Origin of the sequence: Arthrobacter sp. MYb221, assembly GCF_002979835.1 — a bacterium.
GTDB lineage: Bacteria > Actinomycetota > Actinomycetes > Actinomycetales > Micrococcaceae > Glutamicibacter.
In genome coordinates this window covers 1-55901 of sequence record NZ_PCPW01000005.1, presented here as the reverse complement: position 1 = coordinate 55901, position 55901 = coordinate 1, and the positions used below count along the sequence as shown (strand labels likewise).

56 protein-coding genes, 1 tRNA gene, 1 rRNA gene and 1 pseudogene (1 of these 59 running past the window's edge) are annotated in these 55901 nt (G+C 61.0%); 26 read left to right on the top strand and 33 right to left on the bottom strand.

The window, feature by feature from the left end; all coding sequences use genetic code 11:
• From ureC to CQ015_RS07825, 9 genes and pseudogenes are all read right to left on the bottom strand, one after another.
• Positions 1 to 1570: the 5' portion of an urease subunit alpha gene (ureC, locus tag CQ015_RS07865; RefSeq protein ID WP_105553627.1), read on the bottom strand. The gene continues 143 nt to the left of window position 1, outside the view; only the first 1570 of its 1713 coding nucleotides appear in the window; it begins with the start codon at positions 1568 to 1570; its stop codon lies off the left edge, out of view.
• A 248-nt stretch (positions 1571 to 1818) separates the two neighbouring features.
• A pseudogene (locus CQ015_RS19305) lies at positions 1819 to 2121 on the bottom strand (urease subunit beta); the annotation flags it as partial.
• A 14-nt stretch (positions 2122 to 2135) separates the two neighbouring features.
• Entirely contained in the window at positions 2136 to 2438 is a 303-nt protein-coding gene (locus CQ015_RS07855) for an urease subunit gamma (protein ID WP_105553629.1), read from the bottom strand.
• 466 nt (positions 2439 to 2904) lie between these two features.
• Positions 2905 to 3969: an LLM class flavin-dependent oxidoreductase gene (locus CQ015_RS07850; protein WP_105569817.1), complete on the bottom strand. Its 1065-nt coding sequence runs from the start codon at positions 3967 to 3969 to the stop codon at positions 2905 to 2907.
• Between the two features lie 21 nt (positions 3970 to 3990).
• Positions 3991 to 4197 carry a tautomerase family protein gene (locus tag CQ015_RS07845; RefSeq protein ID WP_105569818.1) on the bottom strand — a complete coding sequence of 69 codons (207 nt, stop codon included), beginning with the start codon at positions 4195 to 4197 and terminating at the stop codon, positions 3991 to 3993.
• Positions 4198 to 4208: 11 nt separating this feature from the next.
• Entirely contained in the window at positions 4209 to 5693 is a 1485-nt protein-coding gene (locus tag CQ015_RS07840; RefSeq protein ID WP_105569819.1) for an aldehyde dehydrogenase, read from the bottom strand.
• Between the two features lie 18 nt (positions 5694 to 5711).
• The gene (locus CQ015_RS07835; RefSeq protein WP_105569820.1) at positions 5712 to 6434 is read right to left on the bottom strand and encodes an alpha/beta fold hydrolase; all 723 of its coding nucleotides are present in this window, start codon (positions 6432 to 6434) and stop codon (positions 5712 to 5714) included.
• An 18-nt stretch (positions 6435 to 6452) separates the two neighbouring features.
• The gene (locus CQ015_RS07830) at positions 6453 to 7004 is read right to left on the bottom strand and encodes an amino acid synthesis family protein (RefSeq protein ID WP_105649792.1); all 552 of its coding nucleotides are present in this window, start codon (positions 7002 to 7004) and stop codon (positions 6453 to 6455) included.
• Positions 7001 to 7669, bottom strand: a complete 669-nt coding sequence (locus CQ015_RS07825; RefSeq protein ID WP_105649791.1) for an amino acid synthesis family protein — start codon at positions 7667 to 7669, stop codon at positions 7001 to 7003. The genes CQ015_RS07830 and CQ015_RS07825 overlap by 4 nt, the downstream gene beginning before the upstream one ends.
• A gap of 367 nt (positions 7670 to 8036) precedes the next feature.
• Between CQ015_RS07825 and CQ015_RS07820 the strand changes: the two genes are divergently transcribed.
• A complete protein-coding gene (locus CQ015_RS07820; RefSeq protein WP_105569823.1) occupies positions 8037 to 8234 on the top strand; it encodes a hypothetical protein in 198 nt (65 codons plus the stop codon).
• A gap of 80 nt (positions 8235 to 8314) precedes the next feature.
• Positions 8315 to 8494 (top strand): hypothetical protein, encoded by a 180-nt coding sequence (locus CQ015_RS07815; RefSeq protein WP_105649790.1) that lies wholly within the window; start codon positions 8315 to 8317, stop codon positions 8492 to 8494.
• A 796-nt stretch (positions 8495 to 9290) separates the two neighbouring features.
• Here CQ015_RS07815 and CQ015_RS07810 read toward each other — a convergent pair.
• The gene (locus CQ015_RS07810) at positions 9291 to 9938 is read right to left on the bottom strand and encodes a GntR family transcriptional regulator (RefSeq protein WP_258134007.1); all 648 of its coding nucleotides are present in this window, start codon (positions 9936 to 9938) and stop codon (positions 9291 to 9293) included.
• A 156-nt stretch (positions 9939 to 10094) separates the two neighbouring features.
• On the opposite strand from CQ015_RS07810, the gene CQ015_RS07805 reads away from it, so the two are divergent.
• The 3 genes from CQ015_RS07805 to CQ015_RS07795 all read left to right on the top strand — a co-directional run bounded on the left by CQ015_RS07805 (position 10095) and on the right by CQ015_RS07795 (position 13439).
• Positions 10095 to 11075, top strand: coding sequence for a flavin reductase (locus CQ015_RS07805; RefSeq protein WP_258141574.1), 981 nt, complete (start codon positions 10095 to 10097; stop codon positions 11073 to 11075).
• Positions 11076 to 11144: 69 nt separating this feature from the next.
• Positions 11145 to 12722, top strand: a complete 1578-nt coding sequence (locus CQ015_RS07800; protein ID WP_105649906.1) for a BCCT family transporter — start codon at positions 11145 to 11147, stop codon at positions 12720 to 12722.
• Positions 12723 to 12986: 264 nt separating this feature from the next.
• Positions 12987 to 13439: a hypothetical protein gene (locus CQ015_RS07795; protein ID WP_105649788.1), complete on the top strand. Its 453-nt coding sequence runs from the start codon at positions 12987 to 12989 to the stop codon at positions 13437 to 13439.
• Between the two features lie 110 nt (positions 13440 to 13549).
• Here CQ015_RS07795 and CQ015_RS07790 read toward each other — a convergent pair whose 3' ends face one another.
• From CQ015_RS07790 to CQ015_RS07770, 5 genes are all read right to left on the bottom strand, one after another.
• Complete coding sequence (locus tag CQ015_RS07790) at positions 13550 to 14011, bottom strand: pyrimidine dimer DNA glycosylase/endonuclease V (protein WP_105649787.1); 462 nt, start codon at positions 14009 to 14011, stop codon at positions 13550 to 13552.
• A 9-nt stretch (positions 14012 to 14020) separates the two neighbouring features.
• A complete protein-coding gene (locus CQ015_RS07785) occupies positions 14021 to 14434 on the bottom strand; it encodes a DUF779 domain-containing protein (protein WP_105553631.1) in 414 nt (137 codons plus the stop codon).
• A 108-nt stretch (positions 14435 to 14542) separates the two neighbouring features.
• Complete coding sequence (gene adhP, locus CQ015_RS07780; protein ID WP_105649786.1) at positions 14543 to 15571, bottom strand: alcohol dehydrogenase AdhP; 1029 nt, start codon at positions 15569 to 15571, stop codon at positions 14543 to 14545.
• Positions 15572 to 15721: 150 nt separating this feature from the next.
• On the bottom strand, positions 15722 to 17245 hold the full coding sequence (adh, locus tag CQ015_RS07775) for an aldehyde dehydrogenase (RefSeq protein ID WP_105553633.1): 1524 nt from the start codon (positions 17243 to 17245) through the stop codon (positions 15722 to 15724).
• Between the two features lie 127 nt (positions 17246 to 17372).
• Positions 17373 to 18284: a DMT family transporter gene (locus tag CQ015_RS07770; protein WP_258133585.1), complete on the bottom strand. Its 912-nt coding sequence runs from the start codon at positions 18282 to 18284 to the stop codon at positions 17373 to 17375.
• An 84-nt stretch (positions 18285 to 18368) separates the two neighbouring features.
• Between CQ015_RS07770 and CQ015_RS07765 the strand changes: the two genes are divergently transcribed.
• The gene (locus tag CQ015_RS07765) at positions 18369 to 19280 is read left to right on the top strand and encodes a LysR family transcriptional regulator (protein ID WP_105569828.1); all 912 of its coding nucleotides are present in this window, start codon (positions 18369 to 18371) and stop codon (positions 19278 to 19280) included.
• A 9-nt stretch (positions 19281 to 19289) separates the two neighbouring features.
• Here the strand turns inward: CQ015_RS07765 and CQ015_RS07760 are convergent, their stop codons facing one another.
• Entirely contained in the window at positions 19290 to 20510 is a 1221-nt protein-coding gene (locus CQ015_RS07760) for a GAF domain-containing protein (protein WP_146114033.1), read from the bottom strand.
• Positions 20511 to 20747: 237 nt separating this feature from the next.
• Between CQ015_RS07760 and CQ015_RS07755 the strand changes: the two genes are divergently transcribed.
• The 7 genes from CQ015_RS07755 to CQ015_RS07725 all read left to right on the top strand — a co-directional run bounded on the left by CQ015_RS07755 (position 20748) and on the right by CQ015_RS07725 (position 26309).
• Positions 20748 to 21086, top strand: a complete 339-nt coding sequence (locus tag CQ015_RS07755) for a helix-turn-helix domain-containing protein (protein WP_105553636.1) — start codon at positions 20748 to 20750, stop codon at positions 21084 to 21086.
• A gap of 11 nt (positions 21087 to 21097) precedes the next feature.
• Positions 21098 to 22069 carry an SRPBCC family protein gene (locus CQ015_RS07750; protein WP_105649784.1) on the top strand — a complete coding sequence of 324 codons (972 nt, stop codon included), beginning with the start codon at positions 21098 to 21100 and terminating at the stop codon, positions 22067 to 22069.
• Positions 22070 to 22127: 58 nt separating this feature from the next.
• A complete protein-coding gene (locus CQ015_RS07745; protein WP_105553638.1) occupies positions 22128 to 22829 on the top strand; it encodes a demethylmenaquinone methyltransferase in 702 nt (233 codons plus the stop codon).
• A gap of 274 nt (positions 22830 to 23103) precedes the next feature.
• Positions 23104 to 24711, top strand: a complete 1608-nt coding sequence (locus CQ015_RS07740; protein WP_105649783.1) for an ABC-F family ATP-binding cassette domain-containing protein — start codon at positions 23104 to 23106, stop codon at positions 24709 to 24711.
• A 72-nt stretch (positions 24712 to 24783) separates the two neighbouring features.
• Positions 24784 to 25035, top strand: a complete 252-nt coding sequence (locus CQ015_RS07735; protein WP_105569833.1) for a hypothetical protein — start codon at positions 24784 to 24786, stop codon at positions 25033 to 25035.
• A 73-nt stretch (positions 25036 to 25108) separates the two neighbouring features.
• Positions 25109 to 25699, top strand: coding sequence for a dienelactone hydrolase family protein (locus CQ015_RS07730; RefSeq protein WP_105649782.1), 591 nt, complete (start codon positions 25109 to 25111; stop codon positions 25697 to 25699).
• A gap of 112 nt (positions 25700 to 25811) precedes the next feature.
• Positions 25812 to 26309: a hypothetical protein gene (locus tag CQ015_RS07725; RefSeq protein ID WP_105553642.1), complete on the top strand. Its 498-nt coding sequence runs from the start codon at positions 25812 to 25814 to the stop codon at positions 26307 to 26309.
• 87 nt (positions 26310 to 26396) lie between these two features.
• Here the strand turns inward: CQ015_RS07725 and CQ015_RS07720 are convergent.
• Positions 26397 to 26469, bottom strand: a tRNA-Lys gene (locus CQ015_RS07720).
• A gap of 336 nt (positions 26470 to 26805) precedes the next feature.
• Between CQ015_RS07720 and CQ015_RS07715 the strand changes: the two genes are divergently transcribed.
• The 4 genes from CQ015_RS07715 (at position 26806) to CQ015_RS07700 (ending at position 30625) form a co-directional block, all read left to right on the top strand.
• The gene (locus CQ015_RS07715; RefSeq protein WP_105553643.1) at positions 26806 to 27471 is read left to right on the top strand and encodes a hypothetical protein; all 666 of its coding nucleotides are present in this window, start codon (positions 26806 to 26808) and stop codon (positions 27469 to 27471) included.
• Between the two features lie 61 nt (positions 27472 to 27532).
• Positions 27533 to 28741, top strand: coding sequence for an MFS transporter (locus CQ015_RS07710; RefSeq protein WP_258133586.1), 1209 nt, complete (start codon positions 27533 to 27535; stop codon positions 28739 to 28741).
• Between the two features lie 242 nt (positions 28742 to 28983).
• Positions 28984 to 29598: a hypothetical protein gene (locus tag CQ015_RS07705; protein WP_105649781.1), complete on the top strand. Its 615-nt coding sequence runs from the start codon at positions 28984 to 28986 to the stop codon at positions 29596 to 29598.
• A 7-nt stretch (positions 29599 to 29605) separates the two neighbouring features.
• Entirely contained in the window at positions 29606 to 30625 is a 1020-nt protein-coding gene (locus CQ015_RS07700) for an inorganic phosphate transporter (RefSeq protein ID WP_105553645.1), read from the top strand.
• On the opposite strand, the gene CQ015_RS07695 is transcribed toward CQ015_RS07700, so the two are convergent.
• The 8 genes from CQ015_RS07695 to pstS all read right to left on the bottom strand — a co-directional run bounded on the left by CQ015_RS07695 (position 30622) and on the right by pstS (position 38873).
• Positions 30622 to 32943, bottom strand: a complete 2322-nt coding sequence (locus tag CQ015_RS07695) for an FdhF/YdeP family oxidoreductase (protein WP_105553646.1) — start codon at positions 32941 to 32943, stop codon at positions 30622 to 30624. The genes CQ015_RS07700 and CQ015_RS07695 overlap by 4 nt on opposite strands.
• A gap of 17 nt (positions 32944 to 32960) precedes the next feature.
• Positions 32961 to 33794: a formate dehydrogenase accessory sulfurtransferase FdhD gene (gene fdhD, locus CQ015_RS07690; protein WP_105553647.1), complete on the bottom strand. Its 834-nt coding sequence runs from the start codon at positions 33792 to 33794 to the stop codon at positions 32961 to 32963.
• Between the two features lie 88 nt (positions 33795 to 33882).
• A complete protein-coding gene (locus tag CQ015_RS07685) occupies positions 33883 to 34080 on the bottom strand; it encodes a helix-turn-helix transcriptional regulator (protein ID WP_105569836.1) in 198 nt (65 codons plus the stop codon).
• Positions 34080 to 34544, bottom strand: a complete 465-nt coding sequence (locus tag CQ015_RS07680; RefSeq protein ID WP_105569837.1) for a hypothetical protein — start codon at positions 34542 to 34544, stop codon at positions 34080 to 34082. Before CQ015_RS07680 ends, CQ015_RS07685 begins: the two co-directional genes overlap by 1 nt.
• Before the next feature lie 211 nt (positions 34545 to 34755).
• Positions 34756 to 35535: a phosphate ABC transporter ATP-binding protein PstB gene (pstB, locus tag CQ015_RS07675; protein WP_096285961.1), complete on the bottom strand. Its 780-nt coding sequence runs from the start codon at positions 35533 to 35535 to the stop codon at positions 34756 to 34758.
• Positions 35536 to 35583: 48 nt separating this feature from the next.
• Positions 35584 to 36717, bottom strand: coding sequence for a phosphate ABC transporter permease PstA (gene pstA, locus CQ015_RS07670; RefSeq protein ID WP_374955684.1), 1134 nt, complete (start codon positions 36715 to 36717; stop codon positions 35584 to 35586).
• Positions 36717 to 37652, bottom strand: coding sequence for a phosphate ABC transporter permease subunit PstC (pstC, locus tag CQ015_RS07665; RefSeq protein ID WP_096285963.1), 936 nt, complete (start codon positions 37650 to 37652; stop codon positions 36717 to 36719). The genes pstA and pstC overlap by 1 nt, the downstream gene beginning before the upstream one ends.
• A gap of 105 nt (positions 37653 to 37757) precedes the next feature.
• The gene (gene pstS / locus CQ015_RS07660) at positions 37758 to 38873 is read right to left on the bottom strand and encodes a phosphate ABC transporter substrate-binding protein PstS (protein WP_096285965.1); all 1116 of its coding nucleotides are present in this window, start codon (positions 38871 to 38873) and stop codon (positions 37758 to 37760) included.
• A 216-nt stretch (positions 38874 to 39089) separates the two neighbouring features.
• Here pstS and CQ015_RS07655 point away from each other — a divergent pair, with 216 nt between their 5' ends.
• From CQ015_RS07655 to disA, 3 genes are read left to right on the top strand one after another with little or no spacing between them, the layout of a single operon-like run.
• Positions 39090 to 40220 carry an aromatic acid exporter family protein gene (locus CQ015_RS07655; RefSeq protein WP_096285967.1) on the top strand — a complete coding sequence of 377 codons (1131 nt, stop codon included), beginning with the start codon at positions 39090 to 39092 and terminating at the stop codon, positions 40218 to 40220.
• A gap of 30 nt (positions 40221 to 40250) precedes the next feature.
• On the top strand, positions 40251 to 41645 hold the full coding sequence (radA, locus tag CQ015_RS07650) for a DNA repair protein RadA (RefSeq protein WP_096285969.1): 1395 nt from the start codon (positions 40251 to 40253) through the stop codon (positions 41643 to 41645).
• Positions 41646 to 41678: 33 nt separating this feature from the next.
• Positions 41679 to 42752 (top strand): DNA integrity scanning diadenylate cyclase DisA, encoded by a 1074-nt coding sequence (gene disA, locus CQ015_RS07645; RefSeq protein WP_105553650.1) that lies wholly within the window; start codon positions 41679 to 41681, stop codon positions 42750 to 42752.
• Here the strand turns inward: disA and CQ015_RS07640 are convergent.
• Positions 42749 to 43351, bottom strand: a complete 603-nt coding sequence (locus CQ015_RS07640) for a hypothetical protein (protein WP_105649780.1) — start codon at positions 43349 to 43351, stop codon at positions 42749 to 42751. The genes disA and CQ015_RS07640 overlap by 4 nt on opposite strands.
• A gap of 86 nt (positions 43352 to 43437) precedes the next feature.
• Between CQ015_RS07640 and CQ015_RS07635 the strand changes: the two genes are divergently transcribed.
• A complete protein-coding gene (locus CQ015_RS07635) occupies positions 43438 to 44346 on the top strand; it encodes an A/G-specific adenine glycosylase (protein ID WP_105649905.1) in 909 nt (302 codons plus the stop codon).
• 53 nt (positions 44347 to 44399) lie between these two features.
• Positions 44400 to 45200, top strand: coding sequence for a DUF1206 domain-containing protein (locus CQ015_RS07630; RefSeq protein WP_105649779.1), 801 nt, complete (start codon positions 44400 to 44402; stop codon positions 45198 to 45200).
• On the opposite strand, the gene CQ015_RS07625 is transcribed toward CQ015_RS07630, so the two are convergent.
• The gene (locus CQ015_RS07625) at positions 45197 to 45703 is read right to left on the bottom strand and encodes an amino-acid N-acetyltransferase (protein ID WP_255248426.1); all 507 of its coding nucleotides are present in this window, start codon (positions 45701 to 45703) and stop codon (positions 45197 to 45199) included. The two genes, CQ015_RS07630 and CQ015_RS07625, sit on opposite strands and share 4 nt — an antisense overlap.
• Positions 45704 to 45818: 115 nt before the next feature.
• Between CQ015_RS07625 and CQ015_RS07620 the strand changes: the two genes are divergently transcribed.
• The 4 genes from CQ015_RS07620 to CQ015_RS07605 are packed head-to-tail and all read left to right on the top strand — an operon-like array spanning position 45819 to position 48319.
• A complete protein-coding gene (locus CQ015_RS07620; protein ID WP_181150375.1) occupies positions 45819 to 47018 on the top strand; it encodes a nitrate/nitrite transporter in 1200 nt (399 codons plus the stop codon).
• On the top strand, positions 47019 to 47408 hold the full coding sequence (locus CQ015_RS07615) for a helix-turn-helix domain-containing protein (RefSeq protein WP_105553655.1): 390 nt from the start codon (positions 47019 to 47021) through the stop codon (positions 47406 to 47408). It begins immediately after the preceding gene.
• A gap of 47 nt (positions 47409 to 47455) precedes the next feature.
• Complete coding sequence (locus tag CQ015_RS07610; RefSeq protein ID WP_105649778.1) at positions 47456 to 47863, top strand: VOC family protein; 408 nt, start codon at positions 47456 to 47458, stop codon at positions 47861 to 47863.
• A gap of 9 nt (positions 47864 to 47872) precedes the next feature.
• A complete protein-coding gene (locus CQ015_RS07605; protein WP_105553657.1) occupies positions 47873 to 48319 on the top strand; it encodes an iron chaperone in 447 nt (148 codons plus the stop codon).
• Between the two features lie 70 nt (positions 48320 to 48389).
• Here CQ015_RS07605 and CQ015_RS07600 read toward each other — a convergent pair whose 3' ends face one another.
• The 6 genes from CQ015_RS07600 to rrf all read right to left on the bottom strand — a co-directional run bounded on the left by CQ015_RS07600 (position 48390) and on the right by rrf (position 55706).
• The gene (locus CQ015_RS07600; protein WP_105553658.1) at positions 48390 to 50903 is read right to left on the bottom strand and encodes an ATP-dependent Clp protease ATP-binding subunit; all 2514 of its coding nucleotides are present in this window, start codon (positions 50901 to 50903) and stop codon (positions 48390 to 48392) included.
• Between the two features lie 292 nt (positions 50904 to 51195).
• A complete protein-coding gene (locus CQ015_RS07595) occupies positions 51196 to 51516 on the bottom strand; it encodes an Lsr2 family protein (RefSeq protein ID WP_105553659.1) in 321 nt (106 codons plus the stop codon).
• 138 nt (positions 51517 to 51654) lie between these two features.
• Positions 51655 to 51822 (bottom strand): hypothetical protein, encoded by a 168-nt coding sequence (locus CQ015_RS18925; RefSeq protein ID WP_181148467.1) that lies wholly within the window; start codon positions 51820 to 51822, stop codon positions 51655 to 51657.
• Positions 51823 to 51827: 5 nt separating this feature from the next.
• Positions 51828 to 53342, bottom strand: coding sequence for a lysine--tRNA ligase (lysS, locus tag CQ015_RS07590; protein WP_105649777.1), 1515 nt, complete (start codon positions 53340 to 53342; stop codon positions 51828 to 51830).
• 121 nt (positions 53343 to 53463) lie between these two features.
• Complete coding sequence (locus tag CQ015_RS07585; protein WP_105649776.1) at positions 53464 to 55428, bottom strand: M13 family metallopeptidase; 1965 nt, start codon at positions 55426 to 55428, stop codon at positions 53464 to 53466.
• 161 nt (positions 55429 to 55589) lie between these two features.
• Positions 55590 to 55706 (bottom strand): 5S ribosomal RNA (rrf, locus tag CQ015_RS07580).
• Positions 55707 to 55901 lie beyond the last annotated feature (195 nt).

Here is a 55901-nt window from a genome sequence, read left to right as displayed (position 1 = left end):
ACAGCTCGCGGATTCCTTGGCAGGCGCGGATCACCTTGCGCAGGCGCAACCGCTCGGGCACGCCCTCGTCGATGGCCGCCTTGGACAGGAAGGTGATCGATGATGCCTGCACCGCGGTGCCCAAGGCACCGAAGTTCATCCGCATGGTGCGCGGCTGCGGGGTGGGGATGGACCCGTTCGCATCTCCCATCACCGACTGGATGATCTGTCCGCCCTTGATGATCATCTCCGGCTTGACCCCGAAAAATGCCGGATCCCAGAGGACCAGGTCGGCGAATTTGCCTTCCTCGACGCTGCCGATGGAATCTGCAATGCCGTGGGCAATGGCCGGGTTGATCGTGTACTTCGCGACGTAGCGCTTGAGCCGGAAGTTGTCCCCCACCACGCCGTCGCCCTCCAGCTTGCCGCGCTGGCGTTTCATCGCGTCGGCTACCTGCCAGGTGCGCAAGACGACCTCTCCCACCCGGCCCATGGCCTGGGAATCCGAGGAGGTAATCGAGAAAACGCCCATATCGTGCAGCACGTCTTCGGCGGCGATGGTCTCCGGGCGGATCCGCGAGTCGGCGAAGGCCACATCCTCGGGAATATCGGCATTCAGGTGGTGCGCGACCATCAGCATGTCCAGGTGCTCGTCCACCGTGTTGTTGGTGTAGGGAAGCGTCGGGTTGGTGGATGCCGGAAGCACGTTGGGCAGCCCCGCCATGCGGATGATGTCCGGGGCGTGGCCGCCGCCGGCGCCTTCGGTGTGGAAGGTGTGGATCACCCGTCCGGCGATGGCCGCGATGGTGTCTTCCACGAAGCCGCATTCGTTGAGCGTATCGGCATGGATGGCCACCTGCACGTCGAATTCGTCGGCAACCTTCAGCGAGTTGTCGATGGATGAGGTGGTGGCGCCCCAGTCCTCGTGGATCTTCAACCCGATCACCCCGGCGCGTACCTGTTCGGCGAGCGGCGCACGGTCGCTGGCGTGGCCCTTGCCGAGCAAACCGATGTTGATCGGCAGGTTCTCCACCGCCTGCAGCATCCGGGAGATATGCCAAGGTCCGGGGGTAACCGTGGTGGCCTTGGAAGCGTCCGAGGGGCCCGCTCCGCCACCGATGAGCGTGGTGGTGCCGGCGGATAAGGCCACCGGAACCTGGTCCGGGGAGACGAAGTGGATATGGGTATCGATGGCCCCGGCGGTGAGGATCTTGTGCTCGCCGGCGATGATGTCGGTGGCCGCGCCGATGACGATGTCCACGCCATCGGAAATATCCGGGTTGCCGGCCTTGCCGATCTTGAAGATATGCCCATCGCGCAGGGCCACATCCGCCTTGTAGATGCCGGTGTAGTCCAGCACCACGACGTTGGTGATCACCGTATCGGGCACATCCTGGTCACGGGTCAACCGTCCGTTTTGGCCCATGCCGTCGCGGATGACCTTGCCGCCGCCGAAGACGACTTCCTCGCCGTAGGTGGTGTAGTCCTTTTCAATTTCAAGGATAAGTTCGGTGTCTGCCAGGCGGATGGCGTCGCCGGTGGTAGGCCCGTACATTTCCGCATATTGCTTGCGGCTGAGTTCGAAGCTCATCTTTAGCTCTCCTGCTCTTCGTCCGGGCCTGGCGTCTGCGATTTCTCGGCCTGCCGGACCTTATGCGGCTTGGGCGGCAAGCTCTCGTCCACCGGGTCCACGCCGAAGGTGGTGTGGAAACCAATTGTTTCTTCGCTCTTGTTGGGCAGATCGATATCGTAATCCTCGACCAGATCGGCCTCGACGATCGGGTCGATACCCGCGGAACCGCCAATAGCGTCGGTTTCGACAACCGGGACGGTGCGTCCCAGCGGTCCGTTCACCCGGTCCTGGAAGCCGTGGACTTCGCGTGCGCCGGCGTATTCCACCAGGTGCACGGTGCGTGCATCCCCTGGTTCAAAGCGCACGGCGGTTCCCGCAGGGATGTCCAGGCGGAATCCGCGGGCTGCGACTCGGTCAAAATCCAGCCGCGGGTTGGCTTCTGCAAAGTGAAAGTGCGAGCCGACCTGGACCGGCCGGTCCCCGCGGTTGACCAGGTTCAGGATTCGGGTCTGTTGACTCGCATTACAGACGATTGGGCCATCGGCAAGTATGTACTCTCCCGGTTTCATCTCTACTCCTGTACTTAACGAATCGGATTGTGGACGGTGACCAGCTTGGTCCCGTCGGGGAACGTTGCCTCGACCTGGACGTCGTGGATCATCTCTGAGATTCCGTCCATGACATCTTCGCGGGTCAGGATCGTTGTACCGTAGCTCATCAGATCGGCAACGGTGCGCCCGTCGCGCGCTCCCTCGATAAGTTCGTAGGTAATGATGGCCACCGCTTCGGGGTGGTTGAGCTTCAAACCGCGTTCTTGCCGGCGGCGGGCCAGATCGGCCGCGACGACGATCATTAGTTTCTCTTGCTCGCGGGGAGTTAAATGCATCAGTTCCCTTCCAAATAATTAACAAATTGACGTTAATTTCATGCCGTCGGATTTGTTCTAGGCCAGGTTTGCGACCTGCATTTAAGGCAAGGATAGCAGAGCCAACTCGAAGCGCTCGGAGCACCGGAATTCGGGAAAGATGTCGCCCCGCCTAGATTGCACCAACGTTTGTCGCAATCAGCACTAACCGCCATGTCAAGTTTCAATTAGAGTGAAAAATCAACACCATTTCAGCGCCAGATCTTTGCCGTCCTTTGGGGTACCGGGCGCGGGTATAAATAATTCTGGCCGCGGGAAGGTGAATAAGCATGGTTATTCACCTGCAGTCCAGATTTGCTGGTGGTATGGGCAACCGAGGCGCGGGGTGGTGCCGCATTCTTTTTGGATGGATGCATTCGCCTGCGGCACGCCAAAAGCCGGGATTCGACTGTTGATGTCGATTCCCGGCTCGGGCGCGGATCACTTGCTACTTTTGCAACGCCTCAACCTGCGCAAAGTGCGGCATTACCTGCTCGATGAACAACTCGAGCGAGCGCTTCTTTTCGGCATGGCTGAGCGTGTTGTCGTTCCAGAAGCTGAACTCGGTGACTCCCAGCTCCTCATAGCGGCGCAAGCGCTCGACTACTTCGGCAGGGGTGCCGATCATTGCGGACTTGTGCAGGGATTCGGGAGAGAATTCTTCTCGCCCGGCGAATTTTTCGATGGGGCTTGGCTCCATGAACCCATCTACCGGATCCTGCTTGTTTCCAAACCACGCGTCGAAGGTGCGGTAGAACTTCTGCACGCCTTCGGCGGCCGCACGCCAGCCCTCCGGCTCGTCTTCGGCGTGAACATAGGTGTGGCGCAGGACCATGATCTCCGGACGCTGTGCAATTTCCGGGTGGTCGGCAATCGCGGTTTCGTACTTCTCCACCAGGGACTGGACTTCTTCGTCGCCCTTCATCAGCGGAGTGACCATCACGTTGCAGCCGTTGGCCACGGCAAAGTCATGGGATTCCGGGCTGCGCGCGGCAACCCAGACGGGCAGATCGCGCTGCACCGGCTTCGGCACGCTTGTTGAGGTCGGGAACTTCCACACGTCACCGTCATGTGCGTAGTCGCCAGCCCAAAGGGCCTTCATTGCAGGCACCAATTCACGCAGGTGCGCTCCGCCATCGGCTGCCGCCATCCCGTCGGACATGCGGTCGAATTCGAACTGGTAAGCACCGCGGGCAACGCCCACTTCGGCGCGGCCTCCGCTGATCACATCCAGCAGCGCCAGCTCGCCAGCCGCCCGAATAGGGCTCCAGAATGGCGCGATAATCGTGCCGCAACCCAGACGGATCTTCGAGGTCTTGGCTGCAAGGTAGGCCAGCTGTGGCAGCGGGTTGGGGGAAACGGTGTATTCCATCGCGTGGTGCTCACCGATCCAGACGGTACCAAAACCGCCTTTTTCGGCTATCTGCGCGAGCTCCACCAAATTTGCCCAGTTTTCTTCATGGGAAATCGAGTCATCGTAGCGTTCCATATGAACGAAGAGTGAAAAACGCATGTGGTGTGTTCCTTTCAAGAATTATTTTGCACCCGTGGAGGCGTCGCGCTCGGCGATGGTGGTGTTGGTGCGCGACCAATGCGCCCGTTCGACTTCCCTGATGAGCACCGTGACATTTTCATCGGCAGCCCCGGTGGTCGCTACGGCCGCCTGGTGCAGCGCGTCGATCAGTGCGCGCAATTGCTCCGGGGTGCGTCCGCGGGCAATCGAAACATCGATGAGTGGCATCCTCGGTTCTCCTAACCGCGCATGACGAAGGGATCGGAGACCGGGCCCTCGTCCGTGTTGATCCAAACGCTCTTCAGCCGGGTATATTCGTGCATCGACTCGATCCCGTGTTCAATGCCCACACCGGAATTCTTGAACCCCTGGCGCGGCGACATGGGAGACATGGCGCGATAGGTGTTGACCCAGATGGTTCCGGCATCCAGCCGGCGAGCCATGCGGTGCGCGGTGGCCAGATTTTGCGTCCACACCCCGGCCGCCAGCCCGTATTCGGTGTCGTTGGCTAGGCTGACCAGCTCGTCCTCGTGCTCGAACGGCATGATCGCGGCCACCGGCCCGAAGATCTCTTCGCGCACTACCCGCATGTCATTGTTCACGTCGGTCAGCACCGTCGGCGAGTAGTAGTATCCGGGCAGTTCAAGACCTTCCGGGCGTCCGCCCCCGGCGTGGATTGTGGCGCCTTCCTCGGCGCCGATCTTCACATAGGATGCCACCTTGTCCAGCTGGTCGGCGAAGGCCAGCGGGCCCAATTCGGTCTCGTCCAGCAGCGGATCGCCAATGCGGATCGAGCGGGCACGCTCGGTGACGCGTTCCACCAGCTCGTCGTACACGGATTTGTGCGCGAAGACGCGGCTGCCCGCGATGCAGGTCTGCCCGGCGGCGGCGTAGATCCCGGCCACGACGCCCATGGAGGCGTTGGCGACGTTGGCGTCAGGGAATACAATATTCGGGCTCTTGCCACCGAGTTCAAGGGTGCAGCCGATGAACCGGCTCGCGGCCTGGGCGGCAATATGCGAACCGGTTCCGGTGGAGCCGGTGAAGGAAATCTTCGCCAGCTTCGGGTGGCTGACCAGCGCCGCACCGGCCTCGGCCCCCAGGCCGGTCACGACATTGATTGCACCGGCCGGGAAACCCGCCTGGTCTGCGAGCTCTGCTAAGAGCAGCACGGTCCGCGAGGTGTATTCGCTCGGCTTGATCACCACGGTGTTACCGGCGGCCAGAGCCGGGGCAATCTTTGAGGTGGTCAGCGTCAGCGGCGAGTTCCAAGGGGTAATCGCGCCAACTACGCCCAGCGCTTCGCGCTGCGTGTAGTTGAGGATATCCGGGTTGGTGGTCGGGATTTGAGAACCCTGGACCTTGTCTGCCAGCCCCGCATAGTAGTAGAAGTATTCCGGCAGCGAACGCATCTGTCCGCGCATTTCGCGCAACAGCTTGCCATTGTCCAGGCTTTCATTCATGGCCAGGCGTTCGGCGTTCTCACCAATAAGGTCGCCCAGCCGACGCAGCAAGTGGCCGCGTTGGGTGGCGCTCATACGCTTCCAGGCGGTGGATTCGAAGGTGTTCTGGGCGGCGGTGACCGCCCGGTCGACATCCTGGGCATTACCTCGGGCAGCTTCGTAGAGCACCTCTAGAGTGGCCGGATTGGTGCTGGTGAAGTAGGAGCCCTCCGACGGGGCGACGTACTCTCCTCCGATGAAGTGCGACAGGCGTTCAGTCATCGTGTGTCCTTTCGGAATTTAGATTAGTGTGCGTAGCGCGGCAGCCAGAGCTGGGGCGTTTTCAATGGGTAGCATGTGGCGAGCCTGCGGTACGACAACCACCTGGCAGTTCGCCATAGCCCTGCCTAAGCGGTGAGACATCTCAGGAGTTGAGCCGGGGTCGTTTTCCCCGGTGATCGCCAGCCCCGGCACCGTGATCCGACCTAGCTCGTCGGCAATCTCGCGGTCCCCCTGAGCAAAAACCCGGTAGGCATGCAGGTAGGATTCGACATCATTGTCCGCAAGCACCGAACGCACCGCCGCGATTTCCGTGGCAGGAACCTGTGTAATACCTTTAGGGAACCAGCGGTCAATTGCCTTATCCACACCAGCGGCGAACTCCACACCCGCCGTCATCAACCGCTGATCGACCGCTGCGGATTCCCCGGGAGTTCGTCGGCACACCGAGTTGACGGAGGTCAGGGTCACCACATTTTCTGGCGCGAAGCGCGCAATGTGCTGTGCGACAAGTGCCCCCAAGGAGAACCCCACCAGGTGAATGGGTCCGCCGGGTAACCGTGAAATCACGTCGGACGCCAGCGTCGCCAGGGTCTGCGCTTCGCGCAACGCCGGCTGAGCTCCGTGTCCCGGCAGATCCAGGGCCACGGATGGCCGCCCAATTTCCTCTTGGAATGTCTTCCACATGCTGCGGTCAAGTCCGACACCATGGAGGAGAACTATCTGCGTTTCAGGGGCACTCATCACTTAGTACTGCTCCTGCTATTGTTCGGTCGACAACGCGGCCAGGCGCTGCTGTGGGCGCCCGCGGGTTGCACCGGCTAATGCAACGATGATTTCGCCCGCGTGCGGGGCATCGGGAATGCTGATCTCCACGCTCTGGTGGTGCGAGCGGATCGTCGCGTCCGTGAAGTGCTTCAGTGGAATGTCGAAGTGGACTCCGGCCGGGCCGCGCTTTTCCACTGCCGGAAGAAGTGTGGTTGCCTGGGCCGCGTCGCGGAAGTGATTACCGAACTTCAGGGTATGGATCAGCGCCGAGCCATGCTCAATTTCACCGTCCAGACCGACAATGGCTGCTTTGCCATAGGCTTCCAATGGCTCGCCCAACGCTTCCAACACGCGCGGTGCCAGCAAGGCTCCCAGGTCGGATGCAACCGAGTCGATTCCTTCAGTGAGATCCTCAACGAAGCCTTCTCCTGCCCATGGATTGTCAAAAACTGCGGCCACAATTGCGACTCGTGCCACGGGATCAACATCGCGTCCACCCTCGCGAACGATTTCTTCGACAATGGTCACTAGCTTGCGGTATTTCATAGTGCAATCTCCTTCAGAATTTCGGACGTAATTGGCTTATCGGTCAGACGGTCGCCGATGCGGGCGAAGGGACGCGGACCGGTGGAGGCAGCAGCCACGATGGCGATCTCCCCCGCGGCCGGAGCATCAGATAAGAAAATTTCAATGGTCTGGTAATGGCTTCGGGTAGCCGGCGCTGTCTTATGCCACATAGGGATGCGCAGCTTCTCACCTGGTTGGCCGTGCCCATCGGCGAAGCACAAAATCGAGGTGCCATCCAAGGCCTCGCGCATCAGATTGCCGAAGTATGGCGTGTGGATCATCGCGCCTGCATGCTCGGTTTCGCCCTCAACGCCAACGAGCGCGGCCTTGCCGAAGGCCTCGACCTGCTCCGCTCCGCCGAGGACTTCTAGGAGCCGGTCAGTAAGCAGCTTGGCCAGCAAGGGAGCGATACGCTCAGCCTCGGGCGCAAGGTCCGCAGTGGTGTCGCTGCCCGCCCACGGGTTGCTGATCACCGCAGTGGAGGTCGCGCGTAAAGTGCTTGCCCCACCATTCAGCGGGAGCTCTTCGCAATAGGTTGAAAACTTACGCAGACCGATAGCCGCGGCAATCTCGGAGTAGTTGCTCAGCGTGGAGCGGTTACTTAGATCGATAATTCTCGGGGAAATTTCTGAGGTAGTCGTCATGCTGTAGGACTCTCCGGTCTATTTCATTTCACTGCAGTCGTATTCCAAATCGACCTTTTATGTAGGGCTCGTCCGGTTAAGTTGGCATTGCCACCGGCATGAAGCGGGCCCGAAGATTCAGTTTCGATCGAATCAGTTCGGTGCCCCATTCAAAATCTCTTGCATACAAGAACTCTAACCCGGACACTTCAAATTGTGCAAGAAGTCACGATAAAGTCTTGTAGATTATCCCAAAGTCCACCTTCTGTTGCGTGGCTCACAAGAAGTGCTAGGTTCTGATGCATGCAACAATCGCCATCTTTCTCAGGATCAACCCCAATGTCTTAATAAGAAGTGTGCGAGTGAGTGCCGAGTGCCGCTGAGGCACATGAAGCACTTCTCGTCATTGGGGAGTCCGCAGTCGCCCCGGCAGATCTTCATTGGGCTCTGGGATTCGCCCGGCAAGCAACCCGCCTCGGGCACCGCTGCAGGCCATGGGGGAAGGCATCTAGATAACCAGCGCATCGAAATTCCTCAGGAAGATGCCCGATCCATCAACACCGATACCGGCCACACCAATAATTAGCGGAATACGGACACGCGTTTTTCTTATTTGGCCATGCCATTCAGCCCACACATTTTCCTCCGCAGGAAAAGGTTGGAACGATGCCAAATCTCGGCCGCTCCCAGCCTGGTTACAGCACGTCGTTGGCAAAAGCCATCCCCCTCGCAACCGAAGAAAAGCCCGACAGCGAACGCCACGGGCGCTCACGTATCCAATTCACCCTTTGGTTCCCCGTCAACATGGTGTTGGCCGTGATGATGCCGGGATTCTTCTGCAAGTAATTCGGGTCCCCTTTCTGGCAGTGGCTTAGCGCAGTGGCCGGAGGAACACTACTGGGCGTGCTCGTTATGGGAATGTTCACCGGGAGAGGATTCTCGTTCATGTCCCCAAAATTCGACAGATTTCCGTTGCCATCGTCGCAATGCAGTAGATTTTCAGGGATCCGGTGGGCGAAAGGCACGTTTCGACTTACGCCAAAGCCGCAACGGTTGCCTCTTGGTTAGATTCAGATTATTTCTCGAATGCAGTCTGGACGAAGTTCGTCCGGGCCTCCGATGAGTACGGTAACTCGACCTCGTGCTATGAAAACTGGAACGGTTGCCAGCAGGATTCTTCGTCGCCGATACGGAAGCTGGCAACGTCCCCAGCGAACCATGACCACGTCTTGGCATTGCCAACATCTTCAATACGATGCTCGGAACTCAAAGTGCTCATCGCGGATACCGAACGCCAAATCATTTATGGTGCGGCAACGGACCGTTGCGTTCTATCCACTATTCTGGGCACCGTTGGCGCAGACAAAAAGGGTAACCGTAGTTGCAGATGCTTAGGGCGAAGCGACGGCCGAGGTACGCGAGTAAGCCATCAGGCTCATGACCCTTCTGGCGCCGATAGTGGTTATCACGAACAGTGCAGCTCTTCTAGATCCTGCAGATTCCAGCCCGCGGCCCGGCAAGCAGCTATACGGCAGGCCCAACGCAACGAGGAAGCGATTCCGGATTCGCTGCCGGAGTCACTTCCTCATTACTTGGGTTCCTATTGGCCTAAGGACTTATTGTCGCCCGCCCACCTCAACGTTTATCCCTCGGGTGCTTCGCGGCTTCCACCGAGAAGTTCGCGGGCGGAGGCATAGACGTGATTTCGCATGGCAGCTTCCGCGCCGAAATGATCTTTATCCTGAATCATCTGCAATACCTGTCGATGTTCGCCGCTCGAGACGGCAATGCGTTTAGGGTTTTCAACAGTTTTGAGCACGAGTCGATGGAATGCCAGCTGGTTCATTAACAGCCTGTAATGCTCTATCAATTTCGAATTATCAGAGCCATTGACCAAGCCCCAGTGGAACTCATGAACGAGCTGAGCATACCTCCCGGAGTCGCGAGCGATGGCAGCAGCTTCAGATGCTCTAACGTTCTGTTCGAGGAACTCTAAGTGAGCGGTTCTCCCCCGTCGCGCCATGAGCCCGGCCGCCAGCCCCTCTAGCCCCTCTTTGAGCTGAAAAAGCTCCACGATTTCTCGTTTGGTGGGTTCCCGTACGAAGGTGCCCACCTTTGGCTTGATTTCGATCAGAGATTCGCGCTCGAGCTGTTTCAAGGACTCGCGCACCGGAGTGCGGCTGACCGCGAATTGCTGCGCAAGAAAAATCTCAGACAGCGGATCTCCGGGAGCGTAGGCACCACTAAGCACCAGCTCACGAATCCGGTCCAGAAGTGACTCGTCCGACACGGGTGGCGCCCCGAAGTTCTTAAATTCCGTTATTCCTTGCACACAAGAACACTACGATGCATGCAAGATCAAGTCAATCACCCGCGCAGCAGCGCGACTAAACTCCTATATTCATTGATTAATTCGCAATTTGATCAAACCTCTTGACCCGAGACAGTGACGCGCCTTACAGTCTCTAGTATGCAACAGACTTTTGAAACTGCCCTTGAAGAAGCTTGGACCGCTGCGTGGGATCGCGGTGAAGTCGAAGCGTTGGCTTCGATCTGCACCGATAGCTACAGTCGCACGGGGAAGTCCGACGGAAATTCAATGACCTTGGCTCAGTTCCAGGATGAAATTCGCGCAACCCGCGCCGGTTTTCCTGATCTGACTACCAAGATCAATTCGGTGATTGTTAACGGGGACCGCGCGGCTATATTCTGGACGACATCCGGAACCCACACCGAGACGTTCCTCGGAGTGCCTGCTACCGGCAAATCGGTGGTAACCCGAGGGTCGAATGAAGTTGCACTTCACGATGGACTGATCCAGAGCGAAAATGTCACGTGGGACGGCTCCGAACTGCTCAATTCATTGGGGATCCGTTCTCTGTCGGACGCGATTGCTGCCGAAAAGGCCAGCGACGAGCCGGTACTCATGGCCGATTTGTCCGGTGAGCCAGATCTAGATGCGATGAAGGCCTTCAACCGTCAGTTCGTCACTGGTGTCACCGTCGTAACTACACAAGAAAACGGAAAGCCCAAGGGATTGGCGGTAAATGCATACTCTTCAATCTCGCTAGAGCCACCACTGGTGATGGTGTGTGTACAGAAGACTTCTTCAACTTACCCAGCGTTGTTCGCGTCAACTCACCTAGGCATCAACATCCTTTCCCGTGAGCAGAAAGACACTGTTTCAACCTTCGCTTCCAAGTCCGCTGACAAGTTCGCTGATATCGTTTGGCATGAAGGTCCTGACGGAAGCCCGTTGATCGACTCCTCGTCCGCAATGATTGAGGCAGAAATACGCGAACGCTTCCAGGCCAAGACTCACACCATTTTCGTGTGCCGCGTTCGTCACGCAGAAGTATCCAACATCGAACCGATGGTCTACAAGGCCGGTCGATTCTACGACGGCGCAAATCTAGAGTCCCTCTAGCACCCGTCAATCAAACGACCTCCTAGGCGCTGCTTCATGCGGTGCCAGAACATCGAAGCGGAGAAAATCATGGTCGATAAAACTTTGATCGAGGAGTCAAGCAACGCCTCCTCGGCCAAGAACCTAGACAACGCCCTCGGCGAGAAACCGCGTGTAGGCAGCGTTTTCTATACCGCCATGATTCTGCTGGTGGGGATCCTGCTTTGGGCTAGCCTTTCACCGGAAAGCCTTGGCGCGCTGATGACCTCCAGCATGGACTGGGTCACGCGCACCGTCGGCTGGAGCTACCTGGTGGTGACCCTAGGATGCATCGGACTCATGATCTTCCTAGGAACGAGCCGCTACGGCGGCATCCGGCTGGGCAGCGAGGATTCACGCCCCGAATACTCCACCTGGGCTTGGCTGGCAATGATCTTGTCCGCCGTAATGGGCATCGGTCTGATCAGCTACGGCGTAGCAGAACCGATCTCGCACTTCATGGCCCCGCCACACGGACTGGAAGACCCCGGCACCCTGAACGCGGCAGTTCGCGCACTGCAGTTCAGCTTCTTTGACTGGGGCCCGCATGCTTGGGCGGTCTTCGGCGTCTTCGGCCTGGCAATCGGCTACTCCACGCACCGGAAGGGCCGCCCGGGGCTCGTCTCACCGATGTTGCGACCGGTTCTCGGACGCCTCGTGGACGGCTGGTTCGGCAAGCTGATTGACGTGTTTGCCATTCTGGCGACGCTGTTCGGCACCACGACTTCATTGGGTCTGGGCGCTGCGCAAATCGAAGAGGGACTGAACCGAGTATTCGGTCTTGCCACAGGTGTCGGCGTGCAAATTGTCATTATCGCGGTCATCACCGTCCTGTTCACCTTGTCTGCACTTTCCGGGGTCAATCGCGGCATCAAGTACATCAGCCAGATCACGATGTCATTGTCGGTGCTGCTGGCACTGTTCGTCTTGATCTTCGGCCCCACCAGCTTCATCGGAAATATTTTCTTCCGCTCCGTAGGCCAGTACTTCAATGATTTCTTCCAGGTTTCACTGACTACTCCGACTACGCCTGATGACCTTCAGTGGATGCAGTGGTGGACGTACTTCATGATGGCCTGGTGGCTTAGCTGGGGCGCATTTGTCGGAGTATTCCTTGCCAAGATATCCAGGGGCCGCACCATTCGTCAGTTCGTCGCAGGCGTTCTGGGCATTCCAAGTTTGGTGTTCTTTGCATGGTTCACCATCTTCGGCGCAAGCGCAATCAAGTTCGAGATGGATGGTGCTCCGATCGCGGCGCAAACCTCGGAGAATCTCAACTCCGCGTTCTTCGCGATGCTCGCCGAGCTTCCACTGGTAGAGCTCACCTCCGTGGTGACCATGATCTTGGTCGTGCTGTTCTTCGTCTCCGGCGCAGACGCAAACACATTTGTTTTGAGCATGATGTCCAGCAATGGGCATTTGAACCCAACGCGTCCGGTTCTGGGCATCTGGGGCATCCTCACCGGCCTGAGCGCAGTGCTGCTGTTGCTAGTTGGCGGGCTCTCCGCCCTCCAACAGGCAGCAATGCTTTCGGCGCTGCCATTTACGATCATCGTGGCGCTACTGGGAATATCGCTCACGATGGAACTGCGCAGAGATTCAGGTCTCCCGGTTTTGGTTAAATCATAGGATCGATAGTCGCCGAGTTGCTTACGAACTAATGCTCGCGCCGAAGACTAACGGCCCAATCCTTAGGCATCTACGCCACAGTGGCTCACGCAGAAATGCGCGACGCTGCTGTGGCGGCCTTGCTTTATGCTGCCACTAATCAGATTCAAGTGTTTTTGCGGACCTGCCGAAGGACTGAACTAAGGTTGGGTTCAAAGGTTGGGTTCAAAGGTTGGGTTCAAAGGTCGGCTACCTGGCCCGGCACCTGAGGTAAAGGAATTCCGCTTGGCTTGGTTTGGACGTAAGGAATCCGTTGATCCGGAGAAAATTCAGCGGGGCATAGCCCTAGTCCCGCAGCTGGAAGGGCCGGGATTCGTCCTGCGCGCTACGAGTGCGCCTGCAGGATTCAAGTCCCGCTCCTTGGCTACTGTTGCGGAAATTAGATTCGAATTGGGCGCCGGGTGGTTCCACCGAGATGATCTGCAAAGGTTTTTCGATAGGAAAAATTCAATTGCTGAATCCTGGAATGGCAGCGATACCGAACTTTTCCTCTGCATGGTCTCAGGCGTCGCCAAAGGCTCCATGGCCGATAAAGCGCTATCGGCCCAAGCCGGGCTCCCCGCCGGTTCCGCAGTCCTGCTTCGGCCGGCAAACGACGGGTTAGAGATCGTGCTGCTGCTTGACTCAGCGCAGTTGGAGCGCATCTCGGTTTGGCTGCAAGCCTTGCCCAAGATCTAGCGGTACCGCACAGTAACGGTCCGTTGGATCGTGCCCTGCACCAAGCAGGCCCTGAAGATTCAGTATTCACGCAATTGCCTATCGAGGCCGGGCACCGAATCTTGAACGGTCTACTCGTCTGCGGCGTGAACGTCTTTTTCCCACGCTTCGACCGGACCGGGCACCACACGAAATAGCGGATGAGGCGGCAGCCCGCCGACCTCCCGCGCCATCAGTGCGCTGGCGCTTTCTGGGGCACGAATCTCCAGCTTGCGCAGCAGGTGGCAGTACTCGAAATTCAATTGGCCGCTGGTGACAGCCAGTTGACCGCGGCTCCCTGCTGGCACGGAGTGCAGAATTTTCGTCTGGTCAAACCGGTACCCGCCCTTCAACGATTCATCGTGAAGCCCCTGCAGGTATGCCCCCACCATCCGCAACGGGGCGCCCGACGCCCGGAAGCGGACCAATTGCGGGTGATTTACATAGCCGGCGGTCTGCCCGGCGAGAGTTTTCTGGGCCAGCAGTGTTTCACGCCAGCATGCGACAAGGCCCTTGGCATCGAGCAGTTCGGGATGTAGGGACCAGAGGCGCATTCAATGATCCTACGCCGTGGGGAACTCGATGATTTCGCTGCGGATGAGGAAACGTTTGCCTTCCGGAGCCTCCACGGAAAAGCCCGATCCCCGCCCGTCGACCACATCCACGGTGAGCTTGGTGTGCTTCCAGTATTCGAATTGTTCCTTGGACATCCAAAAGTCGATCTGCCCCAATTCTTCTCCCGTCGCGTCCTTTAGCTCCAGCACCCCGAGCAGGATGTCCGCATTGCCGGTTTTGAAATCGCCTGCCGGATAGCACATAGGCGATGAACCGTCGCAGCAACCACCAGATTGGTGGAACATCAATGGTCCATGGATATTCCAGAGTTTGCGCAGCAATTCCAGCGTCTCGTCGGTAAAGGCGACGCGGGAAAATTCTTCCCCAATGATCGCAGCCCGGGATTCGGTGACGGTGCTCATGGAGTGCTCCTTTGCGATAGCGGTTAATTACCGCTGCCCGGATGCAACGATGGTTCGTTGAACCCGGGCAACGGTCCTTGCGGCAAACCCGTTAGGGCCAGTGTCCTACTATTTCTCCAGGTAGTCTATGACCACTCGTCCATCGATTTTGGCGTGACGCATCTCGTCAAAGACCGCATTGATATCATCGAGTTTCCGGGTGTGGAATGTCGGTTTGATTTTGCCATCCGCATAGAATTCCAGAGCCTCGATCATGTCCTGGCGGGTGCCAACAATTGATCCACGGATGGTCAAGCCTTTGAGCACAATGTCGAAGATTGGTGCGGGGAAATCACCGGCAGGCAAACCGTTGAATACGATCGTTCCACCGCGCCTGGTCATGCCGATAGCCTGCCCAAAGGCTGCCGGGTGCACTGCGGTAACCAGCACACCGTGAGTTCCACCGATCTTTTCCTGGATGACGTCGGCAGGTTCCTGCGCGAACGCGTTGACCGTGATTTCCGCGCCATGCTTGGTCGCCAGCGCGAGTTTCTCGTCTGCCACATCAATGGCAACCACACGCATTCCCATGGCAACCGCGTACTGCACGGCGATGTGGCCCAAGCCTCCGATGCCGGAAATTGCGACCCATTGGCCCGGGCGCACCCCGGTCATCTTCAGCCCTTTGTACACGGTCACTCCAGCGCATAGCACCGGTGCGATCTCATGCGGGTCGGATCCTTCCGGAATCTGCGCGGCGAATTTAGCGTCGACTAGCATGTACTGGCCAAAGGAACCGTCCAGCGAGTAGCCTCCGTTGGCTTGGGACTCGCACAGGGTCTCCCAGCCGGTACGGCAGAACTCGCAGCTACCGCAAGCGCTGGCCAGCCAGGCATTTCCAACCAGGTCTCCAACCGCTACCTCGGTGACGCCTTCGCCGATCTTTTCAACTGTTCCCACACCTTCGTGGCCGGGGATCAGCGGAAGCTTCGGCTTGACCGGCCAATCGCCTTCCGCCGCGTGCAGGTCAGTGTGGCAAACACCGGAGGCAATCAGCTTCACCAGGGCCTGCCCTGGGCCGGGCTCGGGAATCGGCGCGTCCTTGATCAGGAGCTCTTCTCCGAAGCCTTCAACGGTTGCGGCTTTCATCGTAGTCATGTAATTTTTCCTTTGCATGGCTTTGGAGGCGTGGGAGCACACGTGCATGTCCGGGAATGAGTCCAATCGTGCCCCGGGCGAGCACCTAGGTGACCCCACGCCTTCGGGGTCTCTTGAATTTTCTAGCGTAGCCGGCGGCGGTTTGCCGGCTTAGAAGAAGCCGAGCTTGTTCTCCGAGTAGGAGACGAGCAGGTTCTTGGTCTGCTGGTAGTGATCCAGCATCATCAGGTGGTTCTCTCGACCGATACCGGAGGATTTGTAGCCACCGAAGGCCGAGTGCGCCGGGTAGGCGTGGTACTGGTTTACCCAGACACGTCCCGCTTGGATATCGCGGCCTGCACGGTAGGCGGTGTTGCCGTTGCGGCTCCAGACGCCGGAGCCCAGACCGTAGAGGGTGTCGTTGGCGATGCTCAGCGCGTCGTCGTAGTCGCTGAATTTCGTCACCGCTACGACCGGCCCGAAGATCTCTTCCTGGAAGATGCGCATCTTGTTCTGGCCCTCGAAGATGGTCGGCTGCACGTAGTAGCCGCCTTCCAGGTCACCGCCGAGTTCCGCCCGGGCACCACCGGTCAGCAGCTTCGCGCCTTCGGCCTTGCCAATATCCAGGTAGGAGAGGATCTTCTCCAGCTGGTCGTTGGAGGCCTGCGCCCCCATCATGACCTCGGTGTCCAGCGGGTTGCCCTGCTTGATGGCTTCGGTGCGGGCGATGACCTTTTCCATGAACTCGCCGTAGATGCTTTCCTGGACGAGTGCTCGCGATGGGGAGGTGCAGACCTCGCCCTGGTTCAACGCGAAAAGCGTGAACCCTTCTTGCGCCTTGTCGTAGAACGCATCATCCTTGGCCGCGACGTCCTCGAAGAAGATGTTCGGGGACTTTCCGCCGAGCTCCAAGGTGACCGGGATCAGGTTCTCGGAGGCATACTGCATGATCAGCCGGCCGGTGGTGGTTTCGCCGGTGAACGCGATCTTGCGAATGCGCTTGTTGCTCGCCAACGGCTTGCCGCACTCTACGCCGAAACCGTTGACGATGTTCAGCACACCGGCAGGCAGCAGGTCACCGATGAGTTCGGCGAGCACCAGAATCGAGGCGGGGGTTTGTTCGGCGGGCTTGAGGACTACCGCGTTGCCGGCGGCTAGCGCTGGAGCCAGCTTCCAGACCGCCATCAGAATTGGGAAGTTCCACGGGATGATCTGACCGACCACGCCCAGCGGTTCATGGAAGTGATAGGCGGTGGTGTCCTCATCCAGTTGCGACAGCGAACCCTCTTGGGCGCGGATCGCACCGGCGAAGTAGCGGAAGTGGTCTACCGCCAGCGGGAGGTCTGCATTCAGGGTTTCACGCACCGCCTTGCCGTTATCCCAGGTCTCGGCGACGGCAAGCATCTCGAGGTTGTCCTCGATGCGATCCGCAATCTTATTCAGAATGACCGCGCGGGCCGCCGGGCTGCTCTTTCCCCAGGCTGGTGCGGCCGCATGGGCGGCGTCCAGTGCTAGTTCGATGTCCTCGGCGGTTGAACGGGCAACTTCGCAGAAGGACTTTCCGGTAATGGGGGTGACGTTTTCGAAATACATGCCCTTGACCGGGGCAACCCACTCACCACCAATATAGTTCTCGTAGCGCGATTTGAAATTGACTAGTGCCCCATCGGTGTTCGGGTTTGCGTAGACGCTCATTGCTTCACGACTCCTTCGTCATCATCCGTGCGGTGGCGGAATGTTTCCGCCATCTGGCCATGAATGTGACTCTAGTCACTCAAAGGTTGCGGTTAGGTTGCATGCCCCACGCCGTCGCTGAGGAAGTTCAGTGCGGCATGACCGGAGACGGGGAGTCCACCGCCGCTGGCGGGCCTGCAGTCGGATCGCGCCGCCCGGTGCGCGTGGCGCCGACGCCGGCCAAGATGACCAGCACGATGCCCGCAATGGCCGCCGGACTCGGGATCTGCTGCAAGAAGAGCAACCCGACGACCATGGCGATGGCAGGTTCAAGGCACATCAGGGTCCCGAACGCCGAGGCAGTCAGTCGGCGCAGTGCCAGCAGCTCGAGGCTGAAAGGGATGACCGGCAGCAGCAGCCCGAGCCCAAGCCCGATGGCCAGCACCGGCAGGTCCATCCGGCCGATCACCTCCGGGCCCACCACCACCGTGGCGGCAATGGCCGCGATGGGCATCGAGATGGCCAGGGCGCCAATGCCGTCCACCGCATCCCCGGCGCGCTGCGTGAGCAGGACGTAGAGGGCCCAGCAAGCTGCGCCGACCAGCGCGAAAAGCACGCCCGCCAGATCCGCGGACCCCTGCCACGGTTCGGTCAGCCCGAGCACTCCGGCGGCCGCGACTAGCGCCCACCAGCGTCCGCGGCCCCGGCCCTGGATGATGGCGACAGACAGCGGACCCATGAACTCCAGCGCGCTAGCGGTACCCAGCGGGATCGTCTCCACCGCCTTCATGAACGCCAGCGTCATACCCGCGGTGGCCAACCCCAGCAGGGCGCAAATCCCCAGTGTTGCTCGGGAGTAGCGCAGGCGCCAGGGACGGGCAATGGCCACCAGGATGACGGCGGCCCAGGCTAGGCGCAGCCAGGCGACGCCCTCGGAGCCCAGAGTTCCAGCAAGTCCAATCGATGCGGCAAGGCCTAGCTGCACGCAGCCCATCGCGGCAAAGGCCATCAGCGAGCCGGCCCCGGCGGAGTTGGAAGTGTTCGCGGCAGTTGAGTTCATGGCTCCAGTAGAGCCGAGAAAAGTCATCCATGTCCACGCGAGAATCATCAACATATTGTCAATGAATCCTGCACAATGGAACCTATGGATACCCGCCGCCTGCAATACCTGTACGAGCTGGCCCGCATGGGCTCGATGCGGGCCGTCGCCGATGTGCTCGGAACCACCACCTCGACCGTCTCCCAGCAGATCGCGCAGCTGTCCAAGGAGACCGGCGCCAGGTTGCTGGAACCCGACGGGCGCGGCGTCCGGCTCACCCCCGCCGGCCGCCGGCTGGCGGAGCACGCGCAGAGCATCCTTGGCGCGGTCGACGCAGCGAAACTGGATCTGGATCCGGAAGCCGCTCCCTCGGGCACCCTGCGGGTCGCGGGATTCGCCACCGCGATCCGCACCACGCTGATGCCCATTTTCGAGGAGCTGGCGCTAGAGCACCCCGCGGTGAGGATCGTGGTGCTGGAGCACGAGCCCGCCGAGGCCCTGGCCCGGCTGGCGGTGGACGAGATCGACCTGGCCCTGACCTACGACTACAATCTGGCCCCGGACGATGCCGGACCCGGGGTGGACACGCTTCAGCTGTGGAGCACTCCCTGGGGGCTGGGAGTGCCCACCGCCGACGCCGTGCGGCTGGCCACCGGCGGCGGGGCCCCTGATGCCCCCGCGGTGCTGGCAGCTTTCCGCGACCGCGACTGGATCGGGAATTCGCGCAACGTCGCCGACGAGTCGGTGCTGCGGCTACTGTCCTCGATGGCCGGATTCACCCCGGCCATGCGCCACCAGGCCGACAGCCTGGATCTGGTCGAAGACCTGATCCTGGCCGGGCTAGGCGTGGGACTGCTACCGGAAAACCGGCCAGGGCGGGATGGGATCACGATTCTGCCGCTGCAGAACCCCGACCTGCGACTGCGCGCCTTCGCCCGGACCCGCAAAGGGCGTGGCGCCTGGCCGGCCCTCGCGCTGGTGCTGGAGAAGATTCGCCAGGGACGGCAGCACGGATAATGGAAGCGCCTACGCCTCCAGCTCTTGGACCTCTGCAACAATCAGCGAACGCGCCGGCGAATCGGCTGGCAATTCGCGCAAGGCCGCACGCAAAAGGTCGGCATCGGCCAATTGCCGGCCAAGATTCAACAGCTGCTGCGGCCGACCCCGGTCCAGCGCCATTTCCCGCAACGCCGCCTCGGTCCGATGACGCAGCATCAGGACCCCCGGGGCCTGCGAGCGAACCAATAGTCCGGGCGAATACAATTGCAACGCCGCTTCCAGGTCCCCTAGCTCCAGCGCATCCCACAGGCGGCCCAAGGTCGTTTGCAGAGCCCACTGCAGCCGGTAGGGCCGGGAGGTCAGCGTCCGTCCGGGAAGTTCGGCCAGGACCTTGCGCAACCTGACCATTTCGGCGCGTACCGTGCCTTCGGCCGCCGTATCGGGCCGCTCGAAAAGTTCCTCCACCAGCCGGGCGGTATTCATGCCATCACGGTGCTGAGCCAGCAGCGTCAGAATTTCGGCATGCCGCAGTGAAATGGGCAACGATCCCAGATACACCCCATCGCAGCGGCCCAGATCCAGATAGTCGGGGTCCGCCACGACCCCGACTCCCGGCAGGAGCAGCTGGGTTTCGGCGGCCATGACGGCCGCTTGCAGCAACGGCATCGAATGCGTGGCGATCGCATCCGGGCCGCCGGTCAGGTCGATCGCGCCAATTACCTGTCCGGTGCGCGGGTTCCGAATCGGGACCGCCGAGCAGCTGTACTGCTGCGCCCGCTCATACAGGTGCTCAGCGCCCGATACCTGCGACCCGGACCCGGTGGCCAGCGCCATTCCGGGGGCGGAAGTCCCCACAGACCTCTCGGCCCAGTCGGCACCCGCCATGAAACCGACCCCTTCGGCCTGGCTCAGTGCACCATTGCTGCCGGCAACCCACAGCAAGGTCCCACCAGCATCGGCCAAGGCGACCAGCAGATTGGCGTCCGTAGCCGCGGGCACGAGCAGCTTTTCAAACACCGGCCAGATGCGCTGCAGTTCGCTCCGCTCGCGTTCCAGGCGCAACCGCTCGTTGCTCAGCACGGCGGGCTGTTCGACGGCCGAGGCGTGGGCCAATGACCTCTTCCAGGATTCGCGCACATCGTGCCGCAACGGAAGATCACCCAAGCCAGTGTCGGGGGCGCCTAGGAGTTCGCGGGCTTGCAAGGCCTGGCGCGACGCGTCAGTCCAATTTATGGCGGGCCCGCTCATATGCCTCCCCTACCCGGATGAATGGATCGCTTTTGCAATTCCACCCAGTTTAGGCGAACTCCGAAAGCTTTAGTAGAGCCTGCCGCTTATTGCATCGAGGGACGTAAAATCAAGGCGACAAATCATCTAGAAATAACGTTATCCATAGTCGATAAGTACCCTGAATTTTGGTTGAATTTCCACTTTTTTGCCCGCCGCTCTTTACCTTCCCCGAGCATCCGAGTATCGTACAACCAAATGGTTGTATATGAGTTGAGCGAAGAGCAGTCAAACAAGGTTTTCCGCGCCTTGGCAGATGCCACACGAAGAGACATCGTGAGGCGAACCCTGCACGCCGAGGTCAGCATCTCCGAACTGGCTGCCAGCTACGACATGTCTTTTGCCGCCGTGCAAAAGCACGTGGCCGCGCTGGAAGCCGCCGGTCTGGTCAGCAAGATCGCACGTGGCCGCGAGCGCATAGTTCGCGGGCAGCCGGACACCATCCGGCACGCGCAGGAACTACTCTCATCCCTCGAGGACATCTGGCGCCAGCGCATAAGCCGGCTCGATGACTTCCTCGCCGACGAGACTCCCTAAGGAGTAATCTCATGCCCGTCACATCAGTTGTCAAAGACGCAGAATCCCTCACCCTCACGGTCCACGCCGAATTCCCGGTCAAGGTATCCCGGCTCTGGGATGCCTACCTCGATCCGCGCCAGATCGAGAAGTTCTGGGGACCGGTCGAATACCCGGCAACTTTCACCCGTCACGATGCCGCACCAGGCGGCCGCACCCACTACCACATGACCTCGCCCGAAGGAGAGGAGTTCCACGGCTACTGGGAATGGAATGAAATCGTCGACCAGAAGTTCTTCGAAGTCACCGACGGTTTTGCAAATGCCGACGGCACGCCCAACGCCGAGCTGCCGACCACCCGTATGGTCTTCAGCTTTGATCCGCAGCCAGACGGCACCAAGCTGACCATTACGGCGAATTTCGATTCCGCGGCAGACCTGGAACAAGTAGTCGACATGGGCATGATCGACGGGACCCGTTCGGCCATGAGCCAGATCGAACAGGTGCTGATAGATCTGCGCAACTATGCCCGAACGTTCACCACCGAAGCCCAGATTCTTTCGGATACCCAAATTCGCGTTAGCCGCATCATTCGCGGAACCCGCGATCAGGTTTGGCAGGCACACCATGACGCGGCGCTTATGAAGCGCTGGCTGCTTGGTCCCGACGGCTGGAAGATGACCGAATGCGTGCTGCCCGAGTCCGTTGGCGGAACCTACCGCTACCGGTGGGAGCCGGAGACCGGCACCGAGGGACAGGGCTTTGGATTCACCGGCGAGCTGCTCGAACTACTTCCCAAGTCGTACGAGCGGACCACCGAACAAATGATCGACACCGACTATCCGCCGACTATCAACGAGTCGACATTCGCCGAAAGCAGCGAGGGGACACTGCTGTCGATTGTGATCACCTATCCCGATGCCCAGACGCGTGACATGGTGCTGGCTACCGGAATGACCGACGGGATGGAGGCAAGCTACGCGCGGCTAGAATCTCTGCTCTGAACGCGATTCGCCCCACATCCGGCGCTCGGGCATCCTCGAATATGAAACACTTGGAAGCATGACTTCCCACAATGTGCGCGCGGGCCTGGATAAGCAGGCCAACCAGGTCCAGGAGATGTTCGATAATGTAGCCCCTCGCTACGATCTACTCAATACCCTGATGACCGGCGGCATCGTGAATTACTGGCGCAAGATCACCACCGAGGCGATCGCGCCCAAATCCGGCGAGCGCATCCTGGACCTGGCCGCCGGCACCGGCACCTCGTCGATGCCGCTGGCCAAGGCCGGAGCCACGGTGACCGCCTGCGACATGTCCGAGGGCATGCTGGCCGAGGGGCGCAAGCGCTACCCGGAGCTTGAGTTCGTCTACGGCGACGGCACCGACCTGCCATTCGAGGACAACTCCTTCGACGCGGTGACCATCTCCTACGGTCTGCGCAATATCTCGGACACCGAGAAGGCCCTGTCCGAGATGCACCGCGTAACCAAGCCCGGCGGGCGCATCGTGGTGGCCGAGTTCTCCACCCCCACCGTCACTCCGATCAAGGTGGCCTACCAGCAGTTCCTGCCGCGCGTAATTCCCGCGCTGGGCTACCTGGTCTCCTCGAACCCTTCGGCCTATGCCTACCTGGCCGAGTCGATCGCCGCCTGGCCAAACCAGCAGGACTTGGGCCAGAAGTTCATCAATGTTGGCTGGAAGAACGTCGAATTCCGCAACTTGACCGGCGGCGTGGTCGCCGTGCACCGCGCCTGGAAGTAGACCAACGCACTAGCCGGCTTTCGGCCCGTATCCGCAAATGGATACGGGCCGAAAGTGCTCGAGCACACCTTTTCCCGCCCCATCACCTGCTGTTACACTCGATTGCATGGATACCTACTAAGCCAGCCAATGACCAAGCACCCTATTTCCGGTGCAATCCGTTCATTTTGGCTACCGGCTTCGGTATCCCTTTTTTATGGCTCCTTTAAATAGTTGAGCCAGCTTCGAGATCCCTAAGCTCGGCAGCCTCTTCACATCCGTGGGAGAGCCACTTATGCCTTTGACTCCGCCGATCACACTGCACAACCTCAGCTTCAGTTGGCCTACCGGCGAGCGCGCCCTGACTAACCTGGAAGGCACTTTTCCTTCAGGACGCACGGGGCTTACCGGCGCGAACGGCAGCGGCAAATCAACTCTTTTGAAGCTCATCGCCGGGCAACTAAGCCCTAGCGAGGGCAGGGTGGAGGCCGCGGAAGAGCTCGCCTACCTGCCGCAGACACTTACCTTGCATCGGGACACCACCGTGACCGAACTGCTTGGGATCGATAGAACCTATCGCGCGCTGAAAGCCATCGAAGCCGGAAGCGTAGATCCCGAAGATTTTGATGCGGTGGGAGATAATTGGGACTTGGAGGCCCGGCTGGAGGCTGAACTGAGCCCCTTGGGACTCGGAACACTGGATCTGGATCGCCAGGTCGGCACCCTATCGGGCGGCGAAGCGATGCTGCTTGCGGTGCTCGGCCTGCGGCTAGCCGCATTGCCCATCACGCTGCTTGACGAACCAACGAACAACCTCGACGCACCAACCCGAGAATTGCTGTACGGGCTCGTGCGCTCCTGGAAGGGTACGTTGATCGTGGTCAGCCACGACATCGAGATGCTTGAGCTCATGGATCATACAGTGGAGCTGTACGCAGGAAAACTCAGAGTTTTCGGCGGACCCTACAGCGCCTACCGCGAGCAGTTGGAGACCGAGCAGCATGCCGCCGAACAGGCAGCAAAAACGGCTAGTGCTTCCCTAAAGGTGGAAAAACGCCAACGCGTCGAAGCCGAAACCAAACTCGCCCGCGCCAAACGCAAGGGGCGGGCCGAGCAGCTGGGAGGCGGCATCCCCAAGATTCTGGCCAATCATCTACGCCAGAAGTCCGAAGCCAACGCTGGCAAGATGCGTTCAAACCTCGACGGCAAGGTTGACAGCGCGCAGACCAAACTCGATCGGGCCGAAGAACGAGTCCGACAGGTAGAGCACATCAATCTGGAATTACCGGATCCGAAACTGCCTGCCAGCAAACAGGTTGCCCAGCTGAGTTCGGCCGCAGGTAAACACATTATCCAAGGCCCCGAACGCGTGGCGCTCATCGGCCCCAACGGGTCAGGTAAGACCACGTTGTTGCGGCAGCTGCTCTTCGGGGATGACGCTGGCGCCGGACCGTCTGGAAGGCTCTATCTGGAGCGGGTTGGCTATCTCCCGCAATTGCTAGTTGGACTTGACGAAGATCGTAGCGCCGTCGAAAACATAGGCGAGGTCGCCCCATCGGCCGCGCCCGGGCAGGTGCGGAATATGCTCGCACGCCTGTTGCTCCGCGGAGCGAGCGTTGACCGTCCGCTGTCCGCGCTTTCCGGCGGAGAACGTTTTCGCGTTTATCTGGCCTCGCTGCTGCTGTCCGAACCTCCCGTGCAACTGCTCATTCTCGATGAGCCGACAAATAATCTGGATCTCGAGAGCGTGCGCCAACTCTGCGAGGCGCTGGCTCTCTACCGCGGCGCCTTATTGGTGGTCAGCCACGACCAGCATTTCTTGGACAAGCTGAATTTGGACTACCAGTTGGAGCTGTCTGCGGAAGGAACCATGACTAAGTCCTATCCCACGCCGGTTCGGTAGCCCCTCTGCGGCGTGTTGCCGGTTTACACTTGATCAAAGCACACCGCCGAGGACCCCGAAAGCAAGTTGAAAATGTCCTACCCCCAGCGCACCGTCGAAGTAGTCACCACCGGCCTGGTCATCGATCAGTCTGCAACTCTGCTCTGGAACGACATCCGACGAGCATTCATTTACGAAACCGGCTCCGGCCATGAGACCCTCACTTGTGCCGAGTTCATGCTGACCGAGGGCTACAGCGTAGAGATCAACAGTCAGATGCCTGGCTGGGATTCGGCTATCGAGCACCTACCGCAACGCATCGAGAATCTGGTTGACGAACGCTAAGTGACTCATTGACCCGAAGCATCTAGGGTCATAGGCTCGGTGGGGTAATCACCCGTCTCTGCTGGGAGCCCCGATGGCCGAGATCGTCTTATTTCACCACGTCCAAGGCCTCACCCCTGGTGTACGAGCCATGGCCGAAGAACTGGAAACTGCTGGCCACAAGGTACATACCCTCGATCTCTATGGCGGCGCCCAGCCAGAATCCGTGGAGGCCGGGCTGCAATTAGCGAACTCAATTAGTGAAGCAGAGATCAACCAACAGGTCTCCGCGCTGCTGGATTCGCTACCTCCAAAATTGGTGTATGTCGGCACCTCATGGGGAGCCTCAATGGCGCAGCGATACGCCCAGCAACGCCCCGGAGCCTTGGCTGCCGTTCTCCTGGAATCCTTCGTAGATCTGGATGCCGATTGGGGTTTCGGGCCATGGCCGGAGTCGGTGAAGGCCCAGATCCACGGCAAGGATGCAGACCCATTCTTCGCATTGGAAGGCGATCTGGGTGCGGCACAAGATTTCGTTGCGGGTCCCGGTAACGGCATCGCTGAGCTCTACACCTATGCGGGAAATCAACACCTCTTCACCGATAGCTCGCTTAGTTCCTGCGATCCGAAGGCACGGTCCTTGGTCATGGAACGTGTCCTCGGATTCTTGGCACCATGGGTCTGATGACAACTAGACCCCAGTTATCCACAGATCTTCTGAAGTAACCCAAGACTTCTGAAGCTGCTCCTAGGCTAAGCGGACCGGCAACTTTCCACTCAGCTTCCAGGAGCATCCCATGGCCGTCAGCAAGAAACGCCAACAGCACACGCACCGCGAGCGGCGCCGTCAACGCGAACGCTGTGAAGTCAAGGAACGCGCAACGCATCGCCAAAATCGCTTCACCGTTGCCGTCAATGATCTGTGTGAAGCTGATGGTTACGACGAGGTCCGTGCAGCATTAAGCCAGATGCAGAGGATCGCCCCGGATACGGAAGAGGCGCTCTCTCGAATCCTTCATGCCGAACCAGGTGAGATCCTCGCCAGCCGGCGAGGCTGGAAATCTGTCACTAATAATCTCAGCGACTTGGAAAGCGAGGTGTGGATCTACACGCCAACCATTCCGAATGATTGGGACGAATCATCTATTGACCAACCCACGGTGCTCGTCGTTTCGGAATATGACTATTACGAAATCTTTCCCGCCATGCGCGGCGGAAGGCGTGCCCACGGAATCGCCTTCTACGACAATCCCTTCCGCCTCATTCGAGAATTCCCGCAGATAGAGAGCTGGTAAAGACTCCTGCCAACCCAGGGCTGGCGTCATCATGAAAAAGAATCAGGTCCCGCTCGCCTTAGCAAGTGGGACCCGATTCCTATGTTGTGCGCCCTGCGGGGGTCGAACCCGCGACCAATGGATTAAAAGTCCAGTGCTCTACCAACTGAGCTAAAGGCGCACGGCCGAAGCCAAAATCCATAATACCCGAAGTAGCGATTCATCCTTAATCGAGTCAATTTTCCTCGCGTTGCAAGGGGTCCATGGCCATTGAGCGGCCGTTCTGGAACGCGCCATTGCAGATAGTTGCAGATAGTTGCAGATAGTTGCAGGCTCTCATTAATGCCAGCGAAGTATGCAATTCAGCTTAGTTCTCGCGGGCAATCCGCCTCGCCGCGAGCACCCTCTCTCGCAGAAATTTCCTGCGCCTTCCGCGAATAGTCGGTCTATTCGTATGCGTCGTTTCACACCAAGGCCGATGGGGCACCGTCCACCAAAAAGGAGTAGTCTCGAAGCCATGAAAGGTGCACGCGCAGGATCCAAAGTTGGCCAAGTCTCAGGGTTCAGACATCACAAGCCACGGCCCTTCGCTCCCATAGATTTCGACCCCTATGAAGGCGGCGCCGACCCGGCGCGCATCTCGGAAGCAGCCCATCTATCGGCGCAGGCCTTCATTCGCCGCGGTATCGCGAACGAGGACCCTGAGGTTTCGCAAAGGCTAATTCAAGTCGCCGAAACAGAAGGCCTGGAGGTTCTTGCCGAACTCTGGTCCGAAGCCCCTGCAAGGTCCCTGCCGGGAGCCTTGTGGCGCCTCTATGCCATCCGCGCGGCAACCATGAACAACGCTGAAACCATGTCTGCACGTTTCCGTGCAGGATCCCACCGTGCCGAGGTGGAACGCCTGGTGGCCGGTGTTGCCGAACCGCCGACGGCGGAAGAACTTAAAAACATGGCAACCTCCATACTTTCCGGAGCCTTCGATGGGGACTTCGCCCACGCGCTGGAACGCACCGCCGCCTATTGCCGGGTTCTCGCGTTGGGAATGACCGAGCATGCAGATGCAGCAGATCTTGCGCATGAAACCCGCGGTTCAAAACTGACTGCGCGAGCCAAATCGATGGCGAACACCGCAGAGGACTTGGAAGCCTGTGCCCGACTCTGGCGGCTAGGCGCGTTGGACTGATCGCAGGCGATAAGCCCTTAGGATTGATTTGAGATACTGATATCGACAAAAGGTAGGCAGAGTGGGCGCGGAAGCCAATAATGCAGCTTCTGGAACCCTGCGATGGCTACTGATCCTCGTCGCTACCGCCCTTCTTTCGCAGACCACACTGAACCTCGTTCGCCCGGTCACCACGTACAAGCTCATTTCCCTGGATGCCGGTCCAGTCACGGTTGGGCTCGCCACCGCAGCCTACGCCCTGTTGCCAATGGTCACCGCGGTGTGGCTGGGGCGATTCAGTTCACGGATCCCCAAGATTCGTTTTCTCATGCTCGCCGGAGCCGGCTTGATGGGCTTGGGCTCATTGGGCATTGCCACGGCTCAGGGATACATCATGGTGGCAGTTGCCAGCGCGATACTGGGCATGGGGCATTTGATGTTCACCATTGGCGGGCAGTCCTCGATCGCCCGCTATTTTCCCGATGACCAGCTGGATAAGGGCTTCGGCTGGTTCACCGCCGCGTACTCGGCCGGCCAGTTCCTTGGACCGCTGATCGCTGGAATCATCCTCGGCACTTCCACGGTGGCCGACTCCCCCGAACGCATTGCCGACATTAATTTATCGTTGTGGATCGGCGGCGCCTGCGCGTTGCTTGCCATTCCGTTGCTCCTGCCTAATCTGCAACCGAGAATCAAGAAGGTTGCGGCTAGCTCCTCGCCTAAGCCACAGGCTTCGATGGTTTCGATTCTCAGGGTCAAAGGCATGCCCTCGCATATGCTCGCCTCGCTGACGCTGCTGTCAATCTTGGACATCCTCACCGCGTTCCTCCCCTTGGTCGCAGAAAAGCATGGCGTGACGCCGGCCGCCGTGGGTGTCTTGCTGGCAATCCGAGGTAGCGCCTCGGTAGTTTCGCGGCTCTTCCTTCCGTGGATTTCACGCCACTTCAGCCGCAAGTCAATGCTGCTCACCAGCCTGTATACGGCGGGCATAACCATCGCCATTGCACCCCTGTTCATCGATACACTCTGGCTCGCCGGATTGGCATTGCTTATCGGCGGATTCTTCCTCGGCATGGGGCAGCCGGTGACCATGACCATGGTGTCCACCTCCGTGCCGTCTCAGGACCGCGGGGCAGCACTCGCGGTACGCCTGATGGGCAATCGCTTGGGCCAGGTGCTCCTGCCCGTTGCCGCCAGCACCGTGGCGGTCGGGGCGGGACCGGCCGGGGCCATTTGGTTCTGCTGTGGCCTGCTGTGCCTCAGCGGCATTGAGAAATCACTGCGTAACTAACGTGAGAATGCGCACCCGGTTCTCTCTATGGTTGACAGCAAGCGCTTAGTGCGAGAAAACTAGTAGACGGTGCCGGGCCGCTGGTAACCCCGGGCTCCAATATTCTGCCGCTTCGAGCGGCCTTCCGCCGAGAGGCGTTCCCGGTCCGGCATCACTTACGTTTCGAAGTTAACCTTTGCGACGTAAACTGTTCAGCGTTAGTACCAAAACTGTGACCTGAGACGAATGGTGCGCCGAACAACGTGAAGTTCCAAATCTTTCCTTCAGCATCGCGCGGCATTGAATTGCTGAGCGACTTGGCAAGCACCATCCGCAATTCGGTGGCCAGCGTTTCCGAAATGATCGGCAATCCCGATGGGCGTTCCGAGCAGCTCAAGGAGCTTGCCACGGCGGAAGCCCAAGCCTCGGATTTCTTGCACGCGTTGCTCACCCACCTGCGTACCAGTTACATCAGTCCGCTACCGCGCGAAGACATGTACATGTTTTCGCGGCTGCTGCACGAAACCATGGAGCAGCTCCGCGGCATTGGCGAACTGATCAATACCTTGGGTTCCACACCGCTCTCGGACCGAGCGGCCGAGCAGCTGGAACTGATCTCTCAGCTAGCCGAGCTCGCCTCGAATTCCGTACGAAGCTTGAATAAGCTTGATGATCTGGAAGACAACTGGCTGCAGATGATGCAGTACTCAAAGCGTGCGGCACGTACTCACCTGGTTTGGATTGATGAAATCTCCAACTTTTCCAAAGCCTCCACAATTCACAAGCATCAGCGTGTAGCCGATCACTTGCTGCTCGCCGCGAACACCCTGCGCCAGTTCTCCGATCACCTCGGCCGCGTACTGGTCAAGGAATCCTAGAAAACCCATGGATTTGCTCCCCTTATTCACCACCATCGCCATCGTATTAACTCTGGGTTATGCGGTGCTCAACGGATTCAGGGACTCCTCGACCGCCGTCGCAGCGGCCGTACGCACCCGCGCGCTGAGCCCGGGCATCGCCGTCGGTGCCGCCGCCTTGTTCGCTTTCATCGGCACCATGGCGACCACCACCTTCAGTACGGTGCTGATCAGCCGGCTGAATATGCAGCTGCCCGAAGACACCGTCGGGATGAAGTTGTTGATCGCCGCGCTCTTGGCCGCCGGGGCCTGGCTGCTGTTTTGCTGGTGGCGTGGCATACCGGTCTCCTCTACGCACGCGTTAATCTCCGCGTTGGTCGGTGCCGGTGCGGCGAACTCCTGGCTGGGCAACGAGTCGCTGGGCGGCGCGGTGGAACTTTTTACCCGCTCCGTGCTGCTCCCCCTGCTGGTCACCCCGCTCATCGCGTACGCCGCGTCCTTCTTGCTGGTGGTCCCCGCAACCTGGCTGATGCGCCACGATACTTCCAGAGACGTCAATACCCGCTCCCGAGCGGGCCAGGCTATCGCGGCTTGCGCCGTGGCGCTGGGCCTCGGGCTGCAGGACGGACAGCGTACCGCGGCAACGATCACCCTGGTGCTCATCACCGGCGGACATATGGATCCGGGGCCGGTGGCCTTGGCCATTCAGCTGATCGCCGCTTCGGCGCTGTCTTTCGGGGTGCTCCTCGGCGGCTGGCGGATCACCTATACGCTCTCGCGCCGGCTGGTGAATTTTGATCCGCTGCGTGGCATGGTCGCCCAAGGCGTTGCCGCAACCATGCTCTACGTCGGCTCGATGCTGCTGCACCTGCCGCTGTCCACCACCCAGGCGGTCACCAGCTCGATTGTCGGCGCCGGCGCGAACCAGGCCTTCGAGTCGGTCGTCTGGTACCGGGTCGTGAAGGTCTACGGGCACTGGATCGCCACCCCGGCAATCTGCATACTTGCCGGGGCGATCCTGGCCCTTGCCATGGACCCGGTGGGCTAGCTATCCAAGGTCGGGCCGGGCTGCTCGGTATGCGGCACGAAGCGTACGCTCATCGCCTTGAAGCCAGGAGTGTTGGACTCGCGGGCGACTAGTCCGCGGTGCACCAACGCGTTGGCCTCCGGGAAGTATGCTGCGGCACACCCCTTTGCCGTCGGGTAGGACACCAGACGGAACCTGTTCGCCCGGCGTTCGGTGCCGGCGAAGGTTGAGATCACATCGACCAATTCGCGGTCCTTGAACCCCATCTCGGTCAGGTCCTCCGGGTGAATGAGGATTACTCGACGCCCGTCCTTGATGCCACGGTACCGGTCATCCAGTCCGTAGAACGTGGTGTTGTACTGATCATGGCTGCGCATGGTCTGCAAGATCAGGTGGCCTTCCGGCGCCTTGAGCGCCTCGAAAGGCGAGACCGTGAACCGCCCCTTGCCGATGTCGGTGGCGAAGGAGCGCGAATCGCGTGGCGCGTTGGGCAGCACGAACCCGTTCCGTTCGCGCACCCGTCGGTTGAAGTCCTCGAACCCGGGCAGCACCCGAGCGATATGATCACGGATCACGTCATAGTCCTCGGCCATGGCCCGCCAGTTCACGACGTGGTCATCTCCCAGGATGGCTTGGGCCATGCGAGCCACGATCACCGGTTCGGACAGCAGGTGCTCGGAGACCGGGGTGAGCCGGCCCTGGGTCGAATGGATCACCGACATCGAGTCTTCCACGGAGAGGAACTGCGCACCCTTTGGGTGCTTATCGTCCTTGTCCGTGCGCCCCAGCGTCGGCAGGATCAGCGAGGTCTGCCCGTGCACCACGTGGGATCGGTTTGGCTTGGTGGAGATGTGCACCGTGAGCTTGGCACGCTGCATGCCCGCTTCGAGCAACTCGGTTTCCGAGTTCGCCAGGGCGAAGTTGCCGCCCATGGAGACGAACACGTCCACCTCGTCCTGCTCAAAGGCGTCCAACGCCTCCGTGGAGTCGTAGCCATGGGCGCGTGGGGAGTCGATGCCGAATTCGGCATCCAGCGCCTCCAGGAGCTCTTCTGTGGGCTTCTCCCAGATCCCCATGGTGCGGTCGCCCTGCACATTCGAGTGGCCGCGTACCGGGCATGCTCCGGCGCCCGGCTTGCCGAAGTTGCCTTGCAGCAGCAGCAGGTTGATGATTTCCTTCAGCGTCGGCACCGAGTGCGGCTGCTGGGTCAAGCCCAGCGCCCAGCAGAAGATGGAGGCCTTGGAAGCAATGAGCAGTTCGGCGATCTCGGTGATCTGCGCACGGGTCAGGCCGGTGGCCTCTTCGGTGGCTTCCCAATCCAGTTCTGCGCGGGCGCTCTTGTAGGCTTCGAACCCGTCGGTCACTTCGGCGACGAACTTCTGGTCCACCACGGATCCCGGATTCTTCTCCTCCTCGGCAAGCAAGAGATGCCCGAAGGCCTGGAAGAGCGCCAGGTCTCCACCGACCTTGATCTGCAGGAAGTGCGTGCTGATTTCGCTCGGCTTGCCGAGCATGCCGCCCACGGTCTGCGGGTCTTTGAATCCAAAGAATCCGGCCTCGGGCAGCGGATTCACCGCAACGATCTTGGCACCGCGCTTGCGTGCGTCGGCGAGCGCCGAGAGCATCCGCGGGTGGTTGGTTCCCGGGTTCTGGCCGACCACGAAGATCAGTTCGGCGTGGTCGAAGTCTTCCAGCGAGACGGTGCCCTTGCCGATGCCGATGGTCGGATTCATGGCCGAGCCCGAGGACTCATGGCACATGTTCGAGCAGTCGGGCAGGTTGTTGGTGCCCAGCGAACGGGCGAGCAGCTGGTACATGAACGCCGTCTCGTTTGCCGTGCGCCCCGAGGTGTAGAAGACGCACTTCTCCGGGGTGCTGGCGTTGACGTGCTCACCGATGGTGCTGAAGGCTTCGGCCCAGCTAATCGGCTTGTAGTGGGTATCTCCGGCACGGATGATCATCGGTGCGCTGATGCGCCCCTGTGAGCCAAGCCAGTATTCTGTTTTTTCGCGCAATACGCTGATCGGGTGCTGCTCCCACCACTCCGGGGTGACGGTGCGGGCGCTGGCCTCCTCGGCGATGGCCTTGGCACCGTTCTCGCAGAATTCTGCCGGCTTGCGTGCCCCGGTAATCGATTCGGGCCAGGCGCAGCCCGGGCAGTCGAATCCACCGCGCTGGTTGATGCGCGCCATGGAAAGCAGGGTGCGGCTTACCCCTGCTTCGGCGAAGCCGCGTTGCAAGGAAACGGCGACGGCCTTGAGGCCGGCGGCGCTGCGCTTGGGGTCACCGACCTTGAGATCATCTTCATTGATGTCATCTTTGGGGGCTGGGAGATGCATGGTATTCCTCCACTGAGCTACTGAGTGCCTAAAATGCGTTGGGCATGAGTGTATAAGTTGATGCTGTTCCCACGGGAGAATCCGGCCAGCGTTACGCCACATTCATCTGCCAGCTCTACGGCTAGCGAAGAAGGTGCGCTGACGGCGCTGAGCACCGGGATTCCCGCCATGGCGGCTTTCTGGACCAATTCGAATGACGCGCGTCCGGAAACCTGCAGAATTGTATGGCTCAGCGGCAGGCGGTTATCACGCAGCGCCGCGCCGATGACCTTGTCCACCGCGTTGTGCCGCCCCACGTCTTCGCGCAGGATGAGCAGCTCACCGGTGGTGCTGAAAAGCCCCGCGGCGTGGACCCCGCCGGTGGAGCTGAAGAGCTTCTGGGAGTCGCGTAGGGTGTCCGGCATTGCCAACAGCACCGCGAGCTCCAGCCGCCCGGCTTCGGGATCGAGCTCGTAGCTGGATTTCTTGCGGACCTCGTCGATGGAGTTGGTTCCGCAGATGCCGCAGGCCGAGCTGGTCACCACGTTGCGGGCCGCGGACGGGTCAGGCGGCTGGGCGCCGAAACCCAATTGGGCCTCGATGACGTTATAGGTTTGGTTGCCCTCATCATCGGTGCCCATGCAGTAGCGCATGGCGGTCAGCTGCTCGGAGCGCGCAATGATCCCCTCCGCGTGCAGGAAGCCGGCGACCAAGTCGAAGTCGTCCCCTGGCGTGCGCATCGAAGTGGTGAATGCGGTGGATCCGAAGCGGATCTCCAATGGCTCTTCACCGGCAAGCTTTTCCTCGCGGACGAAGCTGCTACCGCCCAGCGTGGCGCGGATAATGCGCCGTCGCAGGATCTTGCGTCCCATTGCGGTATCTCTTTTCTTGCAAGTGCCCTGAGTCACATACCAACGTAACCTAAAGTCTGCTTCCGGCGCATCCTCATGACTTCATTTATTACTTGGCGTCAGGCTGGAAGAGGTCTTCGATCCGGCAGCCGAAAACTTCGGCGAGTTTGAACGCCAGCGGCAGAGACGGGTCATAGCGGCCCTTCTCCAGCGAAATGATCGTTTGCCTGGAGACTCCGAGCTCGTCGGCGAGCGCCTGCTGGGAGAAGCCCCGCTCCAAGCGGCGTGCGGGCAAGGTGTTTTCCACTACCCTTCAGCTCGCTTGATCAGCCAGTAGCGAACCGCGAAGTCAACCATGGCCACCATCACGACGCCGGCTAGCACCAGTCCTATCGACGCCTGGAACTGCAGGAAGGAAAACACCGCGCCACCCAGGCCGCAGACGAGCAGAAGGTCTTGGAAGACCCCGACTGCAGCCTTGTCGTACCACTGGGATTCCACCGATATCTCGGGATTTTTAGTGGCCCCGCGCAAGGTATCTCGGTCCAGCAGCAGCGCCCAGCAGGCTACCGAAAGTACCGGCAGCAGGCCGGCCATCATGACCAGGGCCGCCATTACGAAATTTTCCGGGAAGTTCAGCCTGGCGAAGAGCAGTCCCCCGCCGGCGGAGAGCACGAGCCCCACCAGCAGGCTGGTGATGATCAGCGCCGCCGAGCCGCCGCCGAAGCGCGATCGCCCCCACTTGGACTGGGCCACGGTTTTTGTGTTCATCTCAACTCCTGCTTCAATCCCTTAGCACGTAAACCTCACTTTACAGACAAGCTTACTTTACAGTCAAGCGACCTTTACATCATTGCTTAAAAACCAGCGGCGCCTTGCTTTCGCATGGCGCCGCTGGCGGTGATCCCCTCCAGGATCCCCGGAAGACCCCCCTTCCGGTCCGTCTGCCGCCCCGTCGCAATAGGGGCAGGAGACGAAATCTTTAGCCGAAGCGTCCGGAGACGTAATCCTCGGTGGCCTTCTGCTCCGGGTTGGAGAAGATGGCAGCGGTTTCGTTGTACTCGATGAGCTTGCCCGGCTTGCCGGTGCCCGCGATGTTGAAGAACGCGGTCCGATCCGAAACGCGCGCGGCCTGCTGCATATTGTGGGTCACGATCACCACGGTGAATTCGCTCTTCAGCTCGTTGATCAGGTCCTCGATGGCCAGCGTGGAGATCGGGTCCAGCGCCGAGCAAGGCTCATCCATTAAGATCACGTCGGGCTTCACCGCGATGGTGCGCGCGATGCACAGTCGCTGCTGCTGGCCACCGGAGAGCCCGGAGCCTGGCTTGTCCAAACGATCCTTGACTTCGTTCCACAGGTTCGCGCCGCGCAAGGACTTCTCCACCAGCGAGTCCGCATCCGAGCGGGAGATCTTCTTGCCGTTCAGCTTCACTCCGGCCAGCACATTGTCCTTGATGGACATGGTGGGGAACGGATTCGGACGCTGGAAGACCATGCCGATCTGGCTGCGCACGGTCACCGGGTCAACGCCTGGGCCGTAGAGGTCGTCGCCGTCGAGCAGCACCTCGCCCTCGACGCGGCCGCCGGGGATGACTTCGTGCATGCGGTTCAGCGTGCGCAGGAAGGTCGACTTGCCGCAGCCCGAGGGGCCGATGAACGCGGTGACGGACTTTGGCTCGATGTTGATCGAGATATCTTCAACAGCGAGGAACTTGGAGTAGTAGACGTTCAGATCTTTGACGTCGATACGTTTTGCCATGATGTATTCCTTGAAAATCTAGTGGGGTGAGTGCCGGAGCCTAGCGGCTCAACGGCCCTTCTTCGGGGCGAACAGCGAGGCGATCAATCGGGCACCGAGGTTCAGCGCCATCACCATCAGGATCAGCAGCAGGGCAGCGGCCCAGGCGCGCTGCACCGAAGGGTCGATATTCGTCGGGCTGGTCGGAGTCAGGATCTGGTAGTAGATGAAGGTCGGCAGCGTGGACATCCAGTTTGCGAAGACGTTCGTATTGATGCTGCTGGCAATGCCTGCGGTCACCAGGATCGGTGCGGTCTCGCCAATCACGCGGGCAATAGCCAGGGTGACGCCGGAGGCGATACCGGAGATCGCGGTCGGGATGACTACCTTCAAGATGGTGCGCCAGCGGCGCACACCCAGCGCGTAGGACGCCTCGCGCAACTCGTTCGGAACGATCTTGAGCATTTCCTCGGTGGAGCGTACCACCGTGGGGATCATCAGCACGCTGAGCGCTACCGCCGCGACGATGCCCATGCGGGCGTTGGGACCCAGGAGCAGTCCGAAGAACGCGGCGGCGAACAGGCCGGCCACGATGGACGGAATACCGGTCATCACGTCGACGAAGAAGGTAATGGCCTTGGCCAGCACTCCGTTCTTCCCGTATTCGACGAGATAGACCGCGGTGAGCATGCCCACCGGAACCGAGATCACGGTAGCCCACAAGGTGATCATCAGCGTGCCCAACAGCGCGTGGTAGGCACCGCCGATGACCGGCGCGCCGTCCGCTACGCTCTGGTTGTCCACCGCACCGGTGACCCCGTTCATGGAGCTGAACAGGAAGTGCGAGTTCATCCCCGGCAATCCCTTTTCCAGCACCGTGTAGAGCACCGAGGCCAGCGGGATCAGCGCCAGCAGGAAGGCCCCGTAGATCAGGTAGGTCCACATGGCGTTGCGGCCCTGGCGCCTGCCCTCGACCACCGAGGTGAGCACGGTACCGGCGATCACGAAGAGCACCGCCGAGTAGATCGCGAAGGTTGCCACGCTGAAGCCGGTCAGCGTGGAGAACGCGGCGCCGACAATGATCGCGCCGGCCGCGGTGGCGGGCACCGCCCAGCGGGGCAGCTTTCCCTTGGAAAGCGAATTGCGCTTGCGGCTCGGCGGGGTCGGCTGGGCCGCTTGGGTGTTGGCAGTCATGACACTCATCAGTTAGCTCCCGAGAATTCCTTGTGCCGGGCGATGATGCCACGGGCGATCATGTTCACGATCAGGGTGATCATGAACAGGACCAGGCCGGCGGCGATCAACTCGGCCAGACGCAACCCGAAAGCCTCGGGGAAGTTCAACGCGATTTCTGCCGCGATCGTCTGGTTGCCGGTCTTGATCAGCGATGGGATCAGGTTGCCGGTGGAGAGCACCAGGGCTACCGCCATGGTTTCACCCAGCGCGCGCCCCAGGCCCAGCATGACCGCGGAGATGATTCCCGGACGGGCGAAGGGGATCACCGCGGTGGTGATCATTTCCCAGCGGGTGGCGCCCAAAGCCAGGGCCGCCTCCTCGTGGAGCTTCGGGGTCTGCAAGAAGATTTCGCGGCTCAGCGAGGTGATGATCGGCAATACCATGACCGCCAGCACGATGCCTGCGGTGAGCATGGTCTTACCGGTCTGCGAGGCAGGACCGGCGAAAATCGGGATGAAGCCCAGGTTCGCTGCCAGCCATTCGAAGGCCGGAACAAGTGCCGGGGCGAGCACCATATAACCCCAGGCGCCGTAGATCACCGAAGGGATCGCGGCCAGCAGGTCGATGACGTAGCCCAGCGGGCCGGCGACCTTACGCGGGGCGAAGTGCGAGATGAACAGGGCCACTCCGATACCGACGGGAGTGGCGATGAGAATTGCGATCGCCGAGGCGATCACGGTGCCGATAACAATCGGCCAGATGTAGGCGAAGAAGCCTTCCCCGCCGGAAATGTCGGCCGGATCGGCGACAAACGTCGGCAGGGCCTGAATGAGCAAGAAGATCGCAACGGCGAACAGCGTGACTAGGATCAGCACCCCGGCGGCTAATGCCGTTCCGGAGAAGATCTTGTCGCCCGCTTGACCCGAGGTCGATGACTTGCTTTTCAAAGCATTGGTAGTCATGGCAGGAGCCTTTACAAGGGAGGGGGTTACGACTGCGAGGTCGTGGGGTGGAGGGGGTTGCGTGGGCGAATCACTTCGATCCGCCCACGCGGTGCTGCGTTGTTACTACTTGGCGACGGTGATTGCGTCCAACGACTTCGCGGCCTTCTCGGCGATTGCCGCCGAGATTGGCGCGTTGCCCGCCGAGTCCTGAGCGGTCTTCTGGCCGTCTTCCGAGATCACGTAGTTGCCAAAGGCCTTTACCAGGTCAACTGTAGCCTGATCTTCGTAGGTGGTGCAGAAGATGTGGTACGAAAGCAGCACGATTGGGTAGGTGCCGGCTTCGGTGGTGTCGCGTTCCAGGTCCAGCGCCAGATCGATCTCGGCTGCGCCTTCGACTGGGGTCGCGGTCTCCAGCGCCTTGGCTGCCGCCTCGGCCGAGATCTTGGTGTATTCCTCGCCGACCTTCACGTTTACGGTGGACAGGTTGCCTACCGCGGAGAAATCGGCGTAGGTGATGGCACCATCGGTGGAGGTGGTGGTCGAAACCACGCCGGAGGTGCCCTTGGCGTTCTCCGACTGGATGTCGCTTGGCCAGTCACCGGAAACGTCGTAGTCCCAGACATCGCCGGCAGCGGCGGAGAGGTACTCGACGAAGTTCTCGGTGGTGCCGGATTCGTCGTTGCGGTGGACCACGGTGATGGCGGTGTCCGGAAGTTCAACTTCTGGGTTCTGGCTGGCGATAGCCTCATCATTCCACTTGGTGATTTCCTTCTTGAACACCTTGGCGATGGTTGCCGAATCCATGTTGATCTCTTCGACGCCCTCGAGGTTGAAGGCAATCGCGATCGGGGAGACGTAGGCAGGGATGTTGAATGCGCCCTCGGGACCGCAAACTTCCTTGGCCTTGTCTGCTTCATCGGCCTTCAGGTAGGCATCCGAGCCGGCGAACTGCGCGCCGCCTGCGAGGAATGCTTCGCGGCCCGCGCCGGAGCCATCCGGCGAGTACTGCACGTTGGCTTCCGCGTTCTCGGCCTTGAAGCCGGTGATCCAGGCTTCCATGGCCGAGTTCTGGCTGGAGGCGCCGATGCCGGTCAGCGTGCCGGTGACGCCGGCTGCCGCCGAGCTGTCTGCACCTTCGGAGCCAGCGGCTGCGGTCGGGTTGTCGGATCCGCAGGCGGTCAGCGCGAGCGCGGCGACGGAAAGGACTGCAGCTGCGCTGCCAAAACGATTGAGCTTCACGAGTATAACTCCCCATTTGTCGATGATCTAAGTAGGACCAGCAGCGGACATCTGCCACGCTTCGTATACGACGTTAAACGCCCGAGGTAACCAGCTGACCCGGCGAAGGTGAACAAAAGGTTAACAACCTTTCGAACGCACCGTGAGCTCGCTCACTGCCGCAATAACCTCGTTGCCAGTGCTCCACGTCACGGCGGCTCATGGAACACTAGTCACATGCCACAAGCACGAATTCCGCAACGCGTGAGCAAGTTCCTGGCCCAACGCAACCGTTCCGGGCTGGTGCGCGCGCGCAATTCCCTGCCGCGCATCCTGCGCATGACCCTGGGGGCAATCGGCGCGTTCTGGATAGCCTCGGCGATCTGGGGGCACACGGATCCCATCTTCGCCGCCACCAGCGCGCTGATCTCGCTGGGCTTCGGGGCCGCCACCACCACCCGGCGCACCGCCGAGGTGGCCCTGGGCTGCACGCTCGGCGTGGCGCTGGGCGATGGGCTCATGCACTGGTGGGGGCAGGGCATCTGGCAGGCCGCGGCGGTCATGTCGCTGTCCTTGGTCGTTGCCCGCTACCTGGATTCGGGAGCGATCTTCTCCACCCAGCTGGGCATGCAATCCGCCCTGGTGGTATTGCTGCCGATCAGCGCGGACGGGCCCTTCGCCAGATCGTTCGACGCCATGACCGGTTCCGTGCTGGCGCTGCTGATCATCGTGCTATGGCCCAGCGATCCGCGGCGCACCCCGATCGGCGCCCTGTCGGATCTGCTCAAGGAACTTTCCGAGGCGATGATCGAATGCTCCTGGGCGGTGCGGGACGACGATCACCGCTCGGCCTTCCATGCCCTGATCAAGGCGCGCGCCACGCAACGCCACGTCGAAAAGCTACCGTCGGCCTTCCGCGTGGCCAAGGAAATCGCCACCCTGTCCCCCACGGCGCGCAGGCACCGGCACGAACTTGCCCGGCTGGCCTTGCGGCTGGAGCACTACGACCGTGCCGCGCGCAATAGCCGCGTCTTCGCCCGCCGCCTAGCCTCGGTGCTCAGCAACGGCGCGCTGACCGCCGAGGGGGCGCAGAATGTGGCACCGCTGCTGCGCGATGTGTCCGAGGCGGTCAACACCATGGCCCATTCGGTGCGCGAACCCACCGTGGCGGGGCAGCGAAAATTCGAGAAGGCCGCACGCCACCAGCTCGAAGCCGTGGCAGCCCAGCTTGACCCGCGGGAGCTGGGCGTCGAGGGGCTCCAAGGCGAAGGGCTGGTGCTGCTCCTGCGTCCGCTGGTCGTCGACCTCCTGCAGGCCGCCGGCCGCGATCACCAAGAAGCCGTCGGGCCGCTGCCCCGCCTGAGCTGAATTGTCCGCCGGCCTCGATAGCATTGGTACATGGCCAAGACCTCGACACGCAGCAAGTCTTCAGCAAGCTATAAATGCGCCGAATGCGGCTGGACGACGATCAAATGGGTCGGCCGTTGCGGCGAATGCCAGGCCTGGGGTTCGGTGGAGGAAGTCGGCGCGGTAACCGCTCGCACCGCCCCGGCGGCGAAGGTCGCAAACCTTGCCCAGCCCATCTCGGAAATTGACGGTTCCGCGGCGGCTTTCCGCAGCAGCGGCGTCTCCGAACTGGACCGGGTGCTTGGCGGCGGCTTGGTGCCCGCCGCGGCGATCCTGCTCGCCGGCGAGCCCGGAGTGGGCAAATCCACGCTGCTCCTCGACGTCGCGGCGAAGGCCGCCCAGACCGGGCTTCGCGTGCTCTATCTAACCGGCGAAGAATCCGCGGCGCAGGTGAAATCCCGCGCCGAGCGCATCAACGCCATCGCGGACAATCTCTACCTGGCGGCCGAAACTGACCTGTCCTTGGCCCTCGGGCAGATCCGCGAGATCGACCCGCAGCTGCTGGTTTTGGACTCGGTGCAGACCTTCTCCTCGGCCGAGATCGATGGTTCCGCCGGCGGCGTTTCGCAGGTGCGTGAGGTTGCCGCCTCCATCATCAACGCGGCAAAGACCCGCGCGATGACCACCATCATGGTCGGGCATGTGACCAAGGAAGGCTCGGTAGCCGGCCCCCGCCTGCTCGAGCACCTGGTGGACGTGGTCTGCCAATTCGACGGGGAGAAGCATTCCCGGCTGCGCATCCTGCGCGCGCTGAAAAACCGCTACGGCGCTACCGACGAGGTGGGCTGCTTCGACTTGAATGAAGATGGCATCCAATCGCTGACCGACCCGTCGAAACTCTTCGTAACGCGAACCCGCAATCCGGTGCCCGGCACCTGCATCACGGTGACCTTGGAGGGCCGGCGCCCACTGGTCGCCGAGGTGCAGACGCTGCTTTCGCGCTCTACCGCACCGGCCCCGCGCCGCGCGACCAGCGGCCTGGATCCGGCCCGTGCGCAGATGGTGCTCGCGGTCCTCCAAGCGCGTGCCCGCATGGATCTGTCCTCCATGGATTCCTATATCGCCACCGTCGGCGGAGTGAAAATCTCCGAACCGGCTGCCGATCTCTCCTGCGCCCTGGCGATCGCTTCCTCGATGAACGAATTCCCGCTCCCGCAGGACTTCGTCGCCTTCGGCGAGGTGGGCCTGGCCGGTGAGGTCCGCCAGGTTCCGGAGATCTCCCGCCGCATCACCGAGGCGGCCCGCTTGGGGTTCTCCTTCGCCATGGCTCCGGCCACCCCCGAGCCGCTGAAAAACATTCCGGCAGGCATCCGCGTCTTCCAGGTCGAGTCGATCGCCGAGGCCCTGGATGTCGCCTTTACCCAAAGGCAGAACTCCACGCGATAAAATGGGGGTTGCTGCCCGCTGAAAGGACGCACGGTGAAACTGCACCCCACCCCCGCATTGCTCTCCACCCTGGCCCGCATCGCCCCGGGAACCGAACTTGCCGAAGGTCTCGAACGCATCCAGCGCGGACGCACCGGAGCGCTGATAGTCCTCGGCCACGACCGGGTGGTCGAGTCCATCTGCTCCGGCGGTTTCCGCATCAATACCGAATACGCCCCGACTCGGATCCGCGAACTGGCGAAAATGGACGGGGCGATCATTCTTGACGCAACCGGCAAGCAGCTGCTCCAAGCCGGCGTGCAGCTGATGCCGGACGCGGTGATCGAAACCCAGGAGTCGGGCACCAGGCACCGTACGGCCGAGCGGGTGGCGATGCAGACAGGTTTCCCGGTGATTTCGGTGTCCCAGTCGATGCACACCATCACCCTCTATGCCGCCGGCGAGCGCTACGTGCTGGAAACCAGCGGGCGGCTGCTGGCTCGCGGCAATCAGGCGGTGGCCACCCTGGAACGCTATCGGCACCGCCTGGATCAGGTGACCAGCGCCCTGTCGGCAGCCGAAATCGAGGACGTTGCCACGGTGCGCGAGGTGCTTGCGGTGTTGCAGCGCACCGAGATGCTGCGGCGCACCAGCGAAGAGATCTCCCGCCACGTGCTCGAACTCGGGGTGGATGGCCGCTTGCTGGCAGCTCAGCATGCCGAGCTGCTCGCCGGGATCCAGACCGACAACCAGCTGATCCTGCGTGATTACTCCAACGCCGAGGGCGCGGAGCTGGATATCGATGCGGCGCTTGAAAAGCTGCATGAGATTTCCGATTCGCAGTTGATCGAGCTGGAGGCGCTGACCAAGATCCTGTTCCCGCACGCGACGGTGAGCCAAGATGACCAGCTCACCCCGAAGGGCTACCGGCTGCTCTCGCAAATCCGCACGGTGCCCAAGGCTATCGGCGAGCGCTTGGTAGCCGCCTTCGACAACCTGCAGCATCTCATGGCCGCTTCGACCACGTCCTTGATGGAAATCGAAGGGGTTGGCGAACAGCGTGCACGGTCGATCCGCGAGGGGCTGGCCCGCATGGCCGAATCCTCGCTGCTGGACCGCTACATTTAGTCCAGTTGGAAGGTGACGGGCTCCGAGTTGTTTTCGCCCAAGGCCGCGGTGAACTTGTAGGTTCCAGGTCGGGGCTGCACGTTGACCGACTTGCAGCCCGGGGCCGAACGCTGCCGGGACCAGGAGAAGCGCGCAGATTCTTTCTGCCCCGGCTTCATCATGAGCTGTACGTCTTCGCCGTCGGTGAGGCAATCGACCGTGGAGAAGATCCGATCGTTGCCGCTGGTAATCAAAAATTCCTGCTGCGTGGTGCCCACGTTCAGCTCGCACTCACGCTTGGAGGTATTCTCGATCCCGAGGATGAGCACAGGCTGCCTGTCGGTGGCGTAGGAACCGGCATCCGTCTGCGCGGTGATTTCGATCTCTTCCACCGTGCATTTTCCGTCCGAGCTCGGTTCGGCTGATTCGCTGGGGCTTGCCGAGTTGGTCGGCGCGGCTTGCGGATCGCCAGCTCCTGCCGGGCTGGCCCCGAGGATTCCGGCCAGCGCAACGGTGCCCCACACCAGCAAACCGACAATAGCCAGCGCGATCGCGACCACGGCAATGCGCCGACGGCGATATACGCTCGCCGCCGATTTTGCCCCCGATGCATTGCTCATAGCTTAAGGCTAGTTCATCGCTGGCCCGCAGCACGGTAATGCAGGCCGATTCCGCACCGTGAATCGGCTCGCTTAGAGTGGAGTACGTGCAAGAAATCCACCGCCAGATCAATGACTGGTACTCCGCCAACGCCCGCGACCTTCCTTGGCGACGCCCCGGGGTCACCGGATGGGCCGTCATGGTCAGTGAATTCATGCTGCAGCAAACCCCCGTGGTACGGGTGCAGCCCGTCTGGGAAGAGTGGATGCGCCGCTGGCCGCGGCCCCAAGACCTTGCCGCCGAACCGCTCTCCGAGGCGCTCAAAGCGTGGGGGCGCCTAGGCTACCCGCGCCGCGCCATGCGCTTGCATGCGGCGGCCATTGAAATTACCACCGAATACAACGGCGTCGTCCCCGAAACCGAAGAGCGGTTGCGTGCCCTGCCGGGCGTGGGCGAGTACACCGCCGCGGCGATCGCCTGCTTCGCCTACGGGCAGCGCACCGTGGTGGTGGACACGAACATCCGCCGGGTGCACGCCCGGCTCTTCGGCGCGATGGCCTTGCCCGAACCGAACCCGCGGGCCAGCGAGTTCGCCCGCGCCCGCCAGGTGCAGCCCGAAGACACCGAAACCGCGAACCGCTGGAACATCTCGGTGATGGAACTCGGCGCGCTGATCTGCACCGCCCGCTCCCCGCAATGCGAGGCTTGCCCGGTTTTCGAGCACTGCGCGTGGATCAAGGCAGGGCAGCCGGCCCCGCACTATGTGCCCAAGGGGCAAGCCTGGAAGGGCACCGACCGGCAGGTGCGCGGGGCGATCATGGCGGTCCTGCGCGAACACGAAGAACCAGTGCGACGCGAAACTTTCCTCGCCGACCTCGCGCGCCAGGAGCACGCAAAGTTCGTTGCGCTAGGAAAACTCGAGGCACCGCTCGAGCAGCGTGAACGCGCGTTGGCCGGGCTGCTGCGCGACGGGCTGGCGATTGACGATGCAGACGGGGTGCGCCTGCCAAGCTGACCCGGTGCGCGCCGTGTCTCGCATTCGGCCTCCGGCCAACTTATGCTGTGCCTATGAAAGGTTCAGCCGACGCAGTTCACGCCGCCCGCATGGCGGCCGATCACCCCTGGTTTGAGCGTGCCGCGCGCTTGGGCTACGCCGCGAACGGCCTGCTGCATGGGGCCCTGGGCCTGCTCGCGGTCCTCCTGGCAACCGGCGGTTCGGCGGAAGCCGACCAGAGCGGTGCACTGCAGGCGCTTGCCGCGCAACCCTTCGGCGAGGTGCTGCTGTGGGTCTGCGCCGCCGGGGCCTCGCTGCTGGGATTCTGGCATCTCGGGCAGGCTTTTTTCGAGCAGGAGAAGCTTTTTGGCCGGCTCAAATATGTGGCCACGGGCCTGGTTTTCATCGTGGTCGGCGCCACCTTCGGCCGCTACGCGCTCGGCGGCAGGAGCGACTCCGGGCAGACGGCAAGCAGCTTCAGCGCCGAACTGATGGGCCATCCGCTCGGGCGGATCGCGCTGATCCTCTTGGGCTTGGCGCTGATCGCCATGGCCGGCTACTACGCCTACAAGGGTGTGACCCGAAGGTTCCTAGCCGACCTCTCGGCCTCGGGCGGAACAAAGTTCTCCCCCGCCATCAAGCTCAGCGGAACCATCGGTTATGTGGCCAAGGCCCTGGTGCTCGCGGCCCTCGGCTTGCTGTTCATCAGCTCAACGATCCAGCAGGACCCCGACGAGGCCACCGGGGTGGACGGGGCGTTGAAGGCGATCGGCGAGCAAAGCTTCGGGCCACCGGTACTCGCGGCTATCGGCGTCGGATTGCTGGCCTACGCCCTCTACCTGTTCTTCCGCGCGCGCTTCGACTCGATGGACTAGAAGGCCAAGATCATTCGAGTGTTGCCCAGCGTATTGGGCTTCACGCGGGCCAGATCCAGGAATTCCGCGACGCCTTCATCCCGTGAGTGCAAGAGTTCCTGATACACCTCATGGTCTACCGCCGACTGGTCCTCCATGACGGTGAACCCGTGGCGTTCGAAGAAGGCCACCTCGAAGGTCAGGCAGAAGACCCGGGAAACTCCGACGGCCTTGGCCCGGCGCAGCAATTCCTCGATGAGTGCATGCCCCACCCCCTGCCCGCGGTACCGGGCGCCGGTGGCGAGGGTGCGGATCTCGGCGATATCCTCCCAGATCACGTGCAGGCCGCCGCAGCCGGCTACCTCCCCGCCTGCGTCTTCGGCGATCACGAACTCCTGGATTGACTCGTAATAGGTCACCGACTCCTTATCCAGCAGAATCCGGTCCACCGCCAAGGGCCGCACAAGATCCCTGATCTTGGCGACATCGCTGGTACGGGCTGAACGGACGGTAAAAGTATTCACCTGCCAAATACTATTCGCGCGATCAACGCCACCCAAGCGTTCACGTCTTTTTTGTGACATATCAGCTAGGCAATATGCAACACTAAGGACGGACAAGCACAAATCAGGGAGCATCATGCAACGGCATATGGCCAAACCCGGAGCCGGCCTGCTGCTGGTACTCCTCGCAGCGGTGGGCATTGCACCGCTGTTCACCTACGGGTTGAGCGCGACCAGTGACCTTGTCATCCGCGACCTGCACATCAGCGAGGCGCAGTTCGGTTTGCTGGCTACCGTATGCTTCGGCTGCGCGGCTGTCGGCAACGCTGCCTTCAGCTCCTTCGCGGACCGGCAAAAAGACACCACCCTGTTCATCATCATCTTCGGCCTGGCCGCGGCCGCGCTGGCGCTCGTTGCGCTTCCCGGCGGATACGCGGTATTGCTGATCGCCGCGATGCTCGCCGGGTTCGCCCAGTCATTCCCGAATGGGGTCACCAACCGGGTGCTGGTCCAACGCGTGCCCGGTGCCCAGCGCATCACCTGGACCGGGGTCAAGCAATCCGGGGTGCAGGTCAGCCAGCTGGTGGGCAGCTTGGGGTTCCCGCTGTTGGCAGCCTGGGTGGGTTGGCGCGGCGCCTCGCTGGCCGGCGCGGTGCTGGCAGGGGTGCTCGGTGTGCTCGCGGTGAAGCTGCTCGACGCCACCGCCATGCTGCCGGCCGCCCCGAGCGTCAAGCGGGAGAACTCGGCAGCCGCTACCGGCCCGTCCACCCGTTTCATCGTCGTCACGCTGACCGTCTTCGGCTTCGTCAACGGCTTGGGGGTGCAGGCGACGAACGTGTACCTTCCGCTCTTCGCGGTGCGCGAGTTGGACTTTTCACTGCTGCTGGGCGGACTGACCGCCGCGGTGGCCGGCGCCTTCGGGGTCAGCGCCCGCATCGGCTGGGGCGCGCTGATGGGACGCGGGGTCTCCGCGCCGAAACTGCTGCTCACCCTGGCGCTGCTGGCTACCACCGGAGGACTGACATTTTGGCAAGCGCAGGTTCAGCACTCGGCCTGGTTGCTGTGGCTGGCGGTGATCCTGCACGGTGCGGCGGCGCTGGGCGTCTCGGTGGTACTGATGGCGGCATTGCTGCGCGCAGTTCCCGCGGCTTCCCTGGGCAGTGCCACCGGCATCGTCTCGGCCGGCCAATTCGCCGGATTCACCTTTGGCCCATTGCTGATGGGCGCGCTGATCTCCTCCCCTGGCGGCTTCACCGCCGGGTGGATTGCGGTCATCGGAATTTACCTGTGCTGCGTGCTCTTGGGGCTGTATCTGGTCTTCCGAAAGCGTGCCTAAATGGATTTGCAGACACTCGCCCACCTGCGCCGGGCCCGCGACCTGATGGACCGCAGGTATGCCGACCCCCTGGACGTGCCGGCCATGGCCGCTCGTGCGCTGATGTCCCCCGCGCATTTCTCCCGCGAGTTCAAGCGCGCCTATGGCGAAACACCGTATTCCTACCTGCTGACCCGGCGTATCGAGCGGGCCATGCACCTGCTGCGCGCCGGGGTGTCGGTGACGGATGCCTGCATGCAGGTCGGCTGGAGCTCGCTGGGTTCTTTCAGCAGCCGGTTCACCGAGGTGGTCGGGCAGTCCCCTTCGGCCTACCGCGAGCGCGAGCATTCGGCGACGGAAGAGATTCCCGCCTGCATCGCCAAGATCCTGCTGCGTCCGCCGCGATTCTGAGCAGTTTTGAAGAAGCCGGGCAGAAATCCCGCCGCTAGGCTGAAATCATGACAAATATTAGTGTGCAGTATGTTCCCGTGACGGTTCTCGACGTTGATGAGGCGCTGGTTTTCTACCGTGACGCGCTCGGTTTAGCGGTCGCCTCCGATGTGGCTCACGGCAGGTTCCGATGGGTATCCCTCGCAGTATCGGGTCAGCCCGGGCTGAACTTGGTGCTTTCCGCTCCGGGCGCGGGGCGCTCCGCAGAAGACGCCGCTGCCCTCGGGGAGCTTATCGCCAAGGGTGCGCTGGGCGGTTTGGTGCTTTCGGTTCCCGACGTGGATTCGCTCTTCGAATCGCTGAGCGCCAGCGGTGCGGAGGTATTGCAAGAGCCCGTGGACCAGCTGTGGGGGCCACGCGATTGCGCCTTCCGCGATCCCTCGGGCAATATGGTTCGCATCAACCAGGTTTCCTAGGAGAAAAGCATGCCGGATACAGACCAGTCGGGATTCAGCGCCGCCGAGAAGGCCGCCATCAAGGAACGCGCGGCCGAGGTAAAGGCGCCGAAGAAGCGCATGACCAAGGCCGAGAAGCAGGAGCAGGCGCGCAAGGATCTTGAAGCGAAGATCGACTCCTTCGAGGGTACGGACAAGGAACTGGCCCAGCGCCTGCACGAACTCATCACCGCCACCGCGCCGCAACTGGAGCCGAAGCTCTGGTATGGCATGCCCGCCTACGCGCTCGATGGCAAGGTGCTGTGCTTCATCCAGGATGCGAAGAAGTTCGAGGCCCGCTACCTGACCTTCGGATTCAACGATGTGGCGATGCTCGATGAGGGAACGCTGTGGCCCACCTCATTCGCGATCACCGGGTTGAACGACCAGCAGGCCGCGATGCTCGCCGCGCTGGTGGCGAAGGCCGTCGGAAACTAAATAAAAAGCACCGCGGGTGCGGATTCCGGATTTCTCCGGAAGCCGCACCCGCGGTGCTTAATGCTTCATCTTAGCTTTCCAGCGCCGCCGGTGCCGGCTCGCCTTCCAGCTGGCCGTTGCCGCCCTCGGCGTGGAAGACGAACTTGCGCGTCTCCGCCTCGCCTTCGACGTCCACGGTGATCTTCTGGCCGGTGACGATCTGCCCGAACAGGATTCGCTCGGAGAGCTGGTCCTCGATATCGCGCTGGATCGTGCGGCGCAGCGGGCGTGCACCCATTGCAGGATCGTAACCGCGCTCGGCGAGCAGGCTGCGTGCAGCCTGGGTCAGCTCGATGGTCATGCCGCGGTCGTCCAAGCGCTTGGACAGGCGTGCGATGAACAGATCAACGATCTCTTCGATCTCATCCTGGCTCAGCTGCGGGAAGACCACGGTGTCATCAACACGGTTCAGGAATTCCGGGCGGAAGTGCTGGCGCAGCTCCTCCTGGACCTTGGCCTGCATCCGCTCGTAACCGGTCTTGGTGTCCGAGGCGGACTGGAAACCGGTCATCACACCCTTGGAGATGTCGCGGGTACCGAGGTTGGTGGTCATGATGATGATGGTGTTCTTGAAGTCCACCACGCGACCCTGGGAGTCGGTCAGTCGGCCGTCTTCCAGAATCTGCAGCAAGGAGTTGAACAGGTCCGCGTGGGCCTTCTCCACCTCGTCGAAGAGCACGACGGCGAATGGCCGACGGCGCACCTTCTCGGTCAGCTGGCCGCCCTCTTCGTAACCGACGTAGCCCGGAGGGGCACCGAACAGTCGCGACACGGTGTGCTTCTCGGAGTACTCGGACATGTCCAAGGTGATCAGCGCGTCTTCCTCACCGAAGAGGAATTCGGCCAGCGCCTTGGCCAGCTCGGTCTTGCCCACGCCGGTCGGGCCGGCGAAGATGAACGAGCCGCCGGGGCGGTTCGGATCCTTCAGGCCTGCCCGGGTACGGCGGATCGCCTGGCTGATCGACTTGATCGCCGAGTCCTGTCCGACGACACGCTTGTGCAGCTCTTCTTCCATGTTCATCAGGCGCGTGGACTCTTCCTCGGTCAGCTTCACTACCGGAATACCGGTCGAGTTAGCTAGCACCTCGGCAATAAGATCCTCGGTGACCTCGGAGATTTCATCCAGGTCGCCGTTGCGCCAGGACTTTTCCTTCTCGTTCCGGGCCTCGATGAGCTTGGACTCCTTGTCGCGCAGCGAAGCGGCACCTTCGAAGTCCTGCGCATCGATCGCAGCTTCCTTCTCCAGTCGCACGGTGGCGATTTCCTCGTCCATTTCCTTCAGCGCCGGCGGGGCGGTCATGCGCTGGATGCGCAGTCGTGCACCCGCCTCGTCGATCAGGTCAACGGCCTTATCCGGCAGGAATCGGTCCGAGATGTAGCGGTGCGCCAACGTGGCGGCAGCCTGCAGGGCACCGTCGGTGATGGACACGCGGTGGTGCGCCTCGTAGCGGTCACGCAGGCCGCGCAGGATCTGCGTGGTCAGCTCGACCGAAGGCTCCTTGACCTGAATCGGCTGGAAACGACGCTCAAGCGCCGCGTCCTTCTCGATATTCTTGCGGTACTCATCCAAGGTGGTGGCGCCAACGGTCTGCAGCTCGCCGCGGGCCAGCATCGGCTTCAGGATCGAAGCCGCGTCGATTGCGCCTTCGGCGGCACCGGCACCCACCAGGGTGTGGATCTCGTCGATGAACAAGATGATGTCCCCGCGGGTGCGGATCTCCTTGAGCACCTTCTTCAGGCGTTCTTCGAAGTCACCACGGTAACGCGAGCCAGCCACCAGCGAACCGAGGTCCAGGGTGTACAGCTGCTTGTCCTTGATGGTCTCCGGCACGTCGCCACGCACGATCGCCTGGGCCAAGCCCTCGACAACCGCGGTCTTGCCGACACCAGGTTCACCGATCAAGACCGGGTTGTTCTTAGTACGGCGCGAGAGGACCTGCATAACGCGTTCCATCTCGTGCTCGCGACCGATCACCGGGTCCAGCTTGCCCTCGCGGGCGGCTGCGGTGAGGTTGCGGCCGAACTGATCCAGCACTGCCGAACCGGCAGGAGTTCCCTCCTGCTGGCCACTGGAGCTGACACCAGCCGAGGCGGTGTCCTTGCTTCCCTGGTAGCCCGAGAGCAGCTGGATGACCTGTTGGCGCACGCGACCGAGGTCGGCACCCAACTTCACCAGCACCTGGGCTGCGACGCCCTCGCCCTCGCGGATCAGGCCGAGCAGGATGTGCTCGGTTCCAATGTAGTTATGCCCCAGCTGCAACGCTTCACGCAGCGAGAGCTCCAAAACTTTTTTGGCGCGTGGAGTGAAGGGGATATGACCGGAAGGTGCCTGCTGGCCCTTTCCGATAATCTCCTGCACCTGCTCACGCACGGCACCCAACGAAATATTCAGCGATTCGAGCGCCTTGGCGGCGACCCCATCACCTTCGTGGATAAGACCGAGCAGCAGGTGCTCGGTGCCGATGTAGTTGTGGTTGAGCATGCGCGCCTCTTCTTGGGCGAGCACGACAACTCGACGGGCACGGTCGGTAAATCTCTCAAACATCTTCGGCACACTCCTTGCTTACCAATAATTCGATGCTACGCACCGCGGGGCCACAATGCGCCCTTGTTCGCCATAGGGATAACCCGCAGGGCTAGATGACGGATTATTCGAATGGCAAACCAATATCTGTCAGGCAAATTTTATCGTCAATTTATTCGTTCTATCTTCAAGCAAATGATTTTGATTGGTGCACCAAACAAAATCATCGTAATCTGCTCGTGATACAAGCAAAGGGCCGGAGTACCTTTCGATACTCCGGCCCTTTGCCGAGACTAATTCAACACCTAGTGAATTACTTGGCGCGACCCCGGCCACCCTTGCGCATAGCTGCGTTATAGGCGTCAACAACATCAGCATTCAAACGCCCGCGGGCGTTGACCTTAATGTTGTTTTCCTTGGCCCATGCGCGAATTGCAGGAGCCTCACTCGCACTGCTTTGCTTCGCCGAACGCGCAGCTTCGATATATGGCTCCAGGGCCGCACGGAATTCGTCGGCGTGCTCCGAGTTCAAGTCAATCTCGTAGTGCTGACCAGCAATACTGAACGAAATCGACTCAACCGCTTCGCTGCCATCAATGTCGTCAATCAGGGCAATCTGAACCTGACGTGCCATTATTCTTATTCCTCCATGCGTGGATTTGCTGAACTAAGTCCATAAGAACTCAAAGTTCATTGCAAAAATCAAGTATAGTCAGATTTTGCAATAAATTCGAACGCATCAAACAATTAAGAGGTAATTACTAGGATTATCCTAATTCCCGGACGTGCTGGTTTCTGAATTACCATGATGTGCGATTTTAGCTTCGGCTTCGGCCTGGGCTTTGCGCTCATTCCGATCTGCGTTTGAAATCGCCTTGATCGCGTACCAAAATATGAGCCCCAGCACGATAGTTGGAACAATTGCCTCTACATATGGCATGGGATTTATGCCTCCGGCTTGAGTAATGGGAACAGGATCGTTTCGCGAATTCCTAGGTCTGTGAAGAGCATAACCAGTCGATCGATGCCCAATCCGATACCACCCATTGGTGGGGCACCGTACTCCAGTGCGCGCAGGAAGTCTTCATCCAGTTGCATTGCTTCCGGGTCGCCACCGGCAGCCAACAACGATTGCTCGGTCAGGCGCTCACGCTGGATGACTGGGTCGATCAGCTCGGAGAACGCGGTACCGCGCTCCATGCCACCGATGATCAAGTCCCACGCTTCAATGACGCCGGGCTTTGAACGGTGTGGCCGCGCCAGTGGCTGGGCCAGTGGCGGGTAATCGCAGACGAAGGTCGGGTCGATCAGCTTCGGCTCGACGATCTCGCCGAATAATTCGATGACAAGCTTCTGCGCGCTCCACGACGGGTCGATCTTGACTTGGTGCTTTTCGGCGACGCCACGCAATACCTCGGCGTCGGTCTCTGGGGTGATCTCCACGCCCACGGCTTCGGAGAGGCCCGGGTACACGCTCAACCAGCGCCATTCGCCGTCCAGGTTGATGGTGCCGTTTGCGGTCTCGATGGTGCGACCGGCGCCGATGGCATCCGCCGCGTTGAGAATCATCTGCTGCATGCGCTCCGCCATCACGTACTGGTCTGCGTAGGCTTCGTAGCATTCAAGCATGGTAAATTCCGGCGAGTGCGTGGAGTCCACGCCCTCGTTGCGGAAGATGCGGCCGATTTCGAAGACCCTGTCCACGCCGCCAACCACTGCACGCTTGAGGTACAGTTCCAAGGCGATGCGCATGGTCATTTCCTGATCGAAGGCGTTCAAGTGAGTCTTGAATGGGCGGGCCGAGGCTCCACCGTGCACCAGCTGTAGCATCGGGGTCTCTACCTCGACGTACTCGTGGTCCTCGAGGGTGCTGCGCACCGCACGGATGATCGCCGCGCGTTTGTACACCATTTCGCGGGCTTCGTTGCGAACGATCAGATCCGCATAGCGCTGACGCACACGGGTTTCTTCATTCAGGTCTGCGTGCAGCACTGGCAACGGGCGCAGGGCCTTGGAAGCCATTTCGAAGCCATCTGCCATCACCGACAGTTCGCCGCGACGCGAAGAAATTACCTCGCCGGTCACGAATACGTGGTCACCGAGGTCGACCAGGGACTTCCACTGGGCCAAGCGCTCTTCGCCGATATTTGCCAGCGAAAGCATAACCTGCAGGCGGGTGCCGGCGCCCTTCGGGCCGCCCTCCTGCACGGTGGCGAAGCAGAGCTTGCCGGTATTGCGCATAAAGACGATACGTCCGGCAATGCCGACCTTGACGCCGGTCGCCTGATCTGGCTCGAGCTCCGGGAACTGTTCGCGGACTTGCTGCAGGCTATGAGTGCGTGCCACCCCAACCGGGAAGGCTTCCTCGCCGTTTGCCAGCAGGGCGTTGCGCTTATCGATGCGGACCTGACGCTGGTCGTTTGGATCGGTGCTATCTGCGGAATTATTTTGGGAAGTCACAATAGTCCATTCTACGTGCCATTCTTAGTCATTTGGCAGGATCATGATGCGCCTTACACGGTGATCTGCGCGCCTTAACGAATTCAAGGCGCAGAGATTGCTCCCTGCGCCTTGCCTGGTACTACCAGATGGTCACTCGATCTGCCGGATCAAGCCACATTCCATCGCCCGGCTTGGTGTCAAAGGCCTCGTGGAAGGCAGTCAGGTTCTTCGGCACCTGATTGCAGCGGAACTCGCCCGGCGCGTGCGGGTCGGTGGTCACACGCACCACTGCGGTCTCCGGCCGGATCAGCGTGCGCCAGCACTCGGCCCAGGAGTAGAAGAAGCGCTGATCGCCGGTGACACCGTTGATTATCTCGTCCTCTTCGATGCCGCGGGCGGCCAGCTCAAGCTTGTAGGCCCGGTAGGCGATGCCGAGCCCTCCGAGGTCACCAATGTTCTCCCCGAGCGTCAGTTCCCCGTTCACCTGGTGGTCCGGTGCCTCGGTGGGGCGCAAAGCGTTGTACTGGTCGACCAGCTTGCCGGTGAGCTGCTCAAAAGCCTCGCGGTCCGCCTCGGTCCACCAGTTGGTCAGCTGGCCGGTTCCGTCATACTGTGAGCCCTGGTCATCGAACCCATGGCCGATCTCGTGTCCGATGACCGCACCGATCGCCCCGAAGTTCGAGGCGACGTCACGGTCCTTGTCGAAGAATGGCAAGCGCAAAATGGCAGCTGGGAAGGCGATCTCATTGAGCAGCGGATGATAGTAGGCGTTGACGGTCTGCGGATACATGAACCAGAGTTCGCGGTCCACCCCGTCATCGATCTTCTTCAGCTCGCGCTTGAATTCGAATTCGTTCGCCGCCGCAAGGTTGGCGATGACGTCCACCGGATCGGTCTCGATTGAGGAGTAATCGATCCACTCGTTCGGATAGCCGATCTTAGGCCGGAACATCGACAGCTTCTCAAGGGCCTTCTCGATGGTCTCCGCTCCCATCCACGGCAGATTCGAGATCGATATGCGGTAGGCCTCGATAAGCCGCTCAACCAGTGCGTCCATCGCGTGCTTGGCTTCTTCCGGGAAGTGCTTGGCCACATAGAGCTGACCAATATCCTCGCCTACGCCGTCTTCGGTGAAGGAGACGCCGCGCTTCCAGCGTTCCTTCAGCGTTTCCACCCCACCGAGCTTGGCCGAGTAGAAAGAGAAATTCTCATTGACAAACGCACTGGACAGGTATGGTGCGAAGGAACGCAGCGCCTGAACGGTGAGCCAGTTCTTCCAGCTCTCCAGGGGTTCTGCGCTGAGCAGTCCGGAGAGCGCTTCGAAGTAGCTTGGCTGCCAAAATACTACCTCGGCAGAGTACTTCGATTCGATCCCGGCGCCCTTCAGCCAGGTGCGCAGGCCGGGGAACAACTTGAAGACTTCTTCTTCGGTCATGAGGTTATAGCGTGCCTGAGCATCACGGACCTTGACCCGATCCCAGTGATGACTGGCTATCTTGGTCTCCAACGCAGTCACGGAGGCAGCCGCCTGCGCAGGGTCGGGAATGCCGCCGAGCGCCAGCAGCCGGGTTAGGTGTTCTTCATAGTCGGAGACGGTCTGTGCGAACTGTTCTTCGCGGTAATAGGACTCATCTGGCAACCCAAGACCGCCCTGCAAGAAGGTCAACAGGTTTCGTTCCGGGTTTCCGGCATCGTTCATTGCTCCCGAGGCAAGGAAGCCACTTATGCCCTTGCGATAGAAGGAGCCAGAAAGCTCAAGCAGGGATTCGACATCTGAAACGTTCGAAATTGCCTGCAGGTATTCGGCGACCGGATCGGCGCCGCGCTGTTCGATGACTTCTTCGTTCATGAAACTACCGTACAAATCGGCGATACGCTGTGACGGACCCGCTAGTTCTGATCCGGATTCGTGCGCTTTGACTGCATCTGTAATGATCGCGTGGACCGCGTCTTCAGCGTCGTCGCGAAGTTCCATGAAAGATCCGTAGAGCCCTTGATCGCTCGGGATGGAAGCCGATTCGAACCACTTTCCGTTCGAATGACGGTAGAGGTCGTCCTGGGGGCGGATGGAATCATCACGATATTTCAGCGCATCTGTCGTCAACGAGGGGCTCCCTATATAGCGGATCTAGCAGTACCTATTATTCACTGTATCTATTAGATCGCTAGCCCGAAGGACGTCGCTCGTATATGCGCCGAAGGCTTAAACAGGTGAGGCCCCCACACCAACAGGTGCAAGGGCCTCAAACCATCATACTAAGTTAAGTCCGGCGGTGACCTACTCTCCCACACCCTCACGAGTGCAGTACCATCGGCGCAGTGGGCCTTAGCTTCCGGGTTCGGTATGGGACCGGGCGTTTCCCCCACGCTATGACCGCCGTAACAGTCTCGAAACAACAAAGTGCTCCAGAAGAATGCCGTAGTGCAAACCCCTCCGCCGCACCCACCACCGCCATCAGGCGATCATGAGCACCACTGAAGGTGTTCGTGTGTTACAAGAGTTGTTGTCTCGTAACCGTATAGTGAACGCGAGCATCATTGTCTTCAACGATTGCTTTACTGTGTGTTGTAAGTCAT

What these genes read in the sequence shown, in the direction of transcription:
- CQ015_RS07700 (WP_105553645.1), top strand. Translation starts at nt 29,606, where the DNA reads ATGGATTTGCTCCCCTTATTCACCACCATCGCCATCGTATTAACTCTG.
- CQ015_RS07855 (WP_105553629.1), bottom strand. Translation starts at nt 2,438, where the DNA reads ATGCATTTAACTCCCCGCGAGCAAGAGAAACTAATGATCGTCGTCGCG.
- CQ015_RS07825 (WP_105649791.1), bottom strand. Translation starts at nt 7,669, where the DNA reads ATGACGACTACCTCAGAAATTTCCCCGAGAATTATCGATCTAAGTAAC.
- CQ015_RS07850 (WP_105569817.1), bottom strand. Translation starts at nt 3,969, where the DNA reads ATGCGTTTTTCACTCTTCGTTCATATGGAACGCTACGATGACTCGATT.
- CQ015_RS07755 (WP_105553636.1), top strand. Translation starts at nt 20,748, where the DNA reads ATGGTTGTATATGAGTTGAGCGAAGAGCAGTCAAACAAGGTTTTCCGC.
- CQ015_RS07730 (WP_105649782.1), top strand. Translation starts at nt 25,109, where the DNA reads ATGGCCGAGATCGTCTTATTTCACCACGTCCAAGGCCTCACCCCTGGT.
- CQ015_RS07680 (WP_105569837.1), bottom strand. Translation starts at nt 34,544, where the DNA reads ATGAACACAAAAACCGTGGCCCAGTCCAAGTGGGGGCGATCGCGCTTC.
- CQ015_RS07740 (WP_105649783.1), top strand. Translation starts at nt 23,104, where the DNA reads ATGCCTTTGACTCCGCCGATCACACTGCACAACCTCAGCTTCAGTTGG.
- CQ015_RS07785 (WP_105553631.1), bottom strand. Translation starts at nt 14,434, where the DNA reads ATGAGCACCGTCACCGAATCCCGGGCTGCGATCATTGGGGAAGAATTT.
- radA (WP_096285969.1), top strand. Translation starts at nt 40,251, where the DNA reads ATGGCCAAGACCTCGACACGCAGCAAGTCTTCAGCAAGCTATAAATGC.
- CQ015_RS07770 (WP_258133585.1), bottom strand. Translation starts at nt 18,284, where the DNA reads ATGAACTCAACTGCCGCGAACACTTCCAACTCCGCCGGGGCCGGCTCG.
- CQ015_RS07820 (WP_105569823.1), top strand. Translation starts at nt 8,037, where the DNA reads ATGAAGCACTTCTCGTCATTGGGGAGTCCGCAGTCGCCCCGGCAGATC.
- CQ015_RS07735 (WP_105569833.1), top strand. Translation starts at nt 24,784, where the DNA reads ATGTCCTACCCCCAGCGCACCGTCGAAGTAGTCACCACCGGCCTGGTC.
- CQ015_RS07815 (WP_105649790.1), top strand. Translation starts at nt 8,315, where the DNA reads ATGCCAAATCTCGGCCGCTCCCAGCCTGGTTACAGCACGTCGTTGGCA.
- CQ015_RS07760 (WP_146114033.1), bottom strand. Translation starts at nt 20,510, where the DNA reads ATGAGCGGGCCCGCCATAAATTGGACTGACGCGTCGCGCCAGGCCTTG.
- CQ015_RS07835 (WP_105569820.1), bottom strand. Translation starts at nt 6,434, where the DNA reads ATGAGTGCCCCTGAAACGCAGATAGTTCTCCTCCATGGTGTCGGACTT.
- pstC (WP_096285963.1), bottom strand. Translation starts at nt 37,652, where the DNA reads ATGACTACCAATGCTTTGAAAAGCAAGTCATCGACCTCGGGTCAAGCG.
- CQ015_RS07800 (WP_105649906.1), top strand. Translation starts at nt 11,145, where the DNA reads ATGGTCGATAAAACTTTGATCGAGGAGTCAAGCAACGCCTCCTCGGCC.
- fdhD (WP_105553647.1), bottom strand. Translation starts at nt 33,794, where the DNA reads ATGGGACGCAAGATCCTGCGACGGCGCATTATCCGCGCCACGCTGGGC.
- adh (WP_105553633.1), bottom strand. Translation starts at nt 17,245, where the DNA reads ATGAGCGTCTACGCAAACCCGAACACCGATGGGGCACTAGTCAATTTC.
- pstA (WP_374955684.1), bottom strand. Translation starts at nt 36,717, where the DNA reads ATGAGTGTCATGACTGCCAACACCCAAGCGGCCCAGCCGACCCCGCCG.
- CQ015_RS07615 (WP_105553655.1), top strand. Translation starts at nt 47,019, where the DNA reads ATGGATTTGCAGACACTCGCCCACCTGCGCCGGGCCCGCGACCTGATG.
- CQ015_RS07750 (WP_105649784.1), top strand. Translation starts at nt 21,098, where the DNA reads ATGCCCGTCACATCAGTTGTCAAAGACGCAGAATCCCTCACCCTCACG.
- CQ015_RS07610 (WP_105649778.1), top strand. Translation starts at nt 47,456, where the DNA reads ATGACAAATATTAGTGTGCAGTATGTTCCCGTGACGGTTCTCGACGTT.
- CQ015_RS07845 (WP_105569818.1), bottom strand. Translation starts at nt 4,197, where the DNA reads ATGCCACTCATCGATGTTTCGATTGCCCGCGGACGCACCCCGGAGCAA.
- CQ015_RS07790 (WP_105649787.1), bottom strand. Translation starts at nt 14,011, where the DNA reads ATGCGCCTCTGGTCCCTACATCCCGAACTGCTCGATGCCAAGGGCCTT.
- adhP (WP_105649786.1), bottom strand. Translation starts at nt 15,571, where the DNA reads ATGACTACGATGAAAGCCGCAACCGTTGAAGGCTTCGGAGAAGAGCTC.
- CQ015_RS07600 (WP_105553658.1), bottom strand. Translation starts at nt 50,903, where the DNA reads ATGTTTGAGAGATTTACCGACCGTGCCCGTCGAGTTGTCGTGCTCGCC.
- CQ015_RS07620 (WP_181150375.1), top strand. Translation starts at nt 45,819, where the DNA reads ATGCAACGGCATATGGCCAAACCCGGAGCCGGCCTGCTGCTGGTACTC.
- CQ015_RS07745 (WP_105553638.1), top strand. Translation starts at nt 22,128, where the DNA reads ATGACTTCCCACAATGTGCGCGCGGGCCTGGATAAGCAGGCCAACCAG.
- CQ015_RS07605 (WP_105553657.1), top strand. Translation starts at nt 47,873, where the DNA reads ATGCCGGATACAGACCAGTCGGGATTCAGCGCCGCCGAGAAGGCCGCC.
- CQ015_RS07595 (WP_105553659.1), bottom strand. Translation starts at nt 51,516, where the DNA reads ATGGCACGTCAGGTTCAGATTGCCCTGATTGACGACATTGATGGCAGC.
- CQ015_RS18925 (WP_181148467.1), bottom strand. Translation starts at nt 51,822, where the DNA reads ATGCCATATGTAGAGGCAATTGTTCCAACTATCGTGCTGGGGCTCATA.
- CQ015_RS07765 (WP_105569828.1), top strand. Translation starts at nt 18,369, where the DNA reads ATGGATACCCGCCGCCTGCAATACCTGTACGAGCTGGCCCGCATGGGC.
- pstB (WP_096285961.1), bottom strand. Translation starts at nt 35,535, where the DNA reads ATGGCAAAACGTATCGACGTCAAAGATCTGAACGTCTACTACTCCAAG.
- CQ015_RS07725 (WP_105553642.1), top strand. Translation starts at nt 25,812, where the DNA reads ATGGCCGTCAGCAAGAAACGCCAACAGCACACGCACCGCGAGCGGCGC.
- CQ015_RS07715 (WP_105553643.1), top strand. Translation starts at nt 26,806, where the DNA reads ATGAAAGGTGCACGCGCAGGATCCAAAGTTGGCCAAGTCTCAGGGTTC.
- CQ015_RS07830 (WP_105649792.1), bottom strand. Translation starts at nt 7,004, where the DNA reads ATGAAATACCGCAAGCTAGTGACCATTGTCGAAGAAATCGTTCGCGAG.
- CQ015_RS07630 (WP_105649779.1), top strand. Translation starts at nt 44,400, where the DNA reads ATGAAAGGTTCAGCCGACGCAGTTCACGCCGCCCGCATGGCGGCCGAT.
- CQ015_RS07655 (WP_096285967.1), top strand. Translation starts at nt 39,090, where the DNA reads ATGCCACAAGCACGAATTCCGCAACGCGTGAGCAAGTTCCTGGCCCAA.
- CQ015_RS07695 (WP_105553646.1), bottom strand. Translation starts at nt 32,943, where the DNA reads ATGCATCTCCCAGCCCCCAAAGATGACATCAATGAAGATGATCTCAAG.
- CQ015_RS07840 (WP_105569819.1), bottom strand. Translation starts at nt 5,693, where the DNA reads ATGACTGAACGCCTGTCGCACTTCATCGGAGGAGAGTACGTCGCCCCG.
- CQ015_RS07640 (WP_105649780.1), bottom strand. Translation starts at nt 43,351, where the DNA reads ATGAGCAATGCATCGGGGGCAAAATCGGCGGCGAGCGTATATCGCCGT.